At 33.1% G+C, this 57,671-nt stretch carries 48 protein-coding genes (1 of these 48 running past the window's edge); 30 read left to right on the forward strand and 18 right to left on the reverse strand.

Annotated elements, in window-relative coordinates:
• Positions 1-542, forward strand: a 542-nt coding sequence (locus GBO31_RS24515) for a T9SS type A sorting domain-containing protein (RefSeq protein ID WP_219011273.1), incomplete at its 5' end; no start/stop codon positions are given.
• Between the two features lie 164 nt (positions 543-706).
• Here GBO31_RS24515 and GBO31_RS24520 read toward each other — a convergent pair.
• Together GBO31_RS24520 and dnaK are read right to left on the reverse strand one after the other, a co-directional pair.
• The gene (locus GBO31_RS24520) at positions 707-2,008 is read right to left on the reverse strand and encodes a CoF synthetase (protein ID WP_219011274.1); all 1,302 of its coding nucleotides are present in this window, start codon (positions 2,006-2,008) and stop codon (positions 707-709) included.
• A 199-nt stretch (positions 2,009-2,207) separates the two neighbouring features.
• Entirely contained in the window at positions 2,208-4,121 is a 1,914-nt protein-coding gene (gene dnaK / locus GBO31_RS24525) for a molecular chaperone DnaK (protein WP_219011275.1), read from the reverse strand.
• A gap of 230 nt (positions 4,122-4,351) precedes the next feature.
• On the opposite strand from dnaK, the gene GBO31_RS24530 reads away from it, so the two are divergent.
• Positions 4,352-5,776, forward strand: a complete 1,425-nt coding sequence (locus tag GBO31_RS24530) for an L-serine ammonia-lyase (RefSeq protein ID WP_219011276.1) — start codon at positions 4,352-4,354, stop codon at positions 5,774-5,776.
• Between the two features lie 97 nt (positions 5,777-5,873).
• Complete coding sequence (locus tag GBO31_RS24535; RefSeq protein ID WP_219011277.1) at positions 5,874-6,458, forward strand: CPBP family glutamic-type intramembrane protease; 585 nt, start codon at positions 5,874-5,876, stop codon at positions 6,456-6,458.
• A 1-nt stretch (position 6,459) separates the two neighbouring features.
• Here GBO31_RS24535 and GBO31_RS24540 read toward each other — a convergent pair whose 3' ends face one another.
• Positions 6,460-6,927 (reverse strand): nuclear transport factor 2 family protein, encoded by a 468-nt coding sequence (locus tag GBO31_RS24540; protein ID WP_219011278.1) that lies wholly within the window; start codon positions 6,925-6,927, stop codon positions 6,460-6,462.
• A 156-nt stretch (positions 6,928-7,083) separates the two neighbouring features.
• Here GBO31_RS24540 and panB point away from each other — a divergent pair, with 156 nt between their 5' ends.
• Genes panB through GBO31_RS24555 form a run of 3 tightly spaced genes read left to right on the forward strand, consistent with a single transcriptional unit; the run spans position 7,084 to position 9,344 of the window.
• Positions 7,084-7,902 carry a 3-methyl-2-oxobutanoate hydroxymethyltransferase gene (gene panB / locus GBO31_RS24545; protein WP_219011279.1) on the forward strand — a complete coding sequence of 273 codons (819 nt, stop codon included), beginning with the start codon at positions 7,084-7,086 and terminating at the stop codon, positions 7,900-7,902.
• Between the two features lie 34 nt (positions 7,903-7,936).
• Positions 7,937-8,617, forward strand: coding sequence for a hypothetical protein (locus GBO31_RS24550; RefSeq protein ID WP_219011280.1), 681 nt, complete (start codon positions 7,937-7,939; stop codon positions 8,615-8,617).
• A 28-nt stretch (positions 8,618-8,645) separates the two neighbouring features.
• Positions 8,646-9,344, forward strand: coding sequence for an RluA family pseudouridine synthase (locus GBO31_RS24555; protein ID WP_219011281.1), 699 nt, complete (start codon positions 8,646-8,648; stop codon positions 9,342-9,344).
• Between the two features lies 1 nt (position 9,345).
• On the opposite strand, the gene GBO31_RS24560 is transcribed toward GBO31_RS24555, so the two are convergent.
• From GBO31_RS24560 to GBO31_RS24570, 3 genes are all read right to left on the reverse strand, one after another.
• Positions 9,346-10,203: a DMT family transporter gene (locus GBO31_RS24560; RefSeq protein ID WP_219011282.1), complete on the reverse strand. Its 858-nt coding sequence runs from the start codon at positions 10,201-10,203 to the stop codon at positions 9,346-9,348.
• A gap of 177 nt (positions 10,204-10,380) precedes the next feature.
• Complete coding sequence (locus GBO31_RS24565; RefSeq protein ID WP_219011283.1) at positions 10,381-13,476, reverse strand: T9SS type B sorting domain-containing protein; 3,096 nt, start codon at positions 13,474-13,476, stop codon at positions 10,381-10,383.
• Positions 13,477-13,650: 174 nt separating this feature from the next.
• Entirely contained in the window at positions 13,651-15,195 is a 1,545-nt protein-coding gene (locus GBO31_RS24570) for a hypothetical protein (RefSeq protein WP_219011284.1), read from the reverse strand.
• Positions 15,196-15,387: 192 nt separating this feature from the next.
• On the opposite strand from GBO31_RS24570, the gene GBO31_RS24575 reads away from it, so the two are divergent.
• From GBO31_RS24575 to GBO31_RS24615, 9 genes are all read left to right on the forward strand, one after another.
• Positions 15,388-16,557 (forward strand): 2-isopropylmalate synthase, encoded by a 1,170-nt coding sequence (locus GBO31_RS24575; protein WP_219011285.1) that lies wholly within the window; start codon positions 15,388-15,390, stop codon positions 16,555-16,557.
• Between the two features lie 52 nt (positions 16,558-16,609).
• Positions 16,610-17,992, forward strand: a complete 1,383-nt coding sequence (gene leuC, locus GBO31_RS24580; protein ID WP_219011286.1) for a 3-isopropylmalate dehydratase large subunit — start codon at positions 16,610-16,612, stop codon at positions 17,990-17,992.
• A gap of 5 nt (positions 17,993-17,997) precedes the next feature.
• Positions 17,998-18,585 carry a 3-isopropylmalate dehydratase small subunit gene (gene leuD, locus GBO31_RS24585; RefSeq protein ID WP_219011287.1) on the forward strand — a complete coding sequence of 196 codons (588 nt, stop codon included), beginning with the start codon at positions 17,998-18,000 and terminating at the stop codon, positions 18,583-18,585.
• Positions 18,586-18,600: 15 nt separating this feature from the next.
• Positions 18,601-19,716, forward strand: a complete 1,116-nt coding sequence (gene leuB, locus GBO31_RS24590) for a 3-isopropylmalate dehydrogenase (protein WP_219011288.1) — start codon at positions 18,601-18,603, stop codon at positions 19,714-19,716.
• 333 nt (positions 19,717-20,049) lie between these two features.
• On the forward strand, positions 20,050-21,486 hold the full coding sequence (locus GBO31_RS24595; RefSeq protein ID WP_219011289.1) for a hypothetical protein: 1,437 nt from the start codon (positions 20,050-20,052) through the stop codon (positions 21,484-21,486).
• 9 nt (positions 21,487-21,495) lie between these two features.
• Positions 21,496-25,188, forward strand: coding sequence for a DUF6443 domain-containing protein (locus tag GBO31_RS24600; RefSeq protein ID WP_219011290.1), 3,693 nt, complete (start codon positions 21,496-21,498; stop codon positions 25,186-25,188).
• 12 nt (positions 25,189-25,200) lie between these two features.
• Positions 25,201-25,617, forward strand: coding sequence for a hypothetical protein (locus tag GBO31_RS24605; protein WP_219011291.1), 417 nt, complete (start codon positions 25,201-25,203; stop codon positions 25,615-25,617).
• 753 nt (positions 25,618-26,370) lie between these two features.
• Entirely contained in the window at positions 26,371-27,711 is a 1,341-nt protein-coding gene (locus GBO31_RS24610; RefSeq protein WP_219011292.1) for an RHS repeat domain-containing protein, read from the forward strand.
• Positions 27,665-28,300, forward strand: coding sequence for a hypothetical protein (locus tag GBO31_RS24615; protein ID WP_219011293.1), 636 nt, complete (start codon positions 27,665-27,667; stop codon positions 28,298-28,300). Before GBO31_RS24610 ends, GBO31_RS24615 begins: the two co-directional genes overlap by 47 nt.
• Before the next feature lie 313 nt (positions 28,301-28,613).
• On the opposite strand, the gene GBO31_RS24620 is transcribed toward GBO31_RS24615, so the two are convergent.
• Together GBO31_RS24620 and GBO31_RS24625 are read right to left on the reverse strand one after the other, a co-directional pair.
• Positions 28,614-29,333: a LytR/AlgR family response regulator transcription factor gene (locus GBO31_RS24620; RefSeq protein ID WP_219011294.1), complete on the reverse strand. Its 720-nt coding sequence runs from the start codon at positions 29,331-29,333 to the stop codon at positions 28,614-28,616.
• Between the two features lie 108 nt (positions 29,334-29,441).
• Positions 29,442-30,503, reverse strand: coding sequence for a sensor histidine kinase (locus tag GBO31_RS24625; protein WP_219011295.1), 1,062 nt, complete (start codon positions 30,501-30,503; stop codon positions 29,442-29,444).
• A gap of 252 nt (positions 30,504-30,755) precedes the next feature.
• On the opposite strand from GBO31_RS24625, the gene GBO31_RS24630 reads away from it, so the two are divergent.
• Together GBO31_RS24630 and GBO31_RS24635 are read left to right on the forward strand one after the other, a co-directional pair.
• Entirely contained in the window at positions 30,756-33,152 is a 2,397-nt protein-coding gene (locus GBO31_RS24630; RefSeq protein ID WP_219011296.1) for a TonB-dependent receptor domain-containing protein, read from the forward strand.
• Between the two features lie 200 nt (positions 33,153-33,352).
• Positions 33,353-33,769: a DUF4174 domain-containing protein gene (locus GBO31_RS24635; RefSeq protein ID WP_219011297.1), complete on the forward strand. Its 417-nt coding sequence runs from the start codon at positions 33,353-33,355 to the stop codon at positions 33,767-33,769.
• A gap of 204 nt (positions 33,770-33,973) precedes the next feature.
• Here GBO31_RS24635 and GBO31_RS24640 read toward each other — a convergent pair whose 3' ends face one another.
• Genes GBO31_RS24640 through GBO31_RS24650 form a run of 3 tightly spaced genes read right to left on the reverse strand, consistent with a single transcriptional unit; the run spans position 33,974 to position 36,370 of the window.
• A complete protein-coding gene (locus GBO31_RS24640; protein WP_219011298.1) occupies positions 33,974-34,924 on the reverse strand; it encodes a phosphoribosylaminoimidazolesuccinocarboxamide synthase in 951 nt (316 codons plus the stop codon).
• Between the two features lie 50 nt (positions 34,925-34,974).
• Complete coding sequence (locus GBO31_RS24645; protein WP_219011299.1) at positions 34,975-35,355, reverse strand: four helix bundle protein; 381 nt, start codon at positions 35,353-35,355, stop codon at positions 34,975-34,977.
• Between the two features lie 58 nt (positions 35,356-35,413).
• Positions 35,414-36,370, reverse strand: a complete 957-nt coding sequence (locus GBO31_RS24650) for a PhoH family protein (RefSeq protein ID WP_219011300.1) — start codon at positions 36,368-36,370, stop codon at positions 35,414-35,416.
• A 282-nt stretch (positions 36,371-36,652) separates the two neighbouring features.
• Between GBO31_RS24650 and GBO31_RS24655 the strand changes: the two genes are divergently transcribed.
• The 4 genes from GBO31_RS24655 (at position 36,653) to GBO31_RS24670 (ending at position 41,121) form a co-directional block, all read left to right on the forward strand.
• Complete coding sequence (locus GBO31_RS24655) at positions 36,653-37,483, forward strand: SAM hydrolase/SAM-dependent halogenase family protein (protein WP_219011301.1); 831 nt, start codon at positions 36,653-36,655, stop codon at positions 37,481-37,483.
• 175 nt (positions 37,484-37,658) lie between these two features.
• Positions 37,659-37,955 carry a putative quinol monooxygenase gene (locus GBO31_RS24660; protein WP_219011302.1) on the forward strand — a complete coding sequence of 99 codons (297 nt, stop codon included), beginning with the start codon at positions 37,659-37,661 and terminating at the stop codon, positions 37,953-37,955.
• 79 nt (positions 37,956-38,034) lie between these two features.
• A complete protein-coding gene (gene gldG / locus GBO31_RS24665) occupies positions 38,035-40,434 on the forward strand; it encodes a gliding motility-associated ABC transporter substrate-binding protein GldG (RefSeq protein WP_219011303.1) in 2,400 nt (799 codons plus the stop codon).
• 117 nt (positions 40,435-40,551) lie between these two features.
• Positions 40,552-41,121, forward strand: coding sequence for a DUF1572 family protein (locus GBO31_RS24670; protein WP_219011304.1), 570 nt, complete (start codon positions 40,552-40,554; stop codon positions 41,119-41,121).
• A 16-nt stretch (positions 41,122-41,137) separates the two neighbouring features.
• On the opposite strand, the gene GBO31_RS24675 is transcribed toward GBO31_RS24670, so the two are convergent.
• Positions 41,138-42,109, reverse strand: a complete 972-nt coding sequence (locus GBO31_RS24675) for a VPGUxxT family thioredoxin-like (seleno)protein, type 2 (protein ID WP_219011305.1) — start codon at positions 42,107-42,109, stop codon at positions 41,138-41,140.
• A gap of 401 nt (positions 42,110-42,510) precedes the next feature.
• Here GBO31_RS24675 and dnaN point away from each other — a divergent pair, with 401 nt between their 5' ends.
• From dnaN to GBO31_RS24690, 3 genes are all read left to right on the forward strand, one after another.
• Positions 42,511-43,629 carry a DNA polymerase III subunit beta gene (dnaN, locus tag GBO31_RS24680; RefSeq protein ID WP_219011306.1) on the forward strand — a complete coding sequence of 373 codons (1,119 nt, stop codon included), beginning with the start codon at positions 42,511-42,513 and terminating at the stop codon, positions 43,627-43,629.
• Between the two features lie 96 nt (positions 43,630-43,725).
• Positions 43,726-44,295 (forward strand): Crp/Fnr family transcriptional regulator, encoded by a 570-nt coding sequence (locus tag GBO31_RS24685; RefSeq protein ID WP_219011307.1) that lies wholly within the window; start codon positions 43,726-43,728, stop codon positions 44,293-44,295.
• 94 nt (positions 44,296-44,389) lie between these two features.
• Positions 44,390-45,166 carry a type 1 glutamine amidotransferase domain-containing protein gene (locus tag GBO31_RS24690; protein ID WP_219011308.1) on the forward strand — a complete coding sequence of 259 codons (777 nt, stop codon included), beginning with the start codon at positions 44,390-44,392 and terminating at the stop codon, positions 45,164-45,166.
• A 117-nt stretch (positions 45,167-45,283) separates the two neighbouring features.
• Here GBO31_RS24690 and GBO31_RS24695 read toward each other — a convergent pair whose 3' ends face one another.
• Complete coding sequence (locus GBO31_RS24695) at positions 45,284-47,491, reverse strand: endonuclease (protein ID WP_219011309.1); 2,208 nt, start codon at positions 47,489-47,491, stop codon at positions 45,284-45,286.
• A 364-nt stretch (positions 47,492-47,855) separates the two neighbouring features.
• Here GBO31_RS24695 and GBO31_RS24700 point away from each other — a divergent pair, with 364 nt between their 5' ends.
• From GBO31_RS24700 to GBO31_RS24720, 5 genes are all read left to right on the forward strand, one after another.
• Entirely contained in the window at positions 47,856-48,047 is a 192-nt protein-coding gene (locus GBO31_RS24700; protein ID WP_219011310.1) for a hypothetical protein, read from the forward strand.
• 80 nt (positions 48,048-48,127) lie between these two features.
• Positions 48,128-48,331: a hypothetical protein gene (locus GBO31_RS24705; protein WP_219011311.1), complete on the forward strand. Its 204-nt coding sequence runs from the start codon at positions 48,128-48,130 to the stop codon at positions 48,329-48,331.
• A 220-nt stretch (positions 48,332-48,551) separates the two neighbouring features.
• Positions 48,552-48,752, forward strand: coding sequence for a hypothetical protein (locus GBO31_RS24710; RefSeq protein WP_219011312.1), 201 nt, complete (start codon positions 48,552-48,554; stop codon positions 48,750-48,752).
• A 23-nt stretch (positions 48,753-48,775) separates the two neighbouring features.
• Positions 48,776-48,967, forward strand: a complete 192-nt coding sequence (locus tag GBO31_RS24715; RefSeq protein WP_219011313.1) for a hypothetical protein — start codon at positions 48,776-48,778, stop codon at positions 48,965-48,967.
• A 112-nt stretch (positions 48,968-49,079) separates the two neighbouring features.
• Positions 49,080-49,223 (forward strand): hypothetical protein, encoded by a 144-nt coding sequence (locus tag GBO31_RS24720; RefSeq protein WP_219011314.1) that lies wholly within the window; start codon positions 49,080-49,082, stop codon positions 49,221-49,223.
• Positions 49,224-49,241: 18 nt separating this feature from the next.
• On the opposite strand, the gene GBO31_RS24725 is transcribed toward GBO31_RS24720, so the two are convergent.
• The 5 genes from GBO31_RS24725 to GBO31_RS24745 form a co-directional block, all read right to left on the reverse strand.
• Positions 49,242-50,429: an acetate/propionate family kinase gene (locus tag GBO31_RS24725; protein WP_219011315.1), complete on the reverse strand. Its 1,188-nt coding sequence runs from the start codon at positions 50,427-50,429 to the stop codon at positions 49,242-49,244.
• 14 nt (positions 50,430-50,443) lie between these two features.
• Positions 50,444-52,537 carry a phosphate acetyltransferase gene (pta, locus tag GBO31_RS24730; protein ID WP_219011316.1) on the reverse strand — a complete coding sequence of 698 codons (2,094 nt, stop codon included), beginning with the start codon at positions 52,535-52,537 and terminating at the stop codon, positions 50,444-50,446.
• A 179-nt stretch (positions 52,538-52,716) separates the two neighbouring features.
• A complete protein-coding gene (locus tag GBO31_RS24735; protein WP_219011317.1) occupies positions 52,717-53,817 on the reverse strand; it encodes a DUF2911 domain-containing protein in 1,101 nt (366 codons plus the stop codon).
• 229 nt (positions 53,818-54,046) lie between these two features.
• A complete protein-coding gene (locus tag GBO31_RS24740) occupies positions 54,047-55,285 on the reverse strand; it encodes a peroxiredoxin family protein (protein ID WP_219011318.1) in 1,239 nt (412 codons plus the stop codon).
• Between the two features lie 112 nt (positions 55,286-55,397).
• The gene (locus GBO31_RS24745) at positions 55,398-55,781 is read right to left on the reverse strand and encodes a hypothetical protein (protein WP_219011319.1); all 384 of its coding nucleotides are present in this window, start codon (positions 55,779-55,781) and stop codon (positions 55,398-55,400) included.
• 231 nt (positions 55,782-56,012) lie between these two features.
• Between GBO31_RS24745 and pheT the strand changes: the two genes are divergently transcribed.
• Positions 56,013-57,671, forward strand: the 5' portion of a protein-coding gene (gene pheT, locus GBO31_RS24750) for a phenylalanine--tRNA ligase subunit beta (RefSeq protein WP_219011320.1). The gene runs 768 nt beyond the window's last position; the window shows 1,659 of its 2,427 coding nt (coding positions 1-1,659); it begins with the start codon at positions 56,013-56,015; the stop codon falls past the right edge of the window.

Here is a 57,671-nt window from a genome sequence, read left to right on the forward strand (position 1 = left end):
CGTATACAGCTTCTATGGATGTTGCTACACAATTTCAAATATTTGAAGCAGATGTCCCATCTATTTTTGGAGGATCTACAAGTACTGGAACTGCAGTAATTGTAACTCCAACTGTAACCGCAGGAACAGATGTATCTGCTACAGTTACCTTAGATATCCCTGCCGATTTCCCTACAAGTGCATCGCTATCAGGAACCAAATATTATATCTTTGGAAAGCTCTCATCCGCAGACAATCCTGATGCCACTTCTGATACCACTTGGGATACTGGTGGAGCATACCCAGAAATTACAATTGATGAATTATTAAGTGTTGATGATGTTACCTTTGATAGTAATAAATTATACTTTAACACTAACTCAGCATCTCTAATTGTAAATAACAGCATCGAAACAGAATCCTTAAGTATCTATAATACTACAGGAAAAAAGGTACTTGAAATCGACAATCTTAACGATACACCAAGTATTAATTTATCTTATTTGCCAAGAGGTTTATATATTGCAAGATCAGATTCAAAATACCTAAAATTTGTTAGATAACTCTAAAACCTTATCACCATTTATAATGGTATCAATATAAGATTGGCTGTCTAGAAATAAGTTCGTTGTTCTTATCCTAAGCTATGGAGTGAACATTAACAACAAAATCGAACTATTTTTAGATAGCCAATTTTTTATTTTAAAATATTAGATTTCTTTTTGTATTACGAATAATAGGTGTTCGTAACTTCTCTTCGCTTACCCGAAGATAACAAAGGAATTTCATCAACATAGGTAATAGTAATATTTGCATCTTGTCCAAAATACCCTTTGAATTCTGCTAACATTGTAGACTCGTCAATCTTCTTATCAGTATTCAATTTTATAGTATAATCCTTTTTGCCATACTGAATTAGCTGAAATTGTTTATAATCTCCGTATTTACATAATTTATATGAAACATGTGAGGGTACTATTTCTCCTTTTGTATTATAAATTAGATCCAATTTTCTCCCCTCAATAGACGCTAGATATGGAATATTGTTTTCGTCCAAATTCATGGTGCCTATATCCCCAGTATCATATCGTATTATTGGCATTGCGTAATTATGGAGATCTGTAACAACAATTCTACCTCTTTTTCCAAAAGAAACGGGAACATCCTTTTCCAAATCAAAAACCTCGATCAAATAACTAGCAGAGTTAATTACAAATTTTAAGGTCGTATTTCGATCTTCCTGTGCCAAAATTCCATTTTCATTATTAGAATACCGGGATACTGGCACTATGCCAAAATATTTTTTCATGCCTGCTCTCACATAATCGTTAATTCCTTCAGACATGGTAATAATAGATTGCACATTCGATTGTATAGGCTCCGCATTTGTTCTATCCAAATATTGACAAATTGTAGTAAAAGCTGATGTATACCCAAGAAAACTTTTTTTGGAAGTATCTTTTCTAAGTTTTTCTATAAATTCAGCTATTTCCTGATCGCTAAGCTTAAAAACACTTCGAGGATGAATATTCTGCCACCAAAATTTGGATAGAGGATTATGTTTATATTGATCACTCCAAATTTTTACATAAATAAGTTTTTGACCGATTTCATAACCAGATTTACTAGAGAAATATAGATTATCACCTGTATTTCTACATCGCTTACTCATATTTTGTAAAACTGAAAACGGAGCTCCTGTAGAACCACTAGTAGACACTTTTACACAATCCTTTAACTTATATTTTGAAGATGTGAACTCCTCAAAATTATCACGGATCATATTCTTATTAATAACCGGAAAATCAGCAATAGATTGATATCCTGAATATTTTTGATAAAACCAGGTTGTACTTACTGCGTGTTGCAGGATATTCTGAAGGTATTCTTCTTTTTTTTGTATTGAAGATAAAGCTTGAGGGTTTTCTATCAACTCCTTAATATCTTCAAAATGTTTTTTAATATCGTTCCCCTTAAGAATATCAAAAAACCAAAAGACTTTTCTACGAAAAACTTGAGATAAACTCATAAGTATATTCCATTACTTAGACTTAATATCGTCGAATTAGACATTACCCATCTAAATCAAGAATAATTATGTGTGAAAAATTATAGTAAAAGTATGTTTTAAGCCTGGATAAAATTAAGCTATTTTTTTTGGTTATTAGTGTTGATAATAAAAAAATGCACAGTTTTCACTGTGCATTTTCTATCTAGAATAACCTTAGTTATTTTACTTCTTCAAAATCTACATCTTCAACATCACTAGCTTCAGAGTCTCCTCCTCCAGATTGTTGTTGTCCAGCTTCAGGTCCAGCAGCTCCTCCTTGTTGAGCTTCAGCTTGAGCTTTATACATCTCTTCACTTGCTACTTTCCAAGCTTCGTTGATTTTATCTAAAGCTGGCTGAATCACAGCTAAGTCTTTAGTTTCATGTGCTTTTTTCAATTCTTCAAGAGCATCTTCGATTGGCTTTTTCTTATCATCTGATAACTTATCACCAAATTCTTTAAGTTGCTTTTCAGTTTGAAAAATCATTCCATCAGCCTCATTTAACTTATCTGCAGTTTCTTTAGCTGCTTTATCTGCTTCAGCATTTGCTTCGGCTTCTTGCTTCATTCTTTCGATTTCTTCTTCTGTTAATCCAGAAGACGCCTCGATACGAATATCTTGAGATTTATTAGTTGCCTTATCCGTAGCAGATACTTTGATAATACCATTTGCATCAATATCAAAAGTAACTTCAATTTGTGGTACTCCTCTTTGTGCAGGTGGAATTCCATCTAAATGAAAACGACCAATTGTTTTATTATCTGCTGCCATTGGACGCTCACCTTGTAGTACATGAATTTCTACAGATGGTTGGTTATCCGCTGCAGTAGAGAACACTTGTGATTTCTTTGTTGGAATGGTCGTATTTGCCTCAATTAATTTTGTCATTACATTCCCCATAGTCTCAATTCCTAAAGAAAGTGGAGTAACATCTAATAACAATACATCTTTTACATCACCAGTAAGTACACCTCCTTGAATAGCAGCTCCGATTGCCACTACCTCATCAGGGTTTACACCTTTACTTGGTGCTTTTCCGAAGAATTTTTCTACTGCTTCCTGAACCGCAGGAATACGAGTAGATCCACCTACTAATATAATTTCATCGATATCACTTGTGGAAAGTCCAGCAGATTTTAATGCTGTACGACATGGCTCTATAGTACGCTTTACTAAATCGTCAATTAATTGATCAAATTTAGCTCTTGTCAATGATCGTACTAAGTGTTTTGGTCCACTTGCTGTAGCAGTAACGTATGGTAAATTGATTTCTGTCTGAGCAGAAGATGATAATTCGATCTTTGCTTTTTCAGCTGCTTCTTTTAAACGTTGTAAAGCCATAGGATCTTGACGAAGGTCCATATTTTCATCAGCTTTAAACTCTTCAGCTAACCAATCAATAATTTTTTGATCTACATCATCTCCTCCTAAATGCGTATCTCCATCAGTAGATAATACTTCAAATACTCCATCACCTAATTCTAAGATAGATACATCATGAGTACCACCTCCAAAATCGAATACTACGATTTTCTGATCCGTACCTTTTTTATCAAGACCATATGCCAAAGCTGCAGCTGTTGGCTCATTGATAATTCTTTCTACCTTAAGTCCTGCAATTTCTCCTGCTTCTTTAGTAGCCTGACGTTGTGCATCATTAAAATAAGCAGGAACAGTGATCACTGCTCTACTTACATCTTGACCTAAATAATCTTCTGCAGTCTTCTTCATTTTTTGAAGCGTCATTGCAGATAACTCCTGCGGAGTATATAAACGACCATCGATATCTACTCTTGGCGTATCGTTGTCTCCTTTTACTACTTTATAAGCAGCTCTTTCTGCTTCTTTTGCCGATTCAGAGAATTTATTCCCCATGAATCTTTTAATAGAAGAGATTGTTTTAGTCGGGTTTGTAACCGCTTGACGTTTTGCAGGATCCCCAACTTTAATTTCTCCTCCTTCTACAAATGCAATCACCGATGGAGTTGTTCTCTTTCCTTCTGCATTAGGGATAACAACTGGCTCATTACCTTCCATTACAGAAACACAAGAGTTGGTTGTCCCTAAATCTATTCCTATTATTTTACTCATATTACTATATAAATGTTTTAGTGTTTTCTAAAATTATTTGTTCCATATAAGTCAATGATTATGCCATGTCTAATTATATGACAGGATGTCATTATCCTATAAACACCTTTAAATAAGCTCAATAACATTATATAAAAAACAACCCATATTTAAGTATTCAATAAAATAAAGCTTTATTTTTTATCAATACCCTATATTTACCGCCGTAATTTCACAATCAATTGACAATTATGGAATGTATCAGTATTTTCGATATGCTTAAGATTGGAGTAGGTCCTTCTAGCTCGCATACTTTTGGTCCATGGAGAGCAGGAAGACGATGGATAGCAGAACTAAAAGAGAATAATCTTTTTACTTCAGTTGAATCTATTACCGTTGATTTATTTGGATCTTTATCCCTAACAGGTAAAGGTCATGCTACTGACATTGCATCAATTTTAGGATTATGTGGATATGATCCACAAACAATCGATGTATCAGCTATACCAGAAATTATTCAAAATATAAAATCAAATAAAATATTAGAATTTAATCAAGAATTGAAGGTTAGTTTTGACCCAGAAACACAAATTGTCTTCAATCGTGATTTCAAAGAATTTCATCCAAATGCTATTACTTTTACAGCRATTCTAGCAAACAAAAAAACAATCAATTCTACTTTTTACTCTATTGGTGGTGGTTTTGTGGTCCAAGAAACAAGGAAAAGAGAAAAGAAAAAGATGGAAGCTTTTAGAGAGTTTCCTTTACCCATCCAAAAAGCTTCGGATCTTATTAGCTATTGTCAGCAAAAAAATAAGAAGATATCAGAAATTGTATTGGAGAATGAACAATCTCTTCAAAGTGATGAAGAAATTAATACCAGAATAAAAGAAATCTGGAATGTCATGTTAGAATCGATGTATACAGGTTGTCATACAGAAGGCACATTACCAGGAGGCTTAAATGTAAGAAGAAGAGCTTATGATACTCATAAAAAGCTGATTGGAAATGCTACTTATACGAATCCAACCGAATGGATCGAAGCCATTAGAGATACTGAAGTAAAGTTTCGTCAAATATTAAAATGGGTTTCTTGTTTTGCGTTAGCAGTTAATGAAGTAAATGCTTCCTTAGGAAGAGTAGTCACCGCACCGACGAATGGTAGTGCTGGTGTTATTCCTGCAGTAATGATGTATTATATGGTCATTGAGAATCATGATGCTAACTTTGATGATGTCAAACAGTTTATGCTCGTAGCAGGAGAGATTGGCAGTTTATTCAAAAAAGGAGCAACTATTTCAGCTGCTATGGGAGGTTGTCAAGCAGAAATTGGTGTATCTTCGGCAATGGCTGCTGGCGCTTTAACAGAGTTAATGGGAGGAACTCCAGAACAAGTAGTGATGGCAAGTGAAATTGCAATGGAACATCATCTTGGTTTGACCTGCGATCCAATTGCTGGTCTCGTACAAATACCATGTATCGAACGAAATGCTATGGGAGCTATCAAAGCAATTAATGCTTGTGAAATGGCATTAGATGCTGATGCAGCCAACGCCAAAGTACCACTGGATAAAGTTATTGAAACTATGTGGGAAACTGCTAAAGATATGAACACAAAGTATAAAGAAACTAGTGAAGGAGGATTGGCGGTAAAAGTAAGTTTAAGCGATTGTTAACAATTCAAATATTTCAACAAATTTGACACATAAAATCAAACGATTAATTGGTTTCTACTTCAAGTTATTTGGGTTGTATATCCTTTTTTTTATTTGTGTGACAATACTCCAAAGTATATTTCCGTATTTAGATCTACAAAAATATTCTCAAGATTCTCTTTTTGACGTTTTAAAAGAAAATAAGCTTAAAGCATTTTTAGCAATGGTTGTTTTCGCTCCAATAATAGAGGAGTTAATGTTTAGAACATTAGTAAAACCAACATCAAAAGACCTTATCTTATTTGTAAGTTCATGGGGCTTTTTTATAATTGGTTTATTTGTTTCGATTGACTTAGAATGGTATTACAAATACATAATTTCGATATTGATACTAGCTTTTCTATTTTTTGTATTTAAAAGAATTATTCCGACGGTATACCTTCATCAAGCAACTACATTTTTAAACAAACATCAAATCACTACACTGCAAATAACTTCTATAATTTTCGGGTTTCTACATATTTTCAATTATGTTGATTCTTTAACTCTAAATAGTATTTTATTTCTATTGATTGTTCCTAGAATAATTGCAGGACATATGTTTGGTAAGATTAAAATAGAAAACAATCATATGATTTGGCCTATTTTATTGCATGCAATTAATAATGGAGTTGTCTTTGCAATTGTTAGTAGCAAATACTAAATCATTTACACCCTTCTCGGTTTCGAGTATCTGCAATGGCCATAATTCTCCAGTTTTCTCCATCATTAAATAATTGGAATACATTCACTCCACAATGACTAAACTGATCATTGACATAAAACTCATAAGGTGTCCAGACTTGAGCAATCTGAGCGTTTGCATCTATTTTGAAATCCAATAATTTCTCCAACCACTTTTGCTCTTTAGGTCTGTTATGGATTACTTCTAAAAACTTACTCGCATCAGTATTTCTGGTTCTAATAACTCCTTTTTTATCCTTTACAACTGTAAGCATTGTAAGATTTGCATCAATTGTTTTCCCAATTTTGGTTGTATCTCCTTGATGAAAACCCTCAAAAAAATCTAAAACTGCCTGTTTAGCTTTTTGCTGGTGTACTTCATTTTTTTCTTGAGAAAAAATAGCATTGCTAAAAATAAATACTATAAAAACAAAGAAAGATTTATGCATAAGTCAAAAATTTAATTCGCCTAAAATTAGACTTTTAATTATTTATAAAAAAGTGTAAATGAAATATCCATTTACTTAAAATTAAATCAAAAATAACATCCTCTTGTTACGATCTTTCTAATTGATTACTTTTACCACACTAAATTAACTTACAAAATGTCCACAGCAAAAAAAGATTATAAGCGTGTAACGGTAAAGTCTCTGGTAGAGATGAAAGCTAATAACGAAAAAATTTCTATGCTAACTGCATATGATTACACCATGGCTAAAATTGTCGATGGTGCTGGTGTTGATGTAATTTTGGTTGGAGATTCTGCATCAAATGTAATGGCTGGTCATGAAACTACATTACCAATTACTTTAGACCAAATGATATATCATGCATCTTCCGTGATTCGAGCCATTGATAGAGCGTTAATTATTGTAGATTTACCTTTTGGGAGCTACCAGAGTGATCCTAAAGAAGCGTTACGTTCTGCAATTAGAATTATGAAAGAGTCAGGAGGACATGCTGTAAAACTTGAAGGAGGAAAAGAGGTAAAAGAATCTATAAAAAGAATTCTAAATGCTGGAATTCCTGTCATGGGACATTTAGGACTTACTCCACAGTCTATTTATAAATTTGGAACTTACACAGTACGTGCAAAAGAAGAAGCGGAAGCTAAAAAATTAAAAGAAGACGCTTTGATGCTTGAGAAAGCTGGATGTTTTGCTATCGTATTAGAAAAAGTTCCTGCTAAACTAGCTCAAGAAGTTGCTGAAAGCCTTACGATACCTATTATAGGAATTGGAGCTGGAAATGGCGTGGATGGTCAGGTATTGGTTACGCATGACATGCTAGGTATGACACATGAATTTAACCCTCGTTTCTTAAGACGTTATCTTGACTTATATACGGAAATGACTAATGCCTTTCAAAAATATGTTGCAGATGTTAAATCATTAGATTTTCCAAATGAAAATGAACAATATTAGTCGTAGTATTTAGTCATTTTTTATTTAAATCATTATGGTATCCTATCAAAGCTTTTCTGACRAAGAATTATTAGATATAGTATTGGTATATGACAAACTTTCCTTAGCTGCCAAAAAAGAACTAAAGAAAGAACTTCTCAACAGAAAGTCTATAGATCAAAGAGAAGCTTTGGTAACATTAGAAAATGATATCTCTGAAGAGCATCAAAACATTAAAAACCTTGCTTTTATTAGCAATTTAGGATTGCAAATCGATTTTGATGATGGAAGAAATTTTAAAATTTCCAGATCTGTTAAAGCAATACTCTCTGATTTATTAGCTATAATTACTGGAATCGTATTTACCATATTGGCTCTAATTGGAATATCCTTTTTATTTGGATTCTCTTCTTTTATTTTAGGTGCTATTCTCACTATAATTGGTGTTTCTGGACCTAAGATTCTTATAAATGGCATTAATCGGATGATCGAATATTATGGATTTTCCTATGAAGTTGTAGAAGGGTCTTTTTATTTAAAAAAACGTTTTGATCTCAAATTAGAAACTATACAAGGAGAAGTATTTGATCTTTATATAGAAGACGATATCGATTTAAAATATAATGATATTTCTATCTTACAAATAAATGCTAACAACAGTACTAATAAAAATACATTAAAGGCAGTTTTGGATAAATCTCAAGGAAGTGTTTCCCAAAAGAAACCATCTTTATAAATTCAATAATCCAACTAATCTAGTATACATGTCTAAAATTATTTCCGATAAGTCTAATCTTCAAGTTTTGTATGAAGACAATCATATAATAGTTGTAAACAAAAGGGCTGGAGATATTGTACAAGGCGATAAAACTGGGGATAAACCATTAAGTGAGGTAGTCAAGGAATACATAGCAGAAAAATATAATAAACCGGGAGCTGTATATTTAGGAGTTGTACATCGGCTAGATCGACCAACAAGTGGTATTATTGTTTTTGCAAGAACCAGTAAAGCACTTCCTAGACTAAATAAAATTTTCGCAAATAAAGAAGCTAAAAAAATGTATTGGGCAGTAGTAAAAAATACTCCTCCAAAGAAAAATGATACACTAGTACATTGGTTAAAAAGAAATCCAAAGCAAAATAAGTCTTACGCTCATAAACACGAAGTACCAGATAGTAAAAAGGCTATTTTAGAGTATCGTATCTTAAAAAAGCTGGATCGTTATTGTGCTTTAGAAATTGATCTCCATACCGGAAGGCATCATCAAATAAGATCTCAATTATCTAGTATCGGATGTGTTATTAAAGGAGATCTAAAATATGGTGTAGATCGTAGCAATAAAGACGGTAGCATTCATTTACATGCAAGACAACTCACTTTTGTACATCCTGTAAAAAAAGTACCTCTTACCATTATAGCTCCTCCTCCATCTGATGCTATATGGAACGAAATTTTAAAATAATCTATTTGTAAGATCTTACACTTTCAATAACTACTGAAGTTAGTATAAGTAAACCTCCTATAATTGTTGTTAAGACCGGGATTTCTTTTAAAAATATAACCCCAATAATAATTCCATATACAGGTTGTACACTGCTTATTATACTTGCTGTCGTTGCTGAAAATCGTTTCAAACTAAATAAGAATAATGTATGTCCAATAGCAGTAGTAAGAATTGCTAACACTAAAGTCCATGGCCATTGCGTCATAATTCCGGAACTATCAAATATAAAAAGCGTAGGTAATAGCATCATACTGATAATTACCAGTTGATACCACATCAACATAGACCCATGATAATTACCAACTTTAGTTTTCATTAATAAATTTCTTAGGGCATAACAAAAAGCGGACACTACACCAATACCAACAGCTTTTGCATATGAATTTTCTAAACTAAAATCTGGAACTAAAAAATAAATACCTAGTAAAACCAGAGCTCCTAAAACCAAATGCATCTTCTGAAATTTTGTTTTCAACAAAATTGGCTCTAAAAATGACGTAATAACTGGATATGTAAACAGAGATAACATTCCAATAGCTACATTAGACATCTTTAAAGCGTAGAAATACGTAATCCAATGAAGCCCCATAAGAATCCCACCAACAACAATTGTAGTTCTATCTTTAGAAGCAATCCCAAATGATATCTTTTTCCATTTACAAAATAGAAACAATACAATTCCAGCTAATATAGCTCTGAAGGCAATAGTGACTGGAACTGGCATATCGATATATCTTCCTAAGGCACCAGAGGTACTAATAAAAAGCATTGCTAAATTTAATTCCAGAATATTACGAAGGTGGTGTTGTTTATCCATCAAGTATGTTATCGTATATCAAATTTTTGAGATCTTAATTAAAATCTTTGCTAAGTAATTTTACTAAAAACTGATTCCGATACAAAAATGCTTCTTTTTTTAAGGATAACACTTAAATGGTTATAAAGTTTTCAAGATTTTTATGACACCCTAAAAAAGAACTTATAATTACAAATATTAACGGATTAAAGAGAAACTTGCTTTAAATTCTTTTTGTACATTCTCTTCAAAATAAGAAACTACAAACCAATAGTCATTTGAAGGTAATTGTCTCCCATTATATGTTCCATCCCAGCTTTGAGAAGCTCCTAAATCTTTGAGTAATTTACCATATCTGTCAAAAATTCTTATAGAATTAATAACTACATTATCACTCCCCATAATCGTCCAATCATCATGAAAACCATCTCCATTTGGTGTAAAATATTCAGGGTAATCCACAAATGGTTCTAGCTCAACTGATAATTCACCACATAATCTTTTATCTCTTACATAAGCAGTATGTTCACCTCTAGAAACATTCGTAAAAATATTTGAATCTTGCCAGTTTCCTTGATCTAATCGATATTCATATTCGCCGTTACCAACTACAGTTACTTCGACAGTCGCATTATCAGAAAATGCACCTGACAACAATTCTGCAGTAACACTTTCTGGAGGATAAGATTCTATAACGGTGGTACTTCTGGATAAAGTACAACCTGTAGTAATCCCAGTAACCAAGACTGAATACACTCCTGAGACACTTGGTGTAAAAGTACTATTTGTTTCTCCAGGAATCTCATTTCCCACAGAAGGCACTTCACCCACATACCATTGAAACGTATATCTAGAAGCATCTAATTGCGTATCTATCATATCCTCTGGCAACAAGTTAATTGCGGTACCATCGCCTTGTAAGCAAATTACATATTCATCCTCAAATTGAATAGGCTCAAACGGATTTACTCTTAACGTAATGTGATTTCCTAATCCAAGACAGGAATTATCAGTTCCGTCTTCTACCCTTACATACAATTCTTGTAAAAAGGGAGATGCAGTATTTCTATAATTAGAAATATCAATGATTTCATTTTCTTCAGCTAACGCGTCTGCATCATTTTGGTAATATCTTATAACAAGATTCTGTCCTACAGGATATANTTGAGCTATTTGATTCGTTGCGTCACTAAAATTAAACGTAGCAATTCCATCCAAAGGATTGTCGTCGATATTTTCTGACTCACATATAGTATATGAAAGATTAAAATCACTTGGAATCTGCGTTGTAGAAACCTGCAAATCAATCTGAGATGTTCTTACACATCCTTTATCTGATACTATTCTTGCAAAAACAACACTGTTTAAAGCAGTAGGGTTAGCATAAGTCGTAAAATTAGTTATTTCGTCTGCCGGATCTCCATTTATTGCTTGCTGAGCGGTAAGATAATACGTAAACGTTTCGTTAGCGGCATTTGCAGATATCAAAGAATTTGCTTCCGATAAGTTGAACAGAGAAAAACCATCTACATCATCATCACATTGTAGTAAGGAAACTACATCTACCACTACCGGAAGAGGGTTTACAATTAATTGAAAAGTAGTAGTTTCATAACATTGTCTATTCGTATTATTCTCAATTCTTACATAAATAGTCTGAGGATTACTCGTATTGGTATATAAGTCTGAAAGTTCTGTTCCTGCCGTTCCAGCATCTGCTGTATTTTGACTATCGTAAAATAAAACTGTAAATGCTGAGGCATCCTGTGCTCCTAATACTTCATTTACTTTGGTAGATAAATCAAATACTACAGTTTCGTTCGTATCATTCCCATCATTATTATTGTCACATAATTCATAATCGCTCGTGGTATTAGCAATAGGGTTTCCAATCACTTCTAACATAAAAGATGCTACTTTAAAACATAATTGACTGGTTTCAGCAATTCTTACCCATACAACCTGATTTGTTTCTGTATTTGTAAAATTATCTGGAGTATCAATACTATTATCCGAAGCAGCTCCTGTATAGTTTTCTGCATCGGCTTGCGTCAAATGATAAGTGATTCCAAATAAAGAAGGATCTTGTCCTCCTAATACTAAACTAGAATTCATAGTTAGATCAAACGGACTAAATCCATCTCCATCAACATCACAAGAAACGAGCGTATTTGGTGCGGTGGCAATCGTTGGTGCTGTGATAAACTCAATTTCTACAGAATCTGATGCCGTACAACCACTCGAAATTACAATATCCACACTATAAGTTCCATTTTGGGTAACTTCTAATTGTGCTCCTCCAGCTAGTATTGTAGTTCCATCTCCAGGTGCTAATGGCAATCCATCTTTCATCCAGGTATAACTGGCACTACTTCCCAAAGTAGCATCAAGAACAATAGGTTCATCACTACATCCTGGATTACCTGCCATTATCGTCCTATCTACACCTAGATCACCTCCAAGATTAAAACTACCGCCAGCCAAGAATACCGCAGAGTCAAAAGCCTCATCCGCATTATCTGCAATCACCAACTTAATCGTATAGGTTTCTCCGGCATTTACTGGACCAGATGCAGTTAATACTTGAGTATATCCATTAAAATCAATAGGAGAGTTTGTTCCAGGAGCAACCGTTCTATCATAAAAACTTTCGTTTTGAGGTGGACACTCGCCTGAATCAATAAAATCTCCATCATTATTTGTATCTACTCCTGCATTTATAGTGGTCACACTAATCGGAATCGGAGGAGTTGTACCTGGGATAACGGCTAAATTTGTAGAGTTACCAGCCGAATCTGTAAGTATAAAAGCAAAAACATCAGAAAATGTACAAGGAAAAGCATCTACATATTCCTCTGATGCAAAAAGGAAATCAAAACTTATAAAATCTACTGTTGGAACAAAATCAAACTGAATAAAACTAGCATTAAACAAGTTTGGCGTAAAGGTAATACCAGATAAATCAGCATCTCCTCCCCAGCCAGATCCCACTCCTTCACTTAAAGCATCTATTCCATTAGGACCAACAGCACTCGAAGCGTTTCCTGAACTTAAAATTACACCTTCCTCTATTGGAAATCCAGAACCGTTTGCTGAAAAATACCCGATACCATTAAATCCTTGAGCAGTCCCTGTAAATGAAGTTATATTATTTACTTCTGCGCAAGGACTATTAATCAATACATCTTCGACTAATTGTGTTGGTGTAAAAGAAGAATCATCTACAGTGATTTGACCAATAGCAGAAAATCCTATTACATTAAGAAACAAGATAAAAAAAGTAGTTCTGTTCATTCCAATTTTCCCTTATAAACTGTACCTAGTAAATAAACAATATATATCAGAAAAACCCTACTCACTTTTTAAAAAAAAGTAAGGAAATGAACATCAAAATGTTACTTATTTATTGCAACCATCTCTTTTCCAAAACGTTTAAGAAAAAAACTATGTAAACATTTAAATCTACTATTACCTTGCCAATTTTTGCGACTTTTCTTTAATAATATCTGCAACTGGTCTATTTTGGATATTACTTTCTAGCCATGATAAGATATCCAGATATAGAAATGCCCTTTTTTCATATGGATGATCTTCATATTGCTTTAATGTTTTATGAAGCTTTCTAAATTCATCTTTTATTTGATGAGGAAATATATCTCCCAGGTTTCTCAGAAACTTAATCATCTCCTTTTGTACTTCATGCAAGTCATCCATTTTTATAAGAAATCTATACGTTTCTTTTAATTGACTTTCCAAATAATAATCCATTCCTGCTTCATAATGTGCTACCAGACTTAATACTCTTGCAAAACACATAAGATCCTCTCTCATTTTTAAGGATTTATTGTTGATAATCTTGCTGAGATATTCTATGCACTTTTTATGATTTGCCATCCCAAAATACAAGCACCCGATCTTATAGTACAACACCATAATATGATGATCATCTAAACGATTTTTATATTTAATAATATTCTCTAAAATTTCCTCTACCAAATATTCCCCTTCATCAAAAGTACCTTCCAGAAAATGAATATTTAGGCGATTATTGTAAATAAACTGAAATGATAAAACTTCGATATTATCATCTACCGGAAAGTCATCAGATTGGATAGTCTCTTCTAATTTACGCAGTGTTAATTTTAATTGTGTTTTATCTTGTATTAAGTATAATGATTCCAATAAATAATGATTTCCCCTTAGAAAAAAAACAGGATTTAAAGTAATCATTTTAGGGTGTTTATAGAAAAGATCCACCCATTTCTTAGAGTATTTGTAACAAGACAAAAAATCCTGCACCATAAAACTATACCACAAGTGAGCTTTGTAAAGCCAAAGTTTTTCACGAAATCCTAGAAGTCCCCAATCATATTTTGGTAATTTACTTTCAAAATAGTGGGTAATTTCTTTGTGTTCTCTATCATTCCTTACATAACCACTTTTGATCATTAAACCATACAATTGTAAGGAAAGGTTAGATAATCTACTAGTCAATACATTCTTCATACTCAGCATTTTTGCTTCAATAGTTAATTCATCTGCACGACTATTAATACTTCGAGTAATGTATTGCGTTTCAATTACTTTTTCGAGTTCTACAATTTCATAAGCAATATTATTTTCTTCATTTTCCTTAGCTACTGTTTTCGCTTTATCCAGGATCTTAAGGCTTTGCTTATACAATCCTTTATGATATAGAATTGTAGCAAAGTCCAATTGCTCTCTTATTTGAGATCTAACATTTTGATGTAAAGGACTTAATCTAAGGCTAATTAAGATTTGTTTATACAAATGTGCTTTAAGATTGGAAAGCTGTTGTTTCTTTACAATTCCCTTAGAGACTATTAACTCTTCATCTAATTTTTCACTTTTATCGAGATGATTAAATAATGCTAAAAATTTAGAGTCTGTATTCACTCCTAACCTACCCACATACACTTTAAATTGTCGTTTTTCGGACTTTGAAAGTGACTTCACTAAAATAAACAAAGGATCTTTTTGATCATTAGTCATTGTAAGAAAATATATTGTAATTAACTGATTAAAAGAAAGTTAAATTCATATCAAAACTTTTCAACATTGTAAAACAGTATGACAAATCCCTTCTTTTTGAATACCCAAAATATAAATTCGTAAGAGAAAAGTAAAACATCTTAGAATATATTTTAAAAGATATTTTCAAAACTAATAATTCACATAATTCCTATGAGCGATAATAAAGTCCAAATTTTTGACACCACGTTAAGAGACGGAGAACAGGTCCCTGGTTGTAAATTAAATACTAAACAAAAGTTAGTAATTGCAGAGCGACTAGACCTTCTAGGAGTTGATATAATCGAAGCTGGATTTCCGGTATCAAGCCCTGGAGATTTTACTTCGGTAAACGAGATTGCTAAAATTGTCAAAAATGCAACAGTTTGTGGATTAACCAGAGCTGTGGAAAATGACATCAAAGTAGCTGCAGAGGCTCTTAAATATGCTAAAAGACCTAGAATTCATACAGGTATTGGTACTTCGGAGTCTCATATAAAATACAAATTCAATTCTACCCAAGAAAAAGTTATAGAAAGAGGAGTTGCTGCCGTTAAATACGCAAAATCTTTTGTTGAAGATGTAGAATTTTACGCTGAAGATGCAGGCCGAACGGATAACGAATTCTTAGCACGAGTTTGCGAAGAAATGATAAAAGCAGGTGCTACTGTGCTGAACATTCCTGATACTACAGGATATTGCTTACCTGAAGAGTATGGAGCCAAAATAAAATATCTAAAAGAAAATGTAAAAGGTATTGACAAAGTAACTATCTCTTGTCATTGTCATAATGACTTAGGGTTGGCTACTGCCAATTCGATAGCAGGAGCAATTAATGGCGCTCGCCAGATCGAATGTACAATTAATGGAATTGGAGAACGTGCAGGAAATACAGCTCTAGAAGAAGTGGTGATGATCATGAAACAACACCCTTATTTACATTTGAATACTGATATTAATTCTAAGTTATTATATGATACAAGTCTAATGGTATCTGAAAGTATGGGTATGATGGTGCAACCTAACAAAGCAATAGTGGGTGCAAATGCATTTGCTCATAGTTCGGGAATACATCAAGATGGAGTGATTAAAAATCGTGAAACTTATGAGATTATCGATCCTGCAGAAGTTGGTGTTACCGAATCTGCCATTGTTCTTACCGCTAGAAGTGGTAGAGCGGCTTTAGCTTATAGAGCAAAAAAGATTGGTTATGAATTAACGAAACTTCAATTAGACGAAGTATATAAGGAATTCCTAAACTATGCTGATAGAAAAAAAGAAGTTGTAAATGAGGATATTCATGAAATTATGAAAACTGTTTCTGTAGCAGCAGCAGTTGCTTAACGTATATTTTATTATATACTTTTCAGAATACCTTTGGAATCTCTCTATATATATGAAAAAGACATTATTTGATAAAGTTTGGGATGCACACGTCGTCAAAGAAGTGGAAAACGGCCCTCAAATACTTTACATAGATAAACATTTAATCCACGAAGTTACAAGTCCACAAGCGTTTAATGAACTTGAACAACGTGGAATTCCTATTTACAGACCTAATCAGGTGGTAGCTACAGCTGATCACAATACACCAACCGTAGATCAACATTTACCTGTAAAAGATCCATTATCTAGAAATCAATTGGAGCAATTAACAGAAAACTGTGCTAAGAATGATATCACATTATATGGATTAGGACATGAAAACAATGGTATTGTTCATGTCATGGCTCCTGAGTTGGGCATTACCCAACCAGGTATGACGATGGTGTGTGGAGATAGCCATACCTCTACTCATGGGGCTTTCGGTTCCATCGCTTTTGGAATTGGAACGAGCCAGGTAGCTCAGGTTTTTGCAAGTCAATGCTTGTTATTGCAAAAACCAAAAAGTTTACGTGTGAATGTAAATGGAAAACTTAGACAAGGAGTACTTCCTAAAGATGTTATATTGTATATCATCTCTAAATTAGGAACGAATTCTGGAACAGGATATTTCTGTGAATATGCTGGTAATGTTTTCGAGGAAATGTCCATGGAAGGTCGAATGACAGTTTGTAATATGAGTATCGAAATGGGAGCTCGTGGAGGAATGATTGCTCCAGATCAAACCACTTTCGACTATGTACAAGGAAGAGAATTCGCTCCAAAAGGAGTTGATTTCGATAAAAAAGTAGCATATTGGAAAACCTTGCCTACCGATGAGGGTGCTGTTTTCGACAAAGAATATCATTTTGATGCTGCTGATATTTCACCAATGATTACTTATGGTACCAATCCTGGAATGGGAATCAAAATAACAGAAAACATTCCTCTTGATACCAGTGCATCCTTTGAAAAGTCTTTAGCTTATATGAACTTTGAAAAAGGACAATCGCTAATTGATCAAAAAGTGAATTATGTTTTTATTGGTAGTTGTACGAACAGTAGAATTGAAGATTTTAGAGTAGCTGCCCATTATATTAAAGGAAAGAAAAAAGCTGCAAATGTAACTGCCTGGTTTGTTCCTGGATCACAACGTGTAGCTTCACAAATAGTAGATGAAGGTCTTAATGAAATTTTTGAAGAAGCGGGATTTAAACTAAGACAACCAGGATGTTCGGCTTGTTTAGCTATGAATGATGATAAGATTCCTGAAGGAGAATATTGCGTATCTACTTCCAATAGAAATTTTGAAGGACGTCAGGGACAAGGTGCCAGAACCATTCTTGCCAGTCCACTAGTTGCTGCTGCTACTGCGATAGAAGGAAAAATAATTGATATTACTAAACAGTTGAATTAAACCTTATGGATAAGTTTACAAAGCTCACATCTACAGCCATACCATTACCTATAGAAAATGTGGATACGGATCAAATTATCCCAGCTCGCTTTTTAAAAGCTACAAATCGCGAAGGTTTTGGTGAGAATTTATTTAGAGATTGGAGATTCCAGAAAGATGGAAGTATCAATACAGATTTTGCATTAAACGATGCTAAATATAAAGGAAGCATTTTAATTGCCGGTAATAACTTTGGATGTGGTTCTAGCCGCGAACATGCCGCTTGGGCTATTCATGATTATGGAATCAAAGTAGTGGTTTCTAGCTTTTTTGCAGATATATTTAAAGGAAACTCACTAAACAATGGCTTATTGCCAATACAAGTAACTCCAGAGTTTTTACAAGAGTTATTTACTGTCATTGAAAAAGATCCTACAACCGAAATAGACGTGGATCTTGAAGCACAAACCATAGTTATTAATCCTACAGGATCAAAAGCAGGTTTTGAAATAGATAATTACAAAAAAATGTGCTTACTTAATGGATATGATGATATCGATTTCTTAGTAAGCAATAAATCAGAAATAGAAGCTTTTGAAAAAGCACGTGTATAAAAGATAAATAAACACATGAAACTAGAAATTGCTGTATTATCCGGAGACGGAATCGGACCAGAAGTTACTGCTCAAGCGGTAAAAGCGTTAGAGGCTATTGCACATAGTTTTGATCATACATTTACTTTTAAAGATGCTTTAGTAGGTGCTATAGCGATTGATAAAACGGGAAATCCATTACCAGATAAAACATTACAGCTTTGTGCTGATACAGATGCTGTTCTTTTTGGTGCTATTGGTGATCCAAAATATGATAATGATCCGAGTGCTCCTGTTCGTCCAGAACAAGGATTATTACGCCTTCGAAAAGAACTGGGTTTATACGCTAATATTCGCCCAGTAAAAGCTTACGAAACGTTATTAGATAAATCTCCTTTGAAAAGAAATATTATCGAAGGTACCGACATTTCTATTTATCGTGAACTCACTGGTGGAATTTACTTCGGAGAAAAACAACTTAATGAAGAAGGTACGGTTGCTTCTGATTTATGTGAGTATTCTAAAGAAGAAATAGAACGTATTACAAGATTAGCTTTTAAAGCTGCTCAGAAGAGAAGAAAAAAACTAACCTTAGTTGATAAAGCCAATGTTTTAGAATCTTCCAGATTATGGAGAAAGGTAGTCACAGAAATTGCAAAAGAATATGCTGATGTGACCCTAGATTTCTTATTTGTAGATAATGCTGCGATGCAAATGATACTAAACCCAAGTCAGTTTGATGTGATCCTAACAGAAAATATGTTTGGAGATATCATTTCTGATGAAGCCAGCGTTATTGGTGGTTCTATCGGACTATTAGCTTCTGCATCAGTTGGAGATACCTGCTGCATGTTTGAACCGATTCATGGATCGTACCCACAAGCAACTGGCAAAGGAATTGCCAATCCAATCGCAGCCATCTTATCCGCAGCGATGCTGTTAGAGCATTTTGATCTTATGGAAGAAGCTGAAGCTATTAAAAATGCTGTTGAAAAAGCTTTGGAACTAAATCTTACTACTCCTGATTTGAACAGTATCAATCCCTTAACTACCGAAAAAGTTGGAGATTTTATCTATGATTACATTTTGAATCCAGAAGACTCCAACATTAATTTTGAAAATATACATGTAGGTCAATCTACGATCATCTAGTATTAGTTATATATATTTGTTAGTAAAAGCGATCAGAAATATTTCTGGTTGCTTTTTGTTTTTACTCATATTCCAAGAGCCTAATAATTTCGTAAAGGTTTATAATTTAAAATACCAAAGAAGCCTAATTGGTTAGTCATACCCTTTCTAATATCCGACATCCAACACCTGACATCCAACTTCAAACTCCTGACTCCTAACCCCACAACACTTTTTTCAAAAAAATCAAATTTCCATAGTAACATATGCTTTCAGTTTGACACTTACTCATATAGCCTTCTACCTAAAAGGGAAAATTAGTAGAGAAAACAATAATGCTATCAATTTTAAATTATGAGAAATTCAATATTCCTTCTGTTTGTTTTAATATCAAGTATTCATGCTTTTGGGCAAGATACTAATTTCGATAACCTAACTGCCAATTATGGTAGAAATAAATCCATAACCTGGTTTACCTCTACTTATGGTTCTGGTTTTGGCCATAGAATTCTTAATACAGATCCTGGAGGTCAAACACTATTAAATTTTCAAGGAAGACATAACTCTGCTACCTGGTCAGATATTTTAACACTTACCTCTAACGGTAATGTAGGAATTGGAACTGCAACTCCATCAAAAAAATTAGATGTTAATGGTTCTATTGCTGGACAAAGTTTTATTAACGTGCAAAAAGGGGGAAGTTACCTAATTTCATTAAATGGTAATGAACATGGATATATAACAGGAAGGAACTCTAGCTTTCAAAATAAATTTCAAATTGCATCTAATGGATTTACCTATTTCAATGGGGGAAATGTTGGAATTGGCACTGCAACTCCACAAGCAAAATTTGAAATTAAATCAGGAGGAACAATTGGAGGTAATTGGAATCCATCTGCAAGTTTTTTAACTATTTCTGATTCTGGAACTTCAAAAATGATCATGGATAGTAATGAGATTTACGGAAATGGAACTTTGCACATAGGCTCATCCTCTGGAGACATTATCAAATTTCGAAAAATTTCTGCTAATTCTACCAATGACATGATGATAATCAAAGAAAATGGTGATGTTGGTATAGGAACTACAGCTCCACAAGCCAAACTTCATGTTTCTTCTGGTGTTCGATTACGTAAAACCGCTATTGGAATGACCATAGCCTCAGGTGATAACGGTTGGATAAGAGACGAGTGGCTTACTGGAAACTATGGAGTACCTGTGTGGAATCAAACTTTAAAAAAATGGGTAAGACCTTCAGGAACATACAACGATTTTGGAGGTATTGTATACCAAGATGAAGGAACATACTTTTTGAGGGAAAAACCAGGTAGCAAATTGGAATTTTCTAATTCTGAATTTTTAAATACTTCATATATGTTTGTACATATGTTTACCGGTAATATAGGTATTGGTACAACTAATCCAGACGCCAAACTAGCGGTAAACGGAAACATCCACACCAAAGAAGTAAGAGTAGACCTAAACGGCTGGGCTGATTATGTTTTTAAAGAAGATTATGACCTTCCTTCCCTACAACAAGTAGAAGATCACATAGCTACAAAAGGACATCTGATCAACATTCCATCTGCTGCTGAAGTTGAAGAAAATGGTATTCAACTAGGTGAAATGAATGCCAAACTCCTTGAAAAAATCGAAGAACTGACCTTGTATACGATTGCACAAGAAAAAGCGATTAAAGAACAAGAAAAAAGAAATAACAGTCTTGAAACTAAAAACAAAGAATTGGAGGAAAGACTTGAGAAATTGGAAAAAATTATTGCTAAAAAATAATAGAAGTGTATGAAAAAAATATTTCCATACATAACTGTTGCCTTACTTTTTGTAGGGATATCAGTACATAGTCAGGTAGCAGACACCGTGACTATCCAAGACGAAACCATTAATCAATCAAGCGATCCCGCATTACTAAATGTAAATGCAGGACAAAGTATCATCATCAAACCCACTACTTGGATACAATCAGGAACTACCTTTTCTGCTGTAATTACAGAAGATCCGTATCTAGTACCTGTTTTAGATGCAAATGAAAATTATGTCTTTACAAGAGTATATCAAGAAGAAAAAACAAGCTTTAGTGAGGTAAAAAATAATAGTGATGTCATTGAAAGTATTACCTATTTTGATGGACTTGGAAGAGCTAAACAACAAATTGGCATCAAAGCATCTCCAAACAAAAAAGATATTGTAACTCACATCACATATGATGTTTATGGAAGACAAGACAAACAGTATTTACCCTTTGAAAAAGCAAGCACAACTGTTGGCCTATATAATCCGGTAAATGTAACCACGGATATCAATGCTTATTACAAAAACAAATATGGCAATGATTTTACTGGAATGTCTAATGCAGATGTTAACGCCTATTCAGAAAGTATCTTCGAAGCTTCTCCTCTTAATCGTGTGTTGGAACAAGGAGCTCCAGGAAAAGACTGGAAAGCTAATCCAGACGCTGATACCGATCATACCATTAAGTTTGATTGGAATACGAATACAACTGATGAGGTAGCTTATTTTTGGGTAGACTTTCACCAAGATAATACTGAAGTTCCTATTTTGGTAAAAGAAGGAAGTTATAATCCTAATGGACTCCTAGTAACTACTACCAAAGATGAAAACTGGCAACCTGGACAAACACATCCTAACGATCATACTGCTAAAGAATATCAAGATAAATTAGGAAGAGTTGTCCTAAAACGTACTTTTGATCAAGGTGTAGCACATGACACCTATTATGTATATGATGATTTTGGAAATCTCACCTATGTCATTCCTCCAAAGGTAACTGTTGATAATGGTGTATCAGCCAGTGAGCTTTCCGAACTGTGTTATCAATACATCTATGATCGTAGAAATCGATTGGTGGAAAAGAAAATACCTGGAAAAGGTTGGGAATATATTATTTATAATAAACTTGATCAACCTATACTTACACAAGATGCAGTACTAAGACCTAATCGACAATGGTTATTTTCCAAATATGATGCTTTTGGAAGAGTTGTATTTACAGGACTAGAAACTTTTCCTTGGGATACAACAAGAGCTGGATTACAACAAAATCTAGACAATGATACAGATGCAGCTCAATATGAAGCAAAAACAGATAATACTTCTATTATTGTTAATGGGACTAGTATCTACTATAGTAATAACACCTTTCCTGGTGGAGGAGAAATGCACACTATCAACTACTATGATGACTATAACTTTGATCATAGTACAACCAATCCAGGAACTGTAATAGAGCAAACCGTAACTAGTACTGTAAAAGGATTACCTACAGGAACTAAAGTACGTGTATTGGGTACAGATGATTGGATCACTACAGTAACCTATTATAACTCTAAGGGAAGACCTATCTATGTACATAGTACTAATGAACATTTAAACACTGTGGACATCATAGAAACTCGTTTAGATTTTGCAGGAAAAGTGTTAGAAACTAAAAATACCCATACCAAAGGAAGTAATGCGCCTATTGTAACGATAGATACTTTTACCTATGATCATATGGGGAGATTGTTAGATCAAAAGCAAAGGATTAACAATCAAACCGAAGAACATATTGTAGCCAATACTTATGATGAAATTGGACAATTAACATCCAAAGAAGTAGGTGGCGGATTGCAAAACGTAGATTATACATACAATGTTCGTGGATGGCTACAAGCCATTAACGAAGGAACTACCGCTAATGGAGATCTGTTTGGATTTGCTATTAACTATAATACAACTACAGAAAATCTAGGAGCTACTCCTCTCTACAATGGGAACATTAGTGAAACCAGTTGGAAAACTGCCAATGACAATACGAAAAGAGCTTATGGTTATCTATACGACGCCTTGAATCGTATTACCTCAGGGTTGGATAATACATCCGATAAAAGATATAGTCTAAGCAGTATTACCTATGACAAAAATGGAAACATTATAACATTGAATAGAAATGGACACTTAACTGAAAATGCAAATAGCTTTGRGCTTATGGATCAGTTAAATTATACCTATAATGACAATGGCATAGGAAATCAATTAGCTAGTGTGACTGATACAAGTGGTCGTTCTACAGGATTTAAAGATGGTACGAATACCAACGATGATTATGTATATGATACTAACGGAAATATGGTTGTAGACCGTAATAAAGGAATTTCTAATATTAGCTATAATCATTTAAATTTACCTAACAGTATTGCCCTTTCCAATACCGAAGGAACCGGAAATATTAGTTATATTTATGATGCGACTGGAGTAAAATTAAAAAAGATCGTATCAGAAAGTAGTTCTTTAACTACTGAGTATGCTGGTAACTATATTTATGAAAATGGACAGTTACAATTTATGAATACACCTGAAGGGTACATAGAACCTAATGGAAATGGAGGCTATGATTATGTATACCAATATAAAGATCATTTAGGAAATATTAGACTCTCCTACTCCGACAAAAACAAAGATGGAGATATTGATGTCATTCCTGGATCTGCTTCTAATGAGATTTTAGAAGAAAATAATTATTATCCTTTTGGGTTAAAACATAAAGGGTATAATAATACCATTACTGGAGGACCTCACAACTATGGATATAATAACAAGGAAGAGCAAAACGAGTTAGGTCTTAATTGGTTAGATTACGGAGCTAGAAATTATGATGCAACTTTAGGAAGGTGGATGAATATTGATCCTTTAGCTGATAACTATAGATCCTTTTCAACATATAGTTATACCATTAACAATCCTGTTTTGCTTACAGATCCAGACGGAGAAAAAATTTCTTTCAGCTTTGAATACGAAAAAGATGATAAAGGAAATGAAGTTATTGATAAAAATGGAAATAAAAATTTGATCGGTGTAACTATGACAGTTACTGGAAAAATAATAAATATTTCTGGTAAGAAAGTCAACATAAATGATGCTATATCCGAAATATCAGGAGCAATTACATCATCTTTTAATGGACGATCTTCTAACGGAATTAAATTTAATACTATTGTTCAAATAAAGGAAGCTAAAAACATGACTGAGATTAATGATGATGATCATGTATTTGCATTAGCAAATTTTCCTAGAAATAAAGCCAAAAGATTATTTGGAGAAGACAAAGATGGAAACCCTAAAGGAATTGCAACTGGAGTAACTAACATTGACGGAGGAAAAGTAGCGTTTCTAGACGTTGATTATTTTAAAGGTATTTATGATACAACCTTAGGTAATACTGGGGAAAGAACAGCTGCTCATGAATTTGGATCTCATATGTTAAGATTAGGGCATACCAATGGTTTTTTTGATCTTACTAATTCAGGTGGTAGTTTTTCTAATGTTTCAAGGAAACAACTTCAAAGAATTATTAATATGCAAATAGAGTACGATGGTAGATTAATAAATAGAGGCACTAACTATGATATCAGATTATATAAATTAACAAAAAGAAAAGTCTTAAATAAAGGACAAGCTAAAAGAATAATTGAATAACAATTTTCTAGTATGAAAAAGAAAATATTAATTACTTTAATATTATTGATGTCAACGGTAATTATACATCAAATATACTGGTATCGAATATTAAATGGGAACTTATCAATTTGGATAAATAATCAATCAGAAGTTGATTTAATAGAAAATGTTGAAGTGTATTTAGATGATAAAGAAATAATAAATGAAAACTTAAAAAGTGATTTATTAGATTATAAATCTTTCACATTTAAAGTTTCACCTGGTAAACATCGATTAAGAATAATAAATAAAATTAATAAAATTGATCAAGAGGAGGTTTTTCATTTGATACTATCAAAACGAACAGTTATTGAGTTTTTAGACGATTTCGAACATTCCGATGCTAAAAATAAAATTAAAGTAAATGTAAAAATCAGAAACATTTTTGGTAAAATGATTATCCAATAATTAAGAAATATCCTAGCTTTAGCTCTTCGAAGTTCTAAACTTCGAAGAGCTAAATCATACAACAATGAATGTGGAACAACGAAATATTAATGGTATTGTTAAGGGAGCTGTGGAGTAATATAATAGATATAGAGAACAATATGGTGATGATAAAACATCAAAGAAGCCATATAAATACATTAAAAACACTTATTTGAATAAGTTTAGAGGAAATTAAAAATGAAAAAATACTTATTTTTATTTCAATAAATATATTAGCTTTATTTGCAGCATATGTAATGACTCCCCAATGTATACGTTGTACAGGAAATCAAGATTGCCCTCCTTGTATTGGGAAAGAAGAGAGTATTTTATTAATTATATTGCTAGTATTTGATATTTTTTATATTCTTAAATACTTTGTCATCCCAAGGCTTAAAAAAAGAAAATCAAATCCTAGCTAGTGCAATTGTATCGCTCCGGTTTACAAGGACTTCTCTATTAAGTTTGTAACTTCGTAGCAGTATAAAATAATACGAACCAGTTGCATTAATTTGTAGCTGGTTTTTACTATATCAAACTAAAGAATGATAAGATTCAAATTTTTAGGAGCATTTTTTATATTCTAGCTCTACGAAGTTTGTAACTTCGCATCAATAGTTATAAATAACACAAACCAGTTACATAAATTTGTAGCTGGTTTTTTATTAAATCAAACTAAAAATAAAATGTATATAATCCTTCGAAGTTGCAAACTTCGAAGAGCTAAATAATATGATTGTTGACCGTAATAAAGGAATTTCTAATATTAGTTATAATCATTTAAATTTACCTAACAGTATTGCCATTTCTAATACCGAAGGAACCGGAAATATTAGTTATATTTATGATGCCACTGGAGTAAAATTAAAAAAGATCGTATCAGAAAGTAGTTCTTTAACTACTGAGTATGCTGGTAACTATATTTATGAAAATGGACAGTTACAATTTATGAATACACCCGAAGGGTACATAGAACCTAATGGGAATGGAGGTTATGATTATATATATCAATATAAAGATCATTTAGGAAATATCAGACTATCCTATTCTGATAAAAATAAAGATGGAGATATTGATGTCATTCCTGGATCTGCTTCTAATGAGATTTTAGAAGAAAATAATTATTATCCGTTTGGACTCGAACATAAAGGGTACAATGACCTAATTATATCTGAGCATATGTATGGGTTTGGAGGGAAAGAAAAACAATCTGAACTTAATCTAGAATGGCTTGATTTCCATGCTAGAAATTATGATCCAGCATTAGGTAGATGGATGAGTATTGATCCCCATGCCGATAATTACCATAATAATTCACCCTACGCTTATGCTCTAAATAATCCCTTATATTTTGTTGACCCAGATGGTAAAGACAATATTGTATATTTAGTTCTACTTGAATCTGCTGATAGGGATCAAATTAATTCAATTATAGAAGCTACTAATTCAAGGTTCAAAGATTTAGGTCTGAAAACTACGATACAAATATATGAAGGCGAAGAGATGTTTGATAGTAGAAACCTAGATTCTACAGATTCGTTTGGTTTAGTAGGGACTACTGAAGAAATTTCAACATTACTTGAAGAAAATCCCGATAATTTTAGAGGTATCTCAAATGAGTCGATTTCAAACATAAAGAATCCAGATAATATTGAATTGGCTGATAGAAGTAATAATGGATCTGGAACAGGTTTCCTTCTTAAGACAGATAGACTTGAAGAAGCCGCATCTAAATTTAAAACTACAGAAAATAATATTGCATCATGGACCATGATGCATGCTTTAGGACATAATGCAGGTAATGGACATGATCCTACAGACAAAGCAATAATGGCCTCTGGTGGAGTAGTAGGAAATACGGTAAGTCCAGGGTATTGGGCATCTGCATATGGTGGACGTATTACTGGAAAATTAAGTGGGGTCTCAAGTTTTAAAGATATATTTAAACCAAGTTTAAATACTACTTATGGAGCATTGATTAAAAGCAGAATGGGAAATAATACACCAAAAAATAATTATAACAAAAATGATAAATCAAGAATCGGCCCAAGAAAGAAGAACGGAAGTTTTTAAGGATTTTGTATACAAACTTAGCTTATTAGCTTTAATATCTATTTTGTATTTTTCTTGTGCTCAAGAGAAAAACTTAAAACAATTAGATTTCTATGGAACTGTAATAAATGTCCCAAACTATTTAATTACTGATGAAAAGAAAACTAAAACAAAATCTTGTGAGAGAAATTATTATCTAAAGAGTAAAAAGGGTACAATTAGTGTTAGTTTTGAATTATGTAATTATGCTTACAAAGAGAGACCTAATTTTGATTTATTGAATAGATATTTCGAGCAAGGTGTTGAAGTGATGAAAAATGAATTTTCAAACTTTAATTTGATAAATAAAGAGTCTTACAATAAAAAAGAAGAGTTTTATGAATTCACTTATGAGTTCACTGATGATGGAAAGTTTTACAGAACTACACGATTTGCATATGAAAATTTCTATATTGGTGTTAAGATTGAAGGAAAAGGCAAAAAGGAAGTATACAATTTAAGTAAATATTTAGAGATCATGAAAAATGATAAATTTTTAAGTAATATTAAAATTACCGATAGTGATAAAAATAGCACATGTCTTAGTTGTTTCTTTCCTTCACCCTGGTAATAAATAACAGAATCCAGCTACATGAATTTGTAGCTGGTTTTTTATTAAATCAAACTAAAAAAAAACATGTATATAATCCTTCGAAGTTGCAAACTTCTATGAGCTAAGAGCTAAATCTAGTTTTGTTAAACAACCGCTCTACTAAGTTTGTAACTTCGCAGCAATAATCATCAATATATAATGCAAACCGGTTACATGAATTTGTAACTGGTTTTTTATTAAATCAAACTAAAAATAACATCTATATAATCCTTCGAAGTTACAAACTTCGAAGAGCTAAAGCTAGTTTTGTTAAACACCTTTTTCTTACACTCTAAAACATCAAAGCTTTGATTTTATCAGCATATCCCCTACTTACATTTACTTTCTCATTATTAAATAGCACTAGTTGATAACTCTTACCATATTTGCTGACTTCCTGAATCTTTGATAATTGAACAATTGTACTACGATGTACACGTAAAAATTGCTTGGTATCTAATTTTTCTTCCAATACACTAATCCCATGATTACTTATAAATGTATCCGTTTCCGTATGTAGTTTTGAGTAATCTCCATAAGCTTCAATATGATAAATATCCTCAATTGCCAAGGTTACATATTTTGCTCCTTTTTGCACGATGATACGTTCTGGATACTCATTTTTTTGAGCAATATGTTCTTCTGCTAAAGGAATTATTTTTTTTACTTCGCTTATTCGGGTAATAGCGGCATCAAAGCGTTCTTTGGTATACGGTTTTAACAAATAATCTACTGCATGTACTTCAAAAGCTTTTAACGCATATTGATCATAGGCCGTACTAAAAACAATTTGTGGAAGCTCCTCTAAATGTTCCAGTACATCAAAACCAGTCATACCTGGCATTTGAATATCCATAAAAACAAGATCCGGTTTAAACTCGTTGATCATCTTGATAGCATCAACTCCATTGTTAGCTTCACCCAATAATACTAAATCTTTATAGGGTTCTAAATATTCTTTAATCAAAGTACGACCAGACTTTTCGTCATCTACAATAATTACTTTTTTCATTCGTAAAGCGTTATTCTAAAAATTAGTTCAGCATCTATTTTTATGAAACTTTTTGGATTCCAGATCCCGTCTGGAATGACAAATAGTACGATCAAATTTGTGAAATTCCTAAATACTAAATTGTACTACCAATCCTCTAGGTTGATTATCCGACAAGAAAAGCCCTGAGTTGTACATCTTTTCTAATCGCTTTTGAGTATTACTTAATCCAATACCTGTATCCATCACGGTTGCTTTATCCTTAACGCCTATACCGGTATCTTTAATCTCAAATAAAAGTTTCCCTCTCTCTTCTTCTTTTATAGTAATCGTAACACTACCTCCTTCAGTTAAAGGTGAAATCCCATGTTTAACAGAATTTTCTACTAAAGGTTGTAACAACATCGGTGGAATTTCTCTGTTTAACAGCTCTTTATCAACATCCATACGCACTTGCAAACGATCTTCAAAACGTTTTTGTTCAAGATCCAAATATTTGCGAACAAAGTCCAATTCATCCTTCAACGGAACCATATCTTCTCTACTAGCTCTAAGCTGATACCTAAAAAGATCTGATAAATCTGCTATCATCTCACGAGTACCTTCCATTTCTTTAGGAATACTGGCATTAATGGTATTAAATACATTGTATAAAAAGTGAGGGTTTAATTGCGCTTTGATAGCACTAAGTTCACTCTTTAATGCTACATTTTTTAATTCAATTTCATATCGAATTTTACGTTGATTACTGATATAAGATTCGTAAGCGTGAAACATTGAAAACTGAATAAGATAAATCAAGGTAGGAATATAAATATCCCATTTTTCGGGATCTCCTTGTAAATGAAGCATCCCAAATTGATCACACACCCAATAATATCCTTTCCATGCCATCAGAATAAAAAAAGGCAAAGTAACTAAGTGTAATAGTAAACGATACTGAAGTTTCCATTCTTTAAAAACTCTAAAAATTAACATCCATATGACTAAAGTAGCGATAAGCATCATAGTATATTGCAATCCCGCACTATCAAACCATTCCCAAACACTGAATAATAGTTGTAAAGGATTGGGTTGATCCAAATAGGAAGTCCATAAGGTTAAACGATATACACCAGAAAGTAATAAATAACCTGCAATGACAGCTACAATTTCTCCCAACTTAATACCATATATTCTATTATTCCACATAACCGCTAGTCTTATGATTTATAATTCTAAATTACTATTTATCCGATATCTTACAAAAGTTATAGTAATAGCTATCGAATGATACATCGCTAAACTAATACGAAACGAATCCTTACCAAAGAATTAATCGACCAATGGTCCTATAACAAGTTAAATGGTCCAATGGCCATTCATCGACTCATAAGGCTACTCAACAGATTACTGTTTGGAAATGCAGCCAAAGTATTCACCTTTGAACCAAACAAAAAAATCATGAGAACATTCAAATACATTACCCTTTTACTAATGATGTGCCAAGTAAGCATCATGAACGCTCAAACTTTAAACGGAAAAGTTGTAGATCCTGGAAACAATCCAATACCTTATGCCAATGTCATTCTAAATGACACCAATCAAGAACTAGTAAAAGCTGGTATCACCGATGATGAAGGTAATTTTTCATTAGCTGTAAAACAAGATAACACATATCAATTAGTGATAAGTAGTTTAGGATTTACTACGTATACAAAAGAAATCACTACAAGAGGTGTAAATTATTTTATTGACACCATTATACTACAGGAAAGCGCTGAAGCGCTGGAAGAAGTAAAAGTGACTGCTAGAAAACCTATTGTTGCTGTAGAACCTGATAAAACGGTTTTTAATGTCTCTGAAACCATTACATCCTCTGGTAATAATAGTTTGGACTTATTGAGAAAAGCACCTGGAGTTCGAGTTGATAATAATGATAATATTATAGTCGAAGGTAAGAACGGAGTGCTTATTTATATTGATGATCGACAGAGTTTTTTGCAAGGTGATGATTTAACCGCTTTTTTACAATCATTACAAGCAGATGAAATCGAAAGTATTGAGATCATCACTCAACCTTCTTCAAGATATGATGCAGCAGGAAACGCAGGAATCATTAATATCAGATTAAAAAGTGAAAAAGGATTGGGTACGGTTGGTAGTTTTTCAAATACATTAACCTATGGAGATTTTCTTAGAAACAATGCTCAGATTGGAATTACTACTAAAACCAAAAAATGGAATTTTACTGCTAACTATAGTAATTTCACTGGTACATCTACAAGTTTTATTGACCTGTATCGGGTACAAGGAGATAATATCTTTGATGCAACTTCTGATTCTGAAAATGAAGTAACCAATCATAATATTCGCGGTTCAGCCGATTATATAATAAATAGCAAGAACACACTTGGCGGTTCAGTGAGTCTTTCATTAAGAGATGCTGAATCTACAACCAATTCCCGTACACCTATCATTCAAAGAGCTACTCGTGAAATTGATAGTATTCTTTTAGCTCCTAACAGCAATGAAAATGAAAGTTTAAATCTTAATACAAACTTTAACTATCGTTATAAGGATACCTTAGGAAGAAGTTTTATGGCAGATCTCAATTATGGGCGCTATGAGAGAGATCGTTTTAACAACCAACCGAATATTTACATCACACCAGATGGAACAGTATTAAATGAAAATATAACGGCACAAGATACTCCTATTGATATTGATATTTATGTAGGAAAAGTAGATTATGAACAAAAACTAGGGAAAGGAACCTTATCCTTAGGATCTAAATTATCATTCGTAAAAACTGATAATACTTTTGACTTTTTTACAGTAACAAATGGCGTAAGTATTCTTGATGAGAGCCGCAGTAATAACTTTGTATATGACGAAATGGTTACTGCTGGTTATGTCAATTATAATTTTGCCATTAATAAATGGAAAATACAAGCGGGACTGCGAATGGAAAATACACATTCTAAAGGAGACTTAACATCCACAGATCAAAATGAAAACAAAGTAGTTGAGCGAGATTATACAGATTGGTTTCCATCAGGAGGAATTACGTATCAAGCTTCACAAAATCATTCGTTAGCATTGATTTATAGTCGTCGAATCCAACGTCCAAACTATCAAGATCTAAATCCATTTGAATATCAATTAGACGAATTAAGTTTTCGAAGAGGAAACCCTTTCTTACAACCACAATACACAGATAATATTAAACTATCACATACCTATAAGTATACACTAACAACTAGTTTAAGTTACTCATACATCAATGACTTCTTTGCGCAGGTAACAGAAGCAGAAGGTAACAACAGAAACTTTATTAATACCCGTAATGTCGCAAATCAGGAGATCTATAACCTCAGTGTATCTTATCCTAGAAGAATTAATGATTGGTGGAATATATATGTGAGTGCTTATCTATATTATAGTAACTATAAAGCAACAGATCCTTCATTTATTCCTGTAGATCAAACAACGTACGGAGGTTACGCACAGAGTACTTTTAAACTTGGTAAAGGATTTACCTTTGAAGTAAGTGGTTGGTATAGTAGCCCATCTATTTGGGGAGGTACTTATGATATTGAATCACTCGGATCCCTAAATATCGGTTTGCAAAAAAAATGGGATAATTGGACAGTGAAAATAGCTGGTAATGATATCTTATATACAATACCATGGAAAGGAACCACACAATTTGGAGATCTTTTTATTGATGGTCGTGGTGGTAGTGATAGTAGAACGGTGCAACTTTATGTAAGCCATTCATTTGGTAACAAAGATGTAAAGGCAAAGAAACGTCGTAAATCTGCGATCGAAGACGAGCAAAATAGAATTAATAATTAATATCATTTGGTCATTCATCAATCAAAAACAAAAGCTGTGATATAGTTATCACGGCTTTTGTTTTTTTAATCTTCTAGTTATTCGATAACAATGTCAAATATATTTTGCAATCCTTATTTCTTGCTCTACGAAGTTTGCAACTTCGTTGTCAGATGCTGCGTTACGTCCTTTGTTTCCTTCTTTTTTTGTAATTTCATCTAATGAAAACTATCCTATCTTTCCTGTTACTATTACCACTTGTTTCCTATACTCAGGATTTAAAAGAACATCTATGGAAAGATCGATTGATTATAATACTCGCAGATTCCTATCAACATCCTAAACTGATCCAACAAATAAAGGAGTTTACAAATAAAACAGCAGCATTAACAGATAGAAAGTTGATTATATACCAAGTGATTCCTACTTCCTACTATAGAGGCATAAAGAAAAAAAACGAAATCAAAGACAATACTCTTTATATAAAATATAATCCTACTACTAGCTTTAAGATACTACTTATTGGATTAGATGGTGGTCGTAAACTAGAATCCACCAGAGTCATCCCTGCTTCTCAGATTTTTGATCAAATCGATCAAATGCCGATGCGAATGCAGGAGATCAAGTTGAAGAATTAATCGCTATTACACCTTTATATGTGGATTCCAGATCAGGTCTGGAATGACATAATTTATATTATTTAAACAACTTAAGAATGATCATTCAGACAAAGGTTGGAACAAAGCCCTTCGAAGTTGCAAACTTCGCAGAGCTAGGGTCAAAAGTCCCTCTTTCGAAGAGGGATTTAGGGAGATGTATTAACATCACTACTATTATAGTTATTATACCTTCAAATATTCCAACACATTCGCTTCTATCCTACTCTGTATATTAGAAACATCTGCTTTTTCGAAAGCAGCACCTGTAATATTTTCAAAAAGTTCGATATAACGATCAGATACCGAAGTGATATACTCCTCTGACATTTCAGGAATCTGTTGTCCTTCTTTTCCTTGAAAACCATTACTAATCAACCATTGTCTTACAAACTCTTTAGACAATTGTTTTTGTGGTTCCCCATTGGCTTGTCGCTCTTCATATCCTTCTGCATAAAAATAACGAGAGGAATCTGGCGTATGAATCTCATCGATCAATACAATTTTCCCATCTTTAGTTTTTCCAAATTCATATTTGGTATCTACCAAAATCAACCCTCTTTCGGCAGCAATCTCAGTTCCTCGTTGGAATAATTTTCGAGTATAATCTTCCAATACCAAATAATCTTCTTCTGAAACAATCCCTTTTGCTAAAATCTCTTCTCTAGAAATATCCTCATCGTGCTCTCCATTATCTGCTTTGGTAGAAGGTGTTATAATAGGTTCTGGGAACTTATCATTTTCTTTCATTCCTTCCGGCATAGGAACACCACACAATAGTCTTTTTCCAGCTTTATATTCTCTGGCCGCATGACCAGATTGATACCCTCTAATTACCATTTCAACCTTAAAAGGCTCACACAAATGTCCAACGGCTACATTTGGATCTGGAGTAGCAATCAACCAATTAGGCACCAAATCTTCGGTAGCTTTCATCATTTGCGTTGCAATCTGATTCAGGATTTGTCCTTTAAACGGTATTCCTTTTGGCATCACCACATCAAAAGCTGATAAACGATCTGTAGCAATCATTACCAATAGCTCATCATTAATATTGTAAACTTCTCGTACTTTTCCTTTATATACTGATTGCTGACCCGGAAAATTATATTCTGTATTTGTTATGGTATTTTTCATTTTGTATTCGTATTGGAGAATTTGAATTTTAGTGTTATAAGTTTATTACACTATTTCTCCATTTGCTTTAATTTTAAATGTCTTTTAAAAGAGGTAATCATTTTGGATATTTCAGTGATATCTCCTCTATTCAATTCATCTTGTTCTTTTGTAATAAAACCTCTTAATCTTGCCTTTGTACTGCAAACGATACATTCATGCGCACTATCCCAAGCATTTTGTAAGTGTTTATTAAATTGATCTTTGGAACTGGCTGAACCTTCGGCTATATGTAAAGCGATGGCATCAGCCGCCTTTATAAATTGGAATGATAATCGATTGGCTTCTTCTTTTGGAAATGTTTGAATTTGTTCATTTACAGATTCACCAAATTCAATAGCTTTATTATAAATAATTAAGTCTTCGAACTTAAAATGATATATACTTTTCAACGTACTACTTTTTAATTCAGAATTATATGCTACAATGCTACATATACAAACCTACTATCTAACCATTTCGGTTTTCGATTTCTTTATAGGCAGCAATTACCTTCTTCACCAACTTATGGCGGATCACATCTTTGTCATCTAAATGAATAATCCCGATCCCTGAGATTCCTTTTAGCACTAATAAAGCTTCTTTTAATCCAGAGGTCACTCTTCGTGGTAAATCGATTTGTCCAGGATCTCCAGTAATCATAAACTTAGCATTCTTACCCATACGTGTTAAAAACATTTTCATCTGGGCATGCGTTGTGTTTTGGGCTTCATCCAAAATTACAAAGGCATTATCCAACGTACGACCACGCATAAATGCCATTGGAGCAATTTGTATCACTCCCTTTTCGATAAAACTTTCCAGTTTTTCTGCAGGAATCATATCACGTAATGCATCGTATAAAGGCTGCATATAAGGATCTAATTTTTCTTTCAAATCTCCTGGTAAAAACCCAAGATTTTCTCCTGCTTCTACAGCTGGCCTTGTCAATATAATTCTACGAACTTGTTTTTCTTTTAGTGCTTTTACCGCTAACGCTACTCCAGTATAAGTTTTACCAGTTCCTGCTGGACCAATAGCAAAAACCATATCATTTTTATTCGTCAACTCCACCAACTTTCGCTGATTAGCTGTTTGAGCTTTGATCAATCTACCACCTACTCCATGTACCAAGGTTTCACCACTTCCAACAGAAGTTTCATAATCGGCTTTACTATCACTAGTGAGTACACGCTCAATGACATTTTCATCCAGTTTATTGTACTTTCCGAAATGTTCTAAAAGCATATTCAGGCGCATATCAAATTCTTCTAGCATATCTTCATCGCCGTACACCTTCAGTTTACTTCCGCGAGCTACGATTTTAAGCTTCGGAAAATATTTCTTTAATAGTTGAATATTACTGTTCTGGAGTCCGAAAAACTCTCTTGGATTGATTTCTGTTAGTTYAATAATAAGTTCGTTCAAAAGCTATAGTAATTTTAGTATGATTTGTTTTTTGGATTGACTAAGTTTGTGCTCCCAATCGCTATTGGGATTATTTGAAGTTTTTGTCGGGGAATCAAAAATGAAAAAGATAATACAAGCTTAATTTTAGTACTGATCATATAGAATAATAGTGGTCGAATATGATAAACTCGTAGGTTTTTATTAATAGATTTCTCGATTCAAAAAAACTTTGAATAACTTAATAGCAAATTTACATATTTTTAAGCGCTTATAATCAAAAGATATTAACAATTCTTATCGATGCCAATAATAACTTTAACTACTGATTTCGGAATCAAAGATCACTTTGTGTCTGCGGTTAAAGGGGCTATCTATACAGAATTGCCGGAAGCTACTATTGTTGACATTTCTCATGAAATCTCTCCTTTTCATATTACCGAAGCTGCTTATATCATTCAAAATGCATACAAGAGTTTTCCTAAAGGTAGTATTCATATTGTAGGGATTGATAGCGAACTTAATCCCGAAAATAAGCATATCGCAGTTTTATTAGATGACCATTATTTTATCTGTGCAAACAATGGTTTGATTTCGTTAATCGCTTCTGAATTTAGACCTGCAAAAATTGTAGAAATTAATATTCACGATGCGATTGGAACTAATTTTCCAGTTTTGGATGTATTTGTAGCAGTAGCTTGTCATATTGCTCGTGGCGGTACTTTAGAAGTTATCGGGAAACCGATTACGGAGATCAAAATGATCAAAGGAATCACACCAATTGTGAATCTTGGCGACAAACAGATTGTAGGGAGTATTATCTATATTGATAATTATGGCAACCTTATCACCAATATTACACGCAAACTTTTTGAAGATGTTGGTAAAGGACGTAGCTTCAAAATAACTGCTAGAAGTGCTGTATTCAGTAAAATTTATGAGCGTTATAGTGATGCCATTAATTTTGAAGTAGAAAAAAGTAAGCGGGAAGAAGATGGAAAAAAATTAGCCGTTTTTAATTCTTCTGGATATCTAGAACTTGCCATTTATAAAAGTAACCCCAAAACTGTAGGCGGTGCTTCTAGCCTATTTGGATTATATTTTAGAGATACTGTTAGTATTACCTTTGAATAAGATGTATTACAAATTCTGAATATTTTATTATAACAATGGCGTTCGAGCGGGCTATCCGTTATATCCTTTTTCTTCGGCCTTTTAATTTCATACAAATACCTATTCAGAAAAAAGGATGCCACTGCTATCCCTAACGCAAAAACTTTGTAGCTTTGCTCATCCAGTTATATAAAAAATGATCATACGCATTGTAAAATTAGGTTTCGTACCAGAACAGATAGACGCCTTTCTAGAAAATTTTGAAAAAAATAAACATAAGATTAGAAATTTTGATGGTTGTAAACACTTGAAACTGATAAGAGATATTCATCAAACCAATCAATTTTTTACGTATAGTCATTGGGAATCTGAAGATCATCTCAATAACTATCGAAACTCTGCGTTATTCAAAGATATTTGGGCAAATACCAAAAGTAAGTTTAATCAAAAACCAGAAGCTTGGAGCGTGGAAAAAATTGAAGAATTATTGTAGTCCTAAGGTTTAGTGATCGATACAAACAAAATCATTATTTTCACCATCTAATAAGTCACAAAAAAGATACTACCAGCATATGCTTGCAGTCATAAGAAAAGAAATCAATACATTTTTTGCATCCTCAGTAGGATATTTAGTAATCGGTTTATTTTTAATTCTTAACGGTCTTTTTCTGTGGGTATTCAAAGGGCAGTTCAATATTTTAGATAGTGGTTTTGCCAATTTATCTCCTTTCTTTTTAATTGCTCCCTGGATTTTACTATTCTTAATTCCAGCAATTACTATGCGTAGTATTGCTGAAGAAAAAAAACAAGGAACTTTAGAACTACTAGTAACCAAACCTATAAAAAACTGGCAATTAGCCCTTGGAAAATATTTTGGTAGCTTAGCACTGATTACTGTCGCCTTACTGCCAAGTCTACTGTATGTTATCACTGTATATCAGTTAGGATCACCTGTCGGAAATTTAGATAGCGGTAGCACTATTGGATCCTATATTGCCTTATTACTATTGGGAGCAGCCTATACTGCCATAGGCATCTTTGCTTCTTCTCTTACAAACAATCAGATTGTTTCCTTTTTAATCAGTTTATTCCTTTGTTTCCTATTCTATTTTGGATTTAGTGGATTGGCTAATTATCAATTATTTGGAGCTGCTGATTATACTATTGAACAAATTGGAATTCAGTTACATTATGAACGTATAAGTCAAGGAATTATAGATACCAGAGACGTTATTTATTTTCTTAGTATCATTGGAATTTTTATATTTCTGACTGCCATTATTCTAAAGAAACTCCCTAAAAAAATCATTCTAAAATTTGCCTCTTTTGCTACCATTGCCATTTTTATTATCAATCTTTTAGGGTCTTCATTTTACCAACGTTTTGACCTAACAGCAGATCAACGTTTTACGCTTTCAGATGCAACCAAAAATCTATTAGAAGAAGCTGAAGTACCTATATCTATTGATGTACTATTAGATGGTGATTTTCCTTCAGAGTTTAGACGATTACAAAATGAAACCAAACAAATTTTAGAAGAGTTCAATTCAATTAATCCAAAAATTCAATACGTTTTTACCAATCCTATAGAAGAGGAAGAATTCCGAAAAGAAACGCTCGAAGAATTACAACGACTTGGATTGACTCCTATGGAAGTGAGTGTACAGGAAAGTGGAAAAACGGAAATTGAGACAGTAGTTCCTTGGGCAATTATGAACTACCAAAACCGTAGTGTAAAAGTGGCCTTGGTAAAAAACACCATTGGTGCTACAACCGAAGAAAGAGTAAACAACTCCATACAGCAGTTAGAATACGTTTTTGCAGATGCTCTTAAAAAATTAATTCATCCTAAAAAACATAAAATAGCTGTTCTTAAAGGAAATGGACAGTTACCAGATGTAAAGATTGCTGATTTTATCAAAACGCTGCAAGAATATTATTTTGTTGGAGCATTTACTGTAGACTCCGTTGCTGCTAATCCAACCAAAACTTTAGAGGATTTGCAAAAGTTTGATAAGATCATCAATGCAAAACCTACTGAAGCGTTTTCTGAAAAAGAAAAATACGTATTAGATCAATTTATTATGGATGGTGGTAAATCTTTATGGATGGTTGAATCTGTAGCTATGGAAATTGATAGTCTATTCAAACCGCAATCCAAAGGATCGGCTATTGCCTTTATGCAAGATTTACGATTGGGAGATGCCTTTTTTTCTTATGGTGTTCGTATCAATCCTGTTTTGGTAAATGATCTATATTCTGCACCATTGATGTTAGCTTCAGGAGAAGGAAACAACACCCAGTTTACACCGCATCCTTGGTTTTATGCCTCGCTAACTAAGAGTACTAGTGATCATCCGATTGTAAAAAATATTGAGTCTGTAAAATTTGAGTTCTCTAACCAGATTGATACACTAAAAAACGGAGTTCAAAAAACCATTTTATTAACGAGTTCTGAACGTTCCAAACTTGATGGAATTCCAACTGAAATAAAATTAGATAATATCATAGGGCAGAAACCCGATATAGAAACTTATACAGAAGGAAAACACAATTTGGCAGTTTTATTGGAAGGAAGCTTTAAGTCTACTTATAAAGATAGAGTGAAACCTTTTTCATTAGCTACTGATAAAGATCAAAGTGATCCTACAAAAATGGTAGTAATTGCTGATGGCGACGTTATCAAAAATGGTATCCGAAAAGGAAGACCCATCACTTTAGGATATGATCCTTACTTAAATTTACAATACGGAAACAAGGAATTCCTCTTAAATACCGTAAACTATTTATTAGATGATTCTGGATTGACCGAAGTAAGAGGGAAAGAAATCAATATTGCTTTCTTAAATATCGAAAAAGTAGTAGATACCAGAACGTTTTGGCAAGTTGTAAACATTGTTGTTCCATTACTAATGCTCGGACTTTTTAGCTTTCTATTCTCTTGGCTTAGAAAAAGAAAATATACTAAGTAGTTTTATTAGTTTTCAGATATAAAAAAGTATTACTGTCTTCAAATGCAATAGTCATAGATTTATGCAAATCTGGACAATTTCTGATGATAATTCCTTATATTATTACAAATTGATATCATGGACACAGTATCTTATCTAGAAGGTGTAAAAARGCAGTTTTTATACTATAAATCGCTTGGCGAAAAAACCATCGATCAAGTTGCCGATGATAATTTATTTTGGCAATATAATGACGATAGTAATAGCATTGCTATTATTGTAAAACATCTTTGGGGAAATATGAAATCCAGATGGACAGATTTTTTAACAACAGATGGAGAAAAAGAATGGCGCGCTAGAGATCAGGAATTTGAAAATGACATACAGTCTAAAGAAGAATTGTTAACAAAGTGGAATGAAGGATGGAAATGTTTATTCACTGCCTTGGATAGTGTAAATGAAACGAATTTTCATCAACACATATACATTCGAAACATCGAACATTCCATTACCGAAGCGATCAATAGACAATTAGCGCATTACTCATATCACGTGGGACAAATTGTATTTATTGGAAAAATGATAAGCGACAAACCCTGGGAATCTCTTTCCATTGCCAAAGGAAAATCTACATCGTATAATGAAAAACGTTTTGCACAACCTAAGCATAGAGCCCATTATACCGATAAGCTAATGGATTATGAATAGAAAGATACTACCATCTCTAGATAGCACTCATTTCTTTAGCTTTTTTATGCCAAGCTTTTGTGAAATCAGTACTAAATAGGATCTCGCTAGTACTATGAATCTTTTTAAACCATTTTTTTTGCGTAGGACTTAAAAATTGTTCTGTAGATCGACCATCGCCAAGAGCACTGTTTATTTTTGTTTTCTGAAGTTCGGTAAGTGGTATATATATAAATTTTGTTTGTTGTAGATAGTAATGAATATCCTTTGGTGAAGAACGATAAGACTTTTTATTTTCCATCAAACTCATACCACTATTTTTTGCATAGTTATCTAACTCTTTCTTTGTAATTTCCTTTGAATCATAAGTAACTTCTACAACTTCTCGGTAGTCGATAAAACCGGATTCTGTACTCAATACTGCAGGTAGTCTTCCTAATTCTTTTTCGCCACTCCAGAAACAAGACATTTTATAATAAGCTTTGTTGGTATTAGTAGCTAACAATTCTTTTTCTAGTAAATTAATGTACTCAGGAATCACCTTTCCTTTAGTTTCAATTGCCTCTTTCATGCTTTGCACTAATCTAATTGCAGAATAGTCATTTCCGATTCGGTTGACTACATTTTGGCCTGTATGATCCACAATACGAACCACAGGATTATTCCAACTAGGCTCTTTATATTTTCTGAGTATTTCAGCATCTTTACCACCTTTATTATTAAATATTGCCAAGGCTACAAATGAGTTTTCTATAGCTTCTACCATAAGTGGATGACTCAAAACATTATGCCCGTAATTCCGACAAGTACTACATCCTGGAACTTCCTGAAATAAGATAAGTACATCTTTATTTTCCTTTTTGGCAAGCTTCAAGGCGGTATCATAATCGCGTAACCAAGCTACCTTTCCCAATTCTTCACTTTGATTATATCCGTTTGTGGTTTGCTGAGCAAAAAGTAATGGTCCTATAAGCAATAAGAAAAGTGAATACTGAAATTTAACTGACATAAGTATACGGTAAAAATTGTTGCTTATTGGTCGTATTTATTTTGAAAACCTAACATTATTTTATTTAGTCAAAAAAGCCTTCTTCATCACTATTAAAGACTTTTAGGTTGTTTATTTCGTAAAACTTCAAAAGTATCCCACACTTCTATTAGAAAAGAAAATGATTTTCAATATAATAGCTGCAAAAGAAAAATACGTCTTTAGTATATGATCATAGAATTTCTAATCTAGAATTTGTGCATAAAAGGAATCTTTAATTGGACATAGTCAATAACTCCTAGTCGTTTGTTAATAACTAACGTTTTTGCAATACCTACAAGCTTGTAGATTACAATTATATTTGCGTTAGCCATTTTTATAATGACCACTGCAAAACAGTATTAATCTTAAAAATTAAACGGGTGAAATTCATAGTTTCCAGTTCGTATTTATTAAAACAACTTCAAGTATTAGGTGGAGTTATCAATAACAGCAATACTTTACCAATTCTAGATAATTTTTTATTTGAATTAGATAATAACTCTTTAACTGTTTCAGCTTCTGATTTAGAAACTACGATGTCTGCTAAGTTAGAAGTAGAATCTGGAGATGAAGGAATTATTGCTGTTCCTGCAAAATTGCTTTTAGAAACACTTAAAACATTTCCAGAACAACCACTTACATTCGTTGTTGGAGATAACAATACTATAGAAATAAGTTCTAATCACGGTAAGTATGCTTTGGCATATGCCGATGGAGAGGAATTTCCTAAAGCGGTAGAATTAGAAGATCCTAGTGCTACCAATATTATGGGTGATATTCTTTCTACCGCCATTAGTAAAACTATTTTTGCCACAGGTAATGATGACTTAAGACCGGTGATGAGTGGTGTATTTTTTCAGTTTTCAACAGAGAGTTTGACTTTTGTAGCAACAGATGCTCACAAATTAGTAAAGTATTCTCGTGAGGATGTAAAAGCCTCTCAGTCTGCTGAGTTCATTATGCCTAAGAAACCATTAAATCTTTTAAAAGGTATTTTGGCTGGAAGTGATACAGATGTATTGATAGAATATAATGAATCTAATGCGAAATTTACTTTTGATGAAACACAATTGATTTGTAGACTAATCGATGGTAAGTATCCAAATTATGAGGCTGTAATACCAAAAGAGAATCCAAATAAATTAAGTATTGCACGTACGCAATTTTTGAATTCTGTACGTAGGGTTTCTATATTCTCTAATAAAACAACGCACCAGATCAGATTAAAAATCGCTGGAGCAGAATTAAATATTTCTGCAGAGGATATCGACTACTCTAATAAAGCAGAAGAACGTCTTACGTGTGACTACCAAGGAGATGATATGCAAATAGGTTTTAATTCTCGTTTCTTAAGTGAGATGCTAAATAACTTGAATGCAGATGATGTACAATTAGAAATGTCATTACCAAACAGAGCAGGAATCCTAACTCCTACCGATGGATTGGATGAAGGAGAAAGTGTAACCATGCTTGTAATGCCAGTAATGCTAAACAATTAAGATTTTTAAAATCAATATAAAATGAAAGTCCGATTATGATTAATGATCGGGCTTTTTTTATGTATTTTGAATAGTATCTCAAGAATCTAATGTTATATGAATCTAGAAAACATCTTTAAAGGATATAGTTTAAGCCAAGAACATCAAAGAATTATTGGTGATAAACTTAAACCAATTACAATCACCAAAGGTGAGAGCTTACTATTTCCTGGAGATACTACCTTTTATCAGTATTATGTGGTTCATGGATGTCTACGATCTTATTTTACAGATACAGCCGCTAAAGAACATACCATCCAGTTTGCTATCACTGATTGGTGGATTAGTGACTACACCTCTTTTTTTAAAAAGGAAAAAGCAATTCTTCAGATAGAATGTCTTCAGGATGCAACACTATTACAACTATCCAGAGACGATATGAACCAAATTTGTCAATCCATTCCTGGAATAGAAGAATATTTTAGATTTAAAACAGAATCCTATATTGGTTCTTTCCAGAGAAGAATCATTGGGGACCTATCCAAAACCGCAAAAGAACAATACCTTGACTTTGTAAACACCTATCCTAATATAGAACAGTTAGTAAAGAATTATCATATTGCTTCTTATCTAGGAATCACCTCTGAAAGTCTTAGTAGAATACGAAAAGAAATTGCTCGAAATTAAATATATTTCTTAACATACATCATTTTTTTAGTTTCAGTTGTACAGTAATTTTGAAGAAAAAAAATAATAACAACAATTTAAAAATATACTGGCAATGAGAAAGCTTGTTCATTTAATCATAGCTACACTAGTATTCATTTCCTGTGGAAAAAACAATAATGATAAAAACATAACTAAAAAAACAGATAACATGAAAAAGGTTTTATTCGTATTAACAAGTCATGATGAATTAGGAAATTCAGGAGAAAAAACAGGATTTTGGGTAGAAGAGTTTGCTGCTCCATATTATTTTCTACAAGATAAAGGCGTAGCAATTACTATTGCTTCTCCAAAAGGAGGACAACCACCTATCGACCCTAAAAGTGAGCTTCCTGATTTTGAAACAGAGGCTACCAAAAGGTTCAATCAAGATACTGAAACCCAAGAAAAATTAAAAAACACTATTCCTCTTTCAGAAATCAAAGCCGAAGATTATGACGCTATTTTTTATCCAGGAGGTCATGGCCCACTATGGGATTTAGCGATTGACAAAAATTCAATCGAATTAATTGAAACTTTTTACAATCAAAATAAACCGGTTGCTGCTGTATGTCATGCACCTGCAATTTTCAAAAACACTACAACCTCTGATGGGCAACCTTTAGTAAAAGGTAAAAAAGTAACAGGATTTTCTAATTCTGAAGAAGCAGCAGTTCAACTTACAGATATCGTACCGTTTCTAGTAGAAGATATGTTAAATAACAATGGAGGTATTTATTCTAAAGGTGATGACTGGAGTCCGTATGCGTTAGAAGATGGATTGTTGATCACAGGTCAAAATCCGGCATCATCTGAATTGGTTGCCGAAAAATTATTACACCAACTACAGTAATATTCAACTCAACTCTATACATACCGGATCAAAGTATATCGTATACAGATCAAAAAAATAACCTCTACTTTTCCAAAAAAGAAATGTAGAGGTTATAACACCTAAAAAATTATATTTTTATTCCTTCATGAACTTTTTAACTAATTGCTGTTTTCCACTGGTTAGTTTAATAAAATAAACACCCGAAGCCATTTGATGAAGTGAAATTGGTTCTTTAGTAATCACTCCTGATTTTAATACTTGTCCTGTATAACTTATGATCTCATAAGTTCCAGAAGTAGCTTTTTGCAATTGTATCGTTAATGTTTCTTTTACAGGATTTGGATAAAAACTAAAATCCAACACATCGAACTCATTCTTCGTTATTTCTGTATTTATTAAATTTCTTGATGAACCTCCTACGCAAAAACTATTACTCTCTTGAGAGCCAAAAGAACCTCCTGAAGCAAGCGTACCACCACTAGCATCAGTTAAAGCATAAGAGCCATTACCATAGCTACAGCAAATACCATCTCCATAAGTATCATACATAATTAGAGTGTAACAACCATTATCTAATGTTCTTGATAAATTAATAGTAGATCCATCAGCTTGAGATCCATAAGTCCCTCCAGAAAACACAATCTGGTTACTATCATTTCTTATTTCCCAGCTAGTTTCTTCAGGATAATTATCAAATGTGATACGTAAATTTACATCACTTGTTGTGGAACCTCCACCTGTATTTCCAGAGGTAGAAAAATTAATCGCATCTATAGCCATATCTCCTTGCCATGTAGTTCCTGTTACCCCATTAAAACGCAGTTGTACTCTTTCACCTAAATAATCTTCTAAATTTACGGAAGCAGTTTTCCAAGAATTCCCTTGATTTCCCGATAGATTCCAAATCGTTGTCCAACTTGTTCCATTAAGACTAGCCTCTAAAGAAAGACTTCCCATATTGGATGCTCCATACATATGATATTTAAATGTAAAAGTAGCCTGACTAGCATTTCTAATATCAAAACAAGGAGAATACAATATTGCTCTTTTATTCGAATAGTTAGGTGTAGAAGATTCCATATATAAATAATAAGACCCTTCACTTGCAGAACTTGGTCCTGTACCAGATGAAGGTGTTCCTCCAGAACGTGTTGCCCAATTAAAATCATCTCCAGAGCCCGCTTGTCTCCATTGACCTATGGTATTTTCAAAACCTTCAGCATAAGGAAAATTTGTAACATCAGAACTACATAAAGTATTTCCTCCTCCAGAATTGCTTTCTGTTGTTACATTAATAGCAGCACTCAATCCAGATACATTGCCTGCAGCATCTTTGGCTCTTACTGTAAAACTATATGTAGTGGCTGGAGATAAACCAGTAACAGTATAACTGGTATTTGAAGTTGTACTCAGTAAAGCGCCATTTCTATATACATCATATCCTGTAACAGCAACATTATCTGAAGAGGTGTTCCAAGATAGTTGTGTTGNTGAGGTAGTTGTATTTACAGACGTTAATCCATTAGGAACACTTGGCGATTCTGTATCGCTCCCAGAATTTCCAAAACGATCTTCAGCTTGTGGTCCTCCCCAAATCTGCGTTGCAAATGCTGGATTATCAATAAATGGATTTCTGTTCCCTTGTAAATTTTCTATGATTGGATTTCTTTGCAATTCCAATTGAGATACTGGATCTTCAGCATTCCATTCCAGGAATAACTGGATCATATTTGTATCATTCGATACTGCTGTACCTACTCCAACATTTGAAGGTAAACATCGGTTTCCATATCGTATGTACATAAACATCATCATTCGAGCAACATCCCCTTTAAATTCATCACCTGGATACCAATATCCCTGAGAAGTAACTCCTGAATTACCAGAACCATCTGCAAATTTTCTATTTCCTCTATTCGAATTTCTTTGTACATCTGCAGGTCTTAAATGATGCGCATCCGAACCAGGTCCTGTACTTCCTAGATTTGGATTTCCTAATGATCTTGGATACACATGTTCTCTATTCCAATCTGTAGAGCCTCCTCCATTGTTATTTACACCTCTGGTTCTATCCGTAGTAGAATTACCATCTGTATCACTAAATCCATAAATTAAAATCACTCTTGAGGAGTTCGAAGGATCCAAATCTGTTTGTTGTAACGCATCCCATACTCCAGGTGTATATGATAATACTGTAGTTTGGGTATTAGTTACTTTGGAAGCTAATTCATTTTTTAAAGATTGACCTGACAGGGAAAGATTCACATCATTATAATATGATGGAATTTGACCAAAACTAGCAATAGTGCAACCCATTGCTAATAATAGTAATAGCTTTTTCATTTTTGTGTGTTGTGAGTTAGTTTTATAGTTTTAAACCGTTCCGAAACTATAACTATTTTGTTAAAATTACCATAGGTATATGTTATCAAATCATTATCCAACATGTTGATAATCTTATATTTACCTCAACAATAAAGCACAACCACCTCTTAATCAGATACTTATTAAAAAAAGAGGTTGTTAATAAGTTGTTTCCTACGAACGACTATAGGTAAAGTCGTTCAAATATTTTAAGTACTGTATTCAACAAATAAAAATGTTACAAATTTTATAAAAAAACCACAATAGATTAAGGTGTTTCACACATCCTAAAAAGGGAATTTTCAGTTATTTTTAAGGAAATTAACTTAAAAACATCTTACACATGAAAAAAATCTTAGAATTAAACGGAATCCAAAAATTAACTAAAGGAGAACAAAGATCTATTAAAGGAGCTTGGGGGAACGTTTCGTGTTGCTCATCTGGAAGAGGTTGTCAGATTAGTTTCCCTGGAGGAAGCTTTTGTGAGCCTGGTTATTGCGATCCTTATAGCTGGGGAAGATGTATTCTTTACTAAATCTAATTTAGTTTGATACATTATTTAATTAGCTTATCGTTCGTTTTAGAACGTTTATCATTATCTAAAATTTATACAAAATGAAAAAAATCTTAGAATTAAACGGAATTCAAAAATTAAGTAAAGCACAACAGAGATCTATAAAAGGTTCAATGGCAAGTATCACTTGTTGCAATCCAAGTCCAATTACTGGAAGTGGAAACAGATGCAGAATAAGTTTTCCTGGTGGAAGTTTTTGCGAACCTGGAAGATGTACACGATTTGGAGGTTGTATCCTCTACTAAATAAATCAAATCTATTACAAAAAGAGATCTTCAAACAGATCTCTTTTTTTATTATCTATTTGCTATAAAAAACAATGTTAATCCACAGATTTACAGCAATTCAGCACACCTTGTAACATCAATTAAGTTCTTTAAATTTATAAATATCAAGTACCCTATTTTGTTTTTACCTCTATTTGGTAAGTATCTTAGAACAACGAATAACTTTAAATACTTACACATGAAAAAAATTTTAAACCTTGAGGGGATTCAAAAATTGAGCAAAAGCCAACAAAGATCCATAAAAGGTGCGGGAACAATTATTAGCTGTTGCAGTAATAATCCTTTTGGTACCGGTAACAGATGTCGTATAACGTATGGAAATTTCAGCTTTTGTGAACCAGGAAGATGTACTGGTAACGGAGGTTGTATTCTGTATTAAAAATCAACTTAAATATTTACACAATGAAGAAAATTTTAAATCTCGAAGGAATTCAGAAACTTACAAAAAAAGATCAAGAACAAATTACAGGTGCTTGGAATAGACGATTTGTATTCTGTGGACCTCCAGGACAATGTTGTACTACATTTATTGGAGGACCAACTATTTGTGATTTTGGGTATTGTCAACCAAATGGGACATGTATTTGGGCATAATATAAAAATCAAAAAAATAGAGGCAAACTTATCCAAGTTTGCCTTTTGTTATATTTAAAAATCCATCCTAATACTTTTTTATTACTTTTATAAAGTAATTTAATTTTAAACTATGAAATCAATATTAGATATTATTCCGGTTCAAAAACTCAATAAGCAACAGCAGCAGCAGATTACTGGGGGATTAGCTGGAGTGCCTCATGCTCCTTGTGGTGGTCCTGATAATAATACCTCTTTTGGTTACTGTGAACCATAATGGTAATTAATTGTTTCGTTAGTTTGAAAATAATTGAAAGGATTGTTTTGCTATTTCCAACTCCTCGTTAGTAGGTATAACCAAAACTTTAACTTTTGTATTATCAATACTGATATCTCTAATTTCCTTAGATCGTATTTTATTTTTTTCCTGATCCAATTGGATTCCCATATATTCTAATTCTTTACAGACTAGTGCTCTCATAAAGTCTGAATTCTCTCCAATTCCCGCAGTAAAAACAATGGCATCTATTCCATTCATAGCGGCAGCGTATGCTCCTATAAATTTTTTAATCCTATAAGCATTCATTTGTAATGCTTGCTGACAATCTAAATCACCTCTTTCAGCTTCGGATTCGATATCTCGTAAATCACTATAGCCTGTCAATCCAAGCATCCCGCTTTCTTTTTGTAAGAGCGAATTAACTTGATCCAAAGAATACCCAAGTGTATTTACTAAATAAAAAATAACTGCTGGATCAATGTCTCCTGATCTTGTTCCCATGATTAATCCGTTCATTGGAGCAAATCCAAGTGTATGATCTATACTTTTCCCATCTTTCACAGCGGTCATACTACAACCGTTCCCTAGATGAATAGTAATAATTTTTGAATTTTGCTTATTCAAAAACGCTACTGCTTTTTCTGAAACGTATTTATGACTTGTTCCATGAAATCCATACACCCTTATATCATGCTTTTCTAGAAAAGTATTAGGAATAGCATATTTGTATGCCTCAATAGGCATTGTCTGATGAAATGCTGTGTCGAAAACGGCTACTTGTTTTGCATCCATAAAAATCTCCTCTGACACTAAAATACCTTGTAAATTAGCTGGATTGTGTAGCGGTGCTAGTGTAGAGAGCTTCTCAATTTCCTGTTTTACTTCTGCTGTAATTTCAACAGTTTTAGCAAAAGTGCTTCCTCCATGTACTACTCTATGACCAACAACTTCAATTTCTGAAGCTTTGGAGACGACACCTTTTTCAGTATCTAATAGATAAGAAGCGATTAATTCTAATCCTATTTTATGATTAGGAATTTCTTCCTCCTTTTCTATTTCTAAAGTATCAGTCGTATACTTTATTTTGGCACTTTCTAAGCCAATACGTTCTACCATCCCAGAACAGATAACTTCTTCTGAAGACATATTGAACAATTGAAACTTAATGGATGAACTACCGGAGTTTAATACTAAAATTCTCATATACTATGCTGATTTTATAATCCTTGTGCCTGGATGGCAGTTATAATTACCGTATTGTAAACATCGTCGACTGTACATCCTCTACTCAAATCATTTACAGGTTTATTAAGCCCTTGAAGCATTGGTCCAATAGCAAGAGCTCCTGTTTCTCTTTGCACAGCTTTATATGTGTTATTTCCTGTGTTAAGGTCAGGAAAAATTAAAACACTTGCTTGTCCTGCTACTTCAGAATTAGGAAGTTTGCTTTGTCCTACTCGCATATCCACAGCAGCGTCATATTGTATCGGTCCTTCTATTTTTAATTCAGGATGTTTCTCTTTTACAATTTTCGTCGCTTCTCTTACTGTTTCTACATCTTCACCTTTTCCAGATGTTCCAGAAGAATACGATAACATTGCCACTTTAGGCTCTATTCCAAATGCAGCAGCAGATTGTGCAGAAGAAATTGCGATTTCCGCCAATTGTTCTGCATTTGGATTTGGATTAATAGCACAATCTCCAAAAACAGAAACCCTATCATCGAGACACATAAAGAAAACAGACGAAACTACTTTTACACCAGGTTTTGTTTTGATAAACTGTAATGCAGGTCGAATGGTATGCTGTGTTGTATGCACTGCTCCAGAAACCATTCCATCAGCATGACCTTTATAAATCATCATCGTTCCAAAATAGGATACATCAGCCATCATATCCTTTGCCATATCGAGATTTACATTTTTATGTTTTCTCAATTCATAAAAGGTCTGCACATAATCTTCAAAATGAGGAGATTCTATTGGTAGGATGATGTTTATTTTACTAAAATCTATCGGGATATCTAGTTTTGTTGCTTTGGTTTTGATCTTTTTTTCATCACCTATCAAAGTAATATCGACAACATTAGATGCTTGCAATCGGTAGGTAGCTCTCAAAATTCGTTCATCAGATCCTTCTGGTAAAACGATATGTTTTTTATTTTTTAAAGCACGTTTCAGGAGATTATACTGAAACATACTTGGTGTTAGACTATCCGATTCAAAAGTAATTAATGGATCTACTAATCGATCTTCATCCACATACTTTTCGAAAGTACTAATAGAAGTATTGATCTTTTGTAAATTATCAGCATATATTTTCGATCGTATAGCCCCTATCCTATTGGTAATAGAAAATGTTCCTTGAGGTACAGATATAATTGGTACAGAAAGTGAGACTCCTTCTATCAATTTCAAAATCGGTTCTTCAGGAATAATTCCACCAGTAAGAATAATAGCAGAGATTTTAGGATAATTATCAGAAATATCAGCTTGCAAAACTCCTAAAATAATATCTGCTCGATCTCCTGGAGTAATTACCAAACTATTTTCTTTTAAATGCGTAAGATAATTACGTAACTGCATGGCTCCAACTCCAAAACTTCCAGCCTGATTATTTAAAAATTCTTTCCCAAATAGTACCTTTCCTTCTAGCTCTCTAACGATCTCTTTGATGGTAGGATTGATCAAAGACCCTATTTTAGGAATTACAATTTTCTCAATTTCATTTTCAAAATCCTTTTCTAATTTCGCCTTTAGTTCCTCTTCACATCCCTCAACTACTTTATTGGCAACTATAGCTAGTACTTCGGCATCTTTACTCGTAAAGGTATCATAAGCTAATTTAAGATTCCCGGAAATTTCATCTTTGGTTTTATCTACGCCACTTGCAACAATTATAGAAGGGATTCCTAAGTTTTTTGCAATGATAACATTAATATCAAATTCAATGATGCTTCCTTCATCCGAAAAATCTGTCCCTTCAACTAGAATAAAATCAAACTTTTCTTCTAAATATTTATATTTTTCGATGATCCCATCAATAATAGCGCCTGACCTACCTTGATTATATTTTTGTAATACCTCACTTCTTGTGAAAGCATAGGCATTTTTGAAATTGATATCTAATTCAAAATGGGATATTACAGTATTGATATGATTATCGATCTCTCCTTCCTTAAGATCATCTATGATGGGTCTAAAATATCCTACTCTAGCTACTTTACCCAGTAGCATTCTCATTAGACCTAAAACGACAATGGACTTACCACTATTAGGTTCTATAGTAGCAATATAAACGGCTTTACTCATGTATATAAATTTGGTACTGCAAAGATATGGTAATACTACCAAAGTTTTACACCTTTTCTGCAAGCTAGCATGTCGTATTCTAAGGTACCTGAAAACATTAACTATTTTATTTTGAAATACATAAAAAAGGGATCAGAAAAGTTTTGACCCCTTTAGAAATTACCGTTATTTTTAACTATTTAATTTATGTCTTCTCCTTTTTTTAATTTTTCCAATTCTCCAGATAATCTACCTTTAAATCGCTCAGGAGCTTTACTCATGGCAGTGTTCATTGACTTAATGGCATTTTTATAATCTCCAGTTGCAGAATACGCTCTAGCTAATCCATAATTAGAAGGCCATGCTCCGTTATTATTTTTTACATTGTTTTTCAAAATTTCAAGTGCTTTGTCTTTTTGCCCTTGACCAATCAATCCATTTCCTAATTGAAATACCTGACCAGCGTTACCCTTAGTTGCTGCCTTATCAACCATCTCCATGGCTTCCTTGGTTTTTCCTTGTTTACCCAGAATTCTTGATTTCAAAGAAAGATTTCCAAATGTTTCTTTGCTAAAGAAATTACCACTTATAGAAGCGTTTACCCACTCTAATGCTTGATCTAAATCACCTGCATTAAAAGCAAAGTTCGCAGCATTATCCCAATTGGCTTGTGTAAAACCTGCATTACTTCTAAGATCTTCTTTTAATCCTTGCATTACAATAGCGTTGACATCTACTTCAATTTTAAAAGGAATTTCTTTCTTTGCCCAACGCAAAGCTGCAGTGGTGCTAGTAGCATCAAAAGAAGGGAATAAAAATAGTAATGTTTCTGTATGAGGTACTTCGTTAGTTTTTACATCTACCCGCAAAGCATCTTCACTTTCATCATAAAAGTAACTACCCCAAGAGGATGAATTTTTCGAAAAGATCACAGTAGCTCCTCCATCTTCTTTCAAAGCTACATGTAACCCATAAAGTCCTGCTTTGATATCTTTACCTTCCACTTTCACGTCGTGTGAAAACTCTATGGTGGTATTTTGATTTGCACCAGCCCTCCAAGGTGCTGCTTTAGAAGTTCCAAATCCTAAATTATTAAATCCATAGGGAACTAGTTTTCCCCATATTTCTCTATCCTTTACACTAGGTCTTCCATAATCTATGGTGATGTCTGTAATACCTACTCGCTGAGAAACTTTAGCTCTCTGACTTGCTTCTGGAGTATTTAATTGGGCTTGTGAATGAATTGAAAATAACATCATTGCTCCCGCAAAAAATGTCATYATGAGTTTAGATTGCTTCATCTGTTTGGCTTTAGATTTTTTAACAGATCAGCTGGAATTTATCAAACAACACATAGAAAATTTACTCATAGTTGTTTTGATGAATTTCAAGACTGAATATTTGAATTATTACCTGATTACGCATGAAAGAAAAATCATACGATATTAGCAATAATAAGATGATATTCTTAATACTGATGTTACTTTAGTGTTAAAGAAAAGGAGTAAGTCCTAATAATTGTTAAATCAACTATTCTTTTAACAGCTGATTAACAAAACTTTCAAATTCTGTCTTGAAGTCGATATATTTTTGACCAGTTGCTGGACCATTAAAACCTGTATGTATCTTTCTAACTTTCCCCGCTTTATCTATAAAAACGGTTGTAGGATAGGATAAAACATGGTTCAGCATCGGTAATTTTTCTTGCGCTTTTTCTTTGCTAGATGTACCGTATTGAGCAAGTAGAATTGGATAAGGTACGTTGAGCTTTGTGCGCATTCTTTCTATTGACTTAAATGCTTTTTCAGACGTTTTAGCATATTCAAATGCCAGCGCGACAAATTCAATATCTTTATCCTTATTTTTATTATAATAGTCTACATAAAACTTAGTTTCATCCATACAGTTAGGACACCAAGTACCCATAATTTGAACTAAAGTAACTTTATTTTTAAATCGTTCATCTTCTAATGAAACCTGATTTCCTTTAGCATTAGGAAAACTAAAAGCAAATTTATCATAACCTTCTTTCAAAAACGTTAGCGAATCTTCTGAAGGTAACTCATAATTTTCATTTCGTTTTGCTGTAAAAGGTTCTTTCCAATGATTTCCTGAATAAAAGTATCCATTCATTGTACTATCCGTAACCTGTCCAGTAAAGTAAAAAGCATGGGCACCATCAAAAGTGGACAATTCTAATTTTTGATTATTAATAACTCCTTCTAAATATCTATAATCGCCCGTGGTAGTTCTAAAAGTTCCTGTTACAACATTTCCATTTTGTTTAAAAATACCTTTAGCAATATATCTATCTTCAGGAGTATCAGGACTAAATACTGATTCCCAATTCCCTTGAATATTTGCTGATGGTTTTTCCGTAATTTCAAATCTATCTTTTACGCCAAACTCTCCTTTAAAAGGCACAATCCTATCCAAGCTTTCTTTAATAAAACTTCCAGATATCGTTAATGAATCTTCAAATTTTGCAGCAATATACCCTTCAAAAACAGGGAACTTGATAAAGATTGAATCTTGCTTAATAGTTACTTCATCTACATCTATCGTCTCTTCTGCATTAAAAATTCGTAAGGTTTGATCTTCAAAAACTTCAAAAAGAAACGGTAGTTTTTCATTGTCCTGAACTACCATAGATGCTTTCCATAGTCCACTTTTTAATGTTAAAGGAGTATCAGTATTTTTATTAGAAGTATCATTCTTACAAGAATATACTGTGATTAGGGAAAGTGCAATTAAGATAAATTTCTTCATAAGATTTGTGTGATATATGCGAATATAAAAAATGTCTGGAAAGATTGATTCATCTTATCAGACAGTTTTATGCAATAGTACTTTCTTTTTACTAAAAAAGAGCTTATTCTATTTATGGGATTGATTTTTTTTGAACTCTTCGAACTTTTTTCTTTTTCTTATTTTTTTCCTTTATTTCGGCTACTCTAGCTTCTCTTCTTCTTTTTATTTGCTCCTTAGTAAGTGATCCTTTACCACTCTGTCTGGATTTTTTAGCTGTTAATGCTCTAGCATTTTTCTCTTTATCGGAAAACACATCTCCTGTCTCCGCGACTCTTTTGTTTTTCTTTGAGTTTACAGCTTTTTTAGAAAAAGACCTATTTTGGTTAGCACTTGAAGCAACCTTATGAGGTAAATACTGTTCTGGTTGATTCGTATTTGATTTTTGGGCAACACAAAAATTGTTTCCAAAAATGACCGAAAACATAAGTATTACTGATAATCTAAATAATTTCATTCAGGGCGTATTTAAACTTGAACAACATCAAAAATACATAATATAATCGATAAAAAGCTTATTTAATCGGTTAAAATTCTGAATTCTAGAAAAATGACAGCTTTTATGAAAATTAAAACCTATTAATCTGTGCTATAGAAATTTTAATTCTTCCACATATAAGCTATTGTTCTTGTTTGTCAACTTTACCCAAAATAGTATCTTTACGGCCTAATTTCAGAATCATCATTAATGAAAATTTCATATAACTGGCTCAAGCAATTTATAAAGCTTGATTGGGATGCAGAAAAAGCTGGAGAATTACTAACCGATTTAGGGCTTGAAGTAGAGGGAATAGAAACTTACCAAAGTGTAAAAGGTGGATTAGAAGGCGTAATTGTTGGGCAGGTAATCAGTTGCTCACAACATACCAATGCTGATAAACTAAAAGTTACTAAAGTGGACTTAGGCGATGGAGAACCAGTTCAGATTGTATGTGGAGCTCCTAATGTTGCTGAAGGTCAAAAAGTTCCTGTAGCAACTATTGGTACCAAATTATATGATGCAGAAGGAAAAGAATGGACCATAAAAAAAGGGAAAATTCGAGGTGAAGAAAGCCATGGTATGATTTGTGCTGAAGATGAATTAGGACTTGGAAAAAGTCATGATGGCATTATGATTTTGGATAAGGATATTCCCGTGGGAACGCTTGCTTCAGAGGTTTTTAATATAGAAAATGATCATGTCTTTGAAATTGGATTAACCCCAAATCGTGCAGATGCAATGAGTCATTGGGGAACTGCTAGAGACTTAAAAGCTGGTTTGCAACAACAAGATCTTAATCTAGAACTTATTACTCCTTCTGTAAGTAATTTTAAAGTTGATAACAGACTACACAAATTCGATATTGAGGTAAAGAATCCAGAATTGGCTCCAAGGTATTGTGGTGTTTCTATTTCAGGATTAAAGGTTGCTGAATCTCCAAGTTGGCTACAACATCGTTTAAAAGCAATTGGTCTTACACCAAAAAACAATGTGGTAGATGTGACTAATTATGTTTTACATGAACTAGGACAACCCCTACACGCCTTTGATGCGAATTATGTTGAAGGGAACAAAATCGAAGTAAAAACTTGCAAAGCAGGAACAAAATTCACCACTCTTGATGAAGTGGAGAGAGAGTTGCATGAAGAAGATCTAATGATTTGCGATGCAGAAAAGCCACTTTGTATTGCTGGAGTTTTTGGTGGTATTAATTCTGGGGTTACCGAAAAAACAACGGCTATATTTTTAGAAAGTGCTTACTTCAATCCGGTAAGCGTTAGAAAAACAGCAAAACGTCATGGATTAAATACCGATGCTTCCTTCAGATTTGAAAGAGGTATTGATCCAAATATTACAGAATATGCTCTTAAAAGAGCGGCGTTATTAATTCAAGAGTTAGCAGGAGGAGATATTACAAGTGAAATTACAGATCTATACCCTAAAAAAATAGAAGATTTTCAAGTGTTTTTATCGTTTGAAAATACTGCAAAATTGATTGGAGAAGAGCTTCCACAAGAGACGATAAAAGATATTTTAACTTCGCTTGAAATTAAAGTAAATAGTGTAACTGAAGGAGGATTAGGACTTACGATCCCTGCATACAGAAATGATGTACAAAGAGAAGCTGATGTTATCGAAGAAATCTTACGTGTATATGGATATAACAACATTAATTTTAATCAAAAATTAAATGCATCCATTTCTAATATTGATAAGTTTTCAGATCATACTGTTCAGAATACAATTTCAAATCAATTAGTAGGTCAAGGTTTTCATGAAATGTTGGCAAACTCGTTAACTTCTCCTGAATATACAGAGTTATCTGAACTATTAAAAACTGAGAATAATGTTGAAATGCTTAATCCG

The sequence above is a fragment of the Aquimarina litoralis genome (assembly GCF_019295435.1).
GTDB lineage: Bacteria > Bacteroidota > Bacteroidia > Flavobacteriales > Flavobacteriaceae > Aquimarina > Aquimarina litoralis_A.

What these genes read in the sequence shown, in the direction of transcription:
- GBO31_RS24520 (WP_219011274.1), bottom strand. Translation starts at nt 2,008, where the DNA reads ATGAGTTTATCTCAAGTTTTTCGTAGAAAAGTCTTTTGGTTTTTTGAT.
- dnaK (WP_219011275.1), bottom strand. Translation starts at nt 4,121, where the DNA reads ATGAGTAAAATAATAGGAATAGATTTAGGGACAACCAACTCTTGTGTT.
- GBO31_RS24540 (WP_219011278.1), bottom strand. Translation starts at nt 6,927, where the DNA reads ATGCATAAATCTTTCTTTGTTTTTATAGTATTTATTTTTAGCAATGCT.
- panB (WP_219011279.1), top strand. Translation starts at nt 7,084, where the DNA reads ATGTCCACAGCAAAAAAAGATTATAAGCGTGTAACGGTAAAGTCTCTG.
- GBO31_RS24555 (WP_219011281.1), top strand. Translation starts at nt 8,646, where the DNA reads ATGTCTAAAATTATTTCCGATAAGTCTAATCTTCAAGTTTTGTATGAA.
- GBO31_RS24560 (WP_219011282.1), bottom strand. Translation starts at nt 10,203, where the DNA reads ATGGATAAACAACACCACCTTCGTAATATTCTGGAATTAAATTTAGCA.
- GBO31_RS24570 (WP_219011284.1), bottom strand. Translation starts at nt 15,195, where the DNA reads ATGACTAATGATCAAAAAGATCCTTTGTTTATTTTAGTGAAGTCACTT.
- GBO31_RS24575 (WP_219011285.1), top strand. Translation starts at nt 15,388, where the DNA reads ATGAGCGATAATAAAGTCCAAATTTTTGACACCACGTTAAGAGACGGA.
- leuC (WP_219011286.1), top strand. Translation starts at nt 16,610, where the DNA reads ATGAAAAAGACATTATTTGATAAAGTTTGGGATGCACACGTCGTCAAA.
- leuD (WP_219011287.1), top strand. Translation starts at nt 17,998, where the DNA reads ATGGATAAGTTTACAAAGCTCACATCTACAGCCATACCATTACCTATA.
- leuB (WP_219011288.1), top strand. Translation starts at nt 18,601, where the DNA reads ATGAAACTAGAAATTGCTGTATTATCCGGAGACGGAATCGGACCAGAA.
- GBO31_RS24595 (WP_219011289.1), top strand. Translation starts at nt 20,050, where the DNA reads ATGAGAAATTCAATATTCCTTCTGTTTGTTTTAATATCAAGTATTCAT.
- GBO31_RS24605 (WP_219011291.1), top strand. Translation starts at nt 25,201, where the DNA reads ATGAAAAAGAAAATATTAATTACTTTAATATTATTGATGTCAACGGTA.
- GBO31_RS24610 (WP_219011292.1), top strand. Translation starts at nt 26,371, where the DNA reads ATGATTGTTGACCGTAATAAAGGAATTTCTAATATTAGTTATAATCAT.
- GBO31_RS24615 (WP_219011293.1), top strand. Translation starts at nt 27,665, where the DNA reads ATGATAAATCAAGAATCGGCCCAAGAAAGAAGAACGGAAGTTTTTAAG.
- GBO31_RS24620 (WP_219011294.1), bottom strand. Translation starts at nt 29,333, where the DNA reads ATGAAAAAAGTAATTATTGTAGATGACGAAAAGTCTGGTCGTACTTTG.
- GBO31_RS24625 (WP_219011295.1), bottom strand. Translation starts at nt 30,503, where the DNA reads ATGTGGAATAATAGAATATATGGTATTAAGTTGGGAGAAATTGTAGCT.
- GBO31_RS24630 (WP_219011296.1), top strand. Translation starts at nt 30,756, where the DNA reads ATGAGAACATTCAAATACATTACCCTTTTACTAATGATGTGCCAAGTA.
- GBO31_RS24635 (WP_219011297.1), top strand. Translation starts at nt 33,353, where the DNA reads ATGAAAACTATCCTATCTTTCCTGTTACTATTACCACTTGTTTCCTAT.
- GBO31_RS24640 (WP_219011298.1), bottom strand. Translation starts at nt 34,924, where the DNA reads ATGAAAAATACCATAACAAATACAGAATATAATTTTCCGGGTCAGCAA.
- GBO31_RS24655 (WP_219011301.1), top strand. Translation starts at nt 36,653, where the DNA reads ATGCCAATAATAACTTTAACTACTGATTTCGGAATCAAAGATCACTTT.
- GBO31_RS24660 (WP_219011302.1), top strand. Translation starts at nt 37,659, where the DNA reads ATGATCATACGCATTGTAAAATTAGGTTTCGTACCAGAACAGATAGAC.
- gldG (WP_219011303.1), top strand. Translation starts at nt 38,035, where the DNA reads ATGCTTGCAGTCATAAGAAAAGAAATCAATACATTTTTTGCATCCTCA.
- GBO31_RS24675 (WP_219011305.1), bottom strand. Translation starts at nt 42,109, where the DNA reads ATGTCAGTTAAATTTCAGTATTCACTTTTCTTATTGCTTATAGGACCA.
- GBO31_RS24685 (WP_219011307.1), top strand. Translation starts at nt 43,726, where the DNA reads ATGAATCTAGAAAACATCTTTAAAGGATATAGTTTAAGCCAAGAACAT.
- GBO31_RS24690 (WP_219011308.1), top strand. Translation starts at nt 44,390, where the DNA reads ATGAGAAAGCTTGTTCATTTAATCATAGCTACACTAGTATTCATTTCC.
- GBO31_RS24700 (WP_219011310.1), top strand. Translation starts at nt 47,856, where the DNA reads ATGAAAAAAATCTTAGAATTAAACGGAATCCAAAAATTAACTAAAGGA.
- GBO31_RS24705 (WP_219011311.1), top strand. Translation starts at nt 48,128, where the DNA reads ATGAAAAAAATCTTAGAATTAAACGGAATTCAAAAATTAAGTAAAGCA.
- GBO31_RS24710 (WP_219011312.1), top strand. Translation starts at nt 48,552, where the DNA reads ATGAAAAAAATTTTAAACCTTGAGGGGATTCAAAAATTGAGCAAAAGC.
- GBO31_RS24715 (WP_219011313.1), top strand. Translation starts at nt 48,776, where the DNA reads ATGAAGAAAATTTTAAATCTCGAAGGAATTCAGAAACTTACAAAAAAA.
- GBO31_RS24720 (WP_219011314.1), top strand. Translation starts at nt 49,080, where the DNA reads ATGAAATCAATATTAGATATTATTCCGGTTCAAAAACTCAATAAGCAA.
- GBO31_RS24725 (WP_219011315.1), bottom strand. Translation starts at nt 50,429, where the DNA reads ATGAGAATTTTAGTATTAAACTCCGGTAGTTCATCCATTAAGTTTCAA.
- pta (WP_219011316.1), bottom strand. Translation starts at nt 52,537, where the DNA reads ATGAGTAAAGCCGTTTATATTGCTACTATAGAACCTAATAGTGGTAAG.
- GBO31_RS24740 (WP_219011318.1), bottom strand. Translation starts at nt 55,285, where the DNA reads ATGAAGAAATTTATCTTAATTGCACTTTCCCTAATCACAGTATATTCT.
- GBO31_RS24745 (WP_219011319.1), bottom strand. Translation starts at nt 55,781, where the DNA reads ATGAAATTATTTAGATTATCAGTAATACTTATGTTTTCGGTCATTTTT.